The organism is Sphingomonas sp. UYAg733, from assembly GCF_054057355.1.
In genome coordinates this window covers 915,172-970,028 of sequence record NZ_JBSRZE010000001.1, presented here as the reverse complement: position 1 = coordinate 970,028, position 54,857 = coordinate 915,172, and the positions used below count along the sequence as shown (strand labels likewise).

Below are 54,857 nucleotides of genomic sequence, written 5' to 3'. Positions count from 1 at the left end.
CAGCGTGCGCGGTTTGAAGTCGCCGTTGAAATAGGTCAGGTAGCTCTTGGTCTCGTAATGGATCGTACCGCGTGGCGTGATCCGTCCGCCGCCCGGCAACATGAAATCATGTTCGTAACTGGCGGTCGCCGAGAAGCGCGGCGCGTGGGGCAGTTCGTTGCCTTTCAGGTCGCGGGCAGCGGCGGTGTTGCCGCCATCGTCGAAGCGGCCGTCGATCGCGACCAGCGTGTCGAGCCGCGTCTTTTGCAGCGTGCCGGCGAATTGCAGCCGGTCATGGTCGGTCAGATTGGCGTTGAGTTCCGCTTCGAAGCCATAGGCCTTGGCGCCCTTTGCGTTCTGCGTGCCGACCTGGCTGCTGATCGTGTTGCCGTTGGCATCGCGGATCGTGATAACCTGGTTGACCTGATACCCACGGAAATCGGAATAATAGGCCGCCAGGTTGAGCGTCACGCGCCGGTCGAAGAAGCGGCTTTTCAGGCCGACCTCATAGTTGGTGATGGTTTCCGGGTCGGTGGTCCGGCCGCCGTCCTGGATGTTGCCCGATTTGAAGCCGCTGCTGATGCTCGCATAACCGAGCGTGCCGGGCGCGAGATCGGCATCGACGCGGGCGAGATAGGTAAGCTTGCCCCAGCTGCCCTTGACGTCATTGCTGGAGATCGAGAAATTGCCCTGCGGGAAGAGCGCGATCAGCTCCGCTGCGGTGGCATCGGGATAGGCGCCGAAGAAGTTGGCGGTGCACGACGGATCGCCGATCGCCGGGCAACCAAAGGCGGTGACGTTGCGCCCGCCGATATCCGCCTTGCGGTCATGCGTATAGCGCAGGCCGCCGGTCAGGCGGATCGCATCGGTCGCGTGCCAGGTGACCTGACCGAAACCGGCGAGCGAGTCGATCGTGCGCTTGGCCTGGATGAAACTGCCGACAAAGGCGCGGGTGGTGCCATCGCGATAGCCGTCGCGCTGATCGACATCGAAGCGGATGCTGTTGTTCTCGTGCGAATAATAGGCGCCGAGGATATAGTCGAAGCGGTTCTCACCGGTCGATTTCAACTGCAGTTCGTGACTGGTGAAATCATAACGCGACTTGACCGTGCGATTCTCTCCGAACCCGCCGAGATAGAGCTGCAATCCGCTCACCGGATCGAACCCGCCGGTCGGCGGCAGGGCGCCGGCATCGGCATCCGCCTGAGTGCTGCCGCCGAGCCGCGAGAAACCAGCGATATAGCTGATCTGCGCTTTGTCGCTGATGTCGAGGTTCATTGTGCTGCGCACCGCGACCGAATAACGATCGGTATCGGGGGCGGTGTCGCTGAGCGTCGAGAAGAGCCTGGTGCCGGCGCGTGGCGTCTGCAGCAACGAGATGACAGGCGCACCCTTGTCGAGGAATCCTTCCGCGCTGAGGTTCCAGGAGAAGCGGTCGCTCGGCTGCCACAACAGGCTGAGACGGCCGGACATCTGGTCCTGCGCGTAATATTTCTTGCCGGTGGTGATGAATGCCGACCGATCGACATTGGGCACGTTCGGCGCGGCCTGGAAATCGGCATAACCGTTATGGCGTTCGGTGACGAAGGCGAAGCGTGCCGCCAGCGTGTCGCTGATCGGTATGTTGATCGCACCACGCGTGCCGACCCGGTTGTAATCGCCGACGATCGCCTCGGCATAGCCGCTCATCTTGTCGAAGGTCGGCTTGGCCGAGATCAGCCCGACCGCGCCGGCGGTCGCATTGCGCCCGAACAACGTGCCCTGCGGTCCGCGCGACACTTCGACGCGCTCCATGTCGTACATCAGCACCGACGCGCCCTGCGCGCGCGGCGAATAGATGCCGTCGATATAGATTGCGACCTCAGGGTCGGCGACTTCGGTGAAGGCGGTGTCGTTGCCGATGCCGCGCAGGGTCAGCAGCACGGCCGACTGGTCGCCTTGCTGGTTGAACTGCAGGCTGGGCACGAAGCGCGCCAGATCGGTGATATTGTTGACCTGTTGCCGGTTGAGGCTTTCCTGGCTGAATGCAGAGACGGCAAGCGGGGTCTTTTGCAGGCTGGTCTCGCGCCGCGTGGCGGTGACCAGGATGTCGCCGTCATCGACCGGGGCGGCCGGTTCGGCAGCCTGTTCGACGCTGCCGGTGGGGGCCACTGGCGCAGCCTGCGCGAAAGCGGGTGCGGCGACGAGCGACGTGGCGAGCATGGTGCTCGCAGCAAGCAGATACCGTTTCATGCATTCCTCCCTGGAGTGAGCCTTTTTGATCAGGCTTACCCCGCTCAGAAGGCGAGCTTGACATCGATGTCAAGAAATATTTGACATCGATGTCAACGAATGGCGACATCGATGTCAAATTTATCCCGACCTGTTGCACAGATGCATCGCTGCGTTAGAACGGCGTGTGCAATCGCCCCGATCCGATCCCCAACCAAACCCCGACGCGCGGATCAGCAAGTCTTTGTTCGACCTGTCGATCGGGGTGTTTTTCCTCGGCGGATTCCTCACATCGATCGTCGGTTTGCTGGTGCCGCGGCTGACGCTGACGCTGGGGCTCGATTATACTCGCGCGCTACTGGTGCAGTTCGCTTTCCATCTGAGTTACCTGCTGTTCGCCTTTCCGATCGCGGTGGTGATTCTGCGCGTCGGTTACATGCGCTCGATCGTCGCCGGGCTAAGCGTGATGGTCGCCGGCTGCCTGGCGCTGATCGGATCGGCGGAGTGGCGCTCGTTCGCGCTGGTGCTGCTCGCGTTGCTGACTCTGTCGACTGGGATCACCTTTCTGCAGATCGCCGCCAACACCGTGGTGACCGTGGTCGGCCCGTCGCGCCACGCGGCGGCGCGGCTGACTCTGTTGCAGGGGTTCAATTCGCTCGGCACGGTGCTCGGGCCGCTGATCGGTGCGGTGTTCCTGCTCGGGTCGATCGGGATCGATCCGGGTGGCCCGCGGTCTGCGGGTTTAGGGGCGGATGCGGCGCCGTTCGTGGTCGGGGCGATCCTGCTCGGGCTGCTCGCCATCGCCTTTTACCGACAGCGCGACTTGCTTGGCCGGGCCCGGCCGGGTTCGGTCGCGACGGGGATGGGCGCGGTGTTCGGCACGCTGCCGGCAGTGCTGCGCAACCGGCGGCTGCTCGGCGGCACGGTGGCGATGTTCGCCTATGTCGGGGCGGAGGTCGCGATCGGTACGCTGATCCCCAATTTCCTGATGCTGCCCGATATTCTCCACTCGGCGCCGCTTGCCGCCGGACAGCTGGTCAGCCTTTATTGGGGTGGGGCGATGATCGGGCGCTTCGCCGGTGCATGGCTGCTCAGGCGGATCGATGCCGGGTTGCTGCTCGCATCGGTCGCGATCGGCGCGATGGCATTGACGACATTGGCGAGTCTCAGCGGTGGCATAACCGGCGCGGTCGCGCTGATCGCGGTCGGGCTGTGCAATTCGATCATGTACCCGACAATCTATGCGCTGGCGCTGCCCGGCGACGAGGCCAAGGCGCCGCTCGGTTCGATGTTCCTGTGCATGGCGGTGGTCGGCGGGGCGATCGTGCCGCTGCTGACCGGTGTGCTGGCCGACCGGATCGGGCTGGCATTGTCGCTGCTGCTGCCGGCGGCCTGCTATATCGTCATCGCATCATTCGCCGCGCACTGCCGCACGCCGCGTCCGGCCGGGGGGCCGGGCGCTATTGGGCCAGAAGCTATTGGGCCAGAAGCTATTGGGGCAGAGGATAGCGCGCGATGAAGCCGATCACGATCAAGGAAGTCGCCGCGCGTGCCGGGGTCTCGCCCAAGACGGTGTCGCGGGTGATCAACGACGAGGAACATGTCCGCCCGCCGGTGCGCGAGGCGGTGATGCGCGTGGTGCGCGAGATGGGGTATCGCCCGAACAGTTTCGCGCGCAGCCTGTCGAGTTCGAAATCCTATCTGCTCGGCCTGCTGGTCGACGATCCCGCATCGGGTTACGCCACCGATGTGCAGGTCGGCGCGCTGCTGCGCAGCCGCGACCTGGGGTATCATCTGGTGATCGAGCCGCTCGACACGGGCAAGGCCGAATGGCTCGACATGATCGACACGGGCCTGCGCGCGCTCAACCTGGGCGGTGCGATCCTCACCCCGCCCTTGTGCGATCGCGCCGACCTGATCGACCTGCTGGAGCGTCATGGCCTGCCGTTCGTGCGCATCTCGCCAAGCGGTGATGACGAACGATCGGCCTCGGTGCGGATGGATGACCGCGCCGCGGCGCGCGACATGACGCGGCACCTGATCGGGCTCGGCCATCGCGACATCGCCTTTATCAAGGGCGATCCGATGCACGGCGTGTCGGCGTTCCGCTATCACGGCTTTTGCGATGCGATGGCCGAGGCCGGGCTGGCGATCGTCGACCGGCGCGTGCTGGAGGGCGATTTCTCGTTCCGCTCGGGGCTGCGGCTGGGCGAGACGATCCTGGCCGGCGACGACCGCCCGAGCGCGATCTTCGCGAGCAATGACGATATGGCGCTGGGCGTGCTGGTCACCGCGATCCGGCTTGGCATCATGGTGCCGGACACGCTGTCGGTGGCGGGGTTCGACGATGCCCCGGTCGCGCGCGTTGCCTGGCCACAACTGACCACCGTGCGTCAGCCCAACGCCGAGATGGCGGCGGCGGCGGTCGATATCGTGACCAGTCCGGGCTATTCGACCGAGGCGGACAAGTCGCAACTCAATCGCAGCCTCCCCTATGAGATCATACTGCGATCAAGCACCGCCGCGCCGCGGCCATGATGCGACGCACGCCGATCGCGCTCGCCGCATTGCTTGTCTTGTCGGCATGCTGGAACGGCGCGGCCTGGTTCACCGCCGAACAAGCGGTGCAGGCGATCCCGGACGGTCGCTACCGCCTTGTCGAACCCGGCGTACAGTCACCGGAAAGCGGCGATACCATCACGATCGCGCAGCAGCCCGACCATAGCCTGTCGATCACTGGCCCGGACAATCCGTGGCGCGCGATCGTCGTGCCGGTCGATCCGGCGCTCCCGGGCCGTTTCATCGTCCAGCTCCAGCAAATATCGGCTGGGCGTCCCGATTCGAGCGCTGGTTTCGTCCTGCTCGACACCAGGGCGGGCGGCTATCGCATCTCGATCCTCGCTTGTGCCGGCGCCGCGCGTGAGGCGATCGAGCGCAGCGGCGGCCATGTCAGCCGCGACCCGCAATCCGCCGCCTCCTGCATCTTCGCCGACCGCGCGACCTTCCTCACCCAGTTCCGCGCGGCCGCACAGACGGAACCGGCAGCGGATCTGGAATTGCGGCCGGTCGATCGCTGAGCGGTCAGCGCCGCAATTTCGGCGTCAGCATCCCCACTTCGCCGCGATAGCTCTCGTATTTGTCGCCGAACAGGTCGACCAGATCGCGTTCCTCATGGTGGATCGCGATCAGGATATAGACGAACGTGCCGACCGCCAGCACGAGATGGCCGATGGTCATATGCGGCGTCGCCCAGAAGGCGAGGATGAAGCCGCTATATAAAGGATGGCGCACCAGCCGGTAGAAGAAGGGCGTGCGAAATGTCGGCGCAACCGCGCCCTGCCCGCGCAGATGCCCCCATATTTGCTTCAAGCCGAACAGTTCGAAATGACTGATCAGGAAGGTGCTGAGCAATACGACCAACCAGCCCAGCCCGAACAGCGCCCACAAGATTCCGGCCAGCGCCGGGGCCTGCACGAGCCACAGCGTCGCCGGGATCGGGCGCCACTGCCATAACAGCAGGATGAGCACCAGGCTGGCGGCCAGCACATACACGCTACGCTCGATCGGTTCGGGCACGATCCTGGTCCAGGCGCGCTTGAAGGCGGGCCGCGCCATCACGCTATGCTGCACGCCGAACAGTGCGATCAGCACCAGGTCGATCGCCGCGGCGGGCACGACCGCAATCGAGGCGCCGCCGCGATCGATCGTCACCGGCACCCACGGCAGGTCACCGACAAATGCGATAAGGTAAAGAAAAGTCGCGAAAAATACGACATAGGCGACAACGCCGAACAGCAGGTAGAATGTGCGACTCATCTTCGCCCTCCCCCAAATATGGGGCGAGCATATGACGTAAGCCATATTTTGCAACGGCAAGTATCCGGCAGCGCGGATAGTATCGGGTCGATGACCAACTGCCTGCTTTGAACGCGGCACCATTGCCACGGGCCAGCGGAGTTCGGTCAATTTGCCCAATGCATGGCGGGTGGGCCTCGCCGCCTCGCGCCTGTGGCCGCTGCACTCTTCATTGTCTTGGTCATGTGAAAGAGCGTTTCGGCAGTCGATGAGGTGCCGCGTGGAACCTTGTGGCCGGAGTTTCAGCCAGTTTGAATCGAACCGCGAGACGTTTCGGGGGAGATATGTCACACCGTAATGTGTCATATCTCGGACGTCAGGAACCTCATAATATCGTCATATATCAATAGGATGTGATAATATCGCGTGCGCAGCGCGCGTTTGAATCGGCTCGATTCAGCCACGTTGCGGATTCGTGGCGACGATGCGCTTTTCACATCGCCGCGCGATGTGGCAGGTAAACAGCATGACCGACAGCCGCATCCGCGCCACCCTGCTCGACTTCACCGACGAGGTTCTCGCGACGCTCGACCTGCCCGGCGGCGCGCTGACCATCACGCGCGGGCTTGGCTCAGGCCTTGCGCGCCGCGCAGGCGATCCGCCGGGGACGATCTGGGCGGTCGGCGATCGTGGGCCGAACCTCAAGGTCAAGCTCGCGCTCGAACGCTATCACCTGACGCAGATGGCGCCCTATGCGCACATCGAAGGCGCCAAGATCATGCCGCGTCCCGATATCGGCCCGGCCATTTCCGAACTGCGCATCAAGGGCGACTGCGTCGCCATCGTCCGTACGATTCCATTGCGCGGCCACAGCGGCGCGACGCTGTCCGGCCTGCCCACCCCCGGCGGCACGAACAGTATCAGCGAACCGGCGATCGCACTCGACGGCACGATCATCGCGGCCGATCCGTCCGGCGCCGATACCGAAGGTGTGGCCGCGGCGGCGGACGGCAGTTTCTGGATCGCCGACGAATATGGCCCCTCGCTGCTTCACGTCGGGTCCGACGGCACAGTCATCGCCCGCTGGGTGCCGGGCGGCGCGGAGAGCCTGTTCGCGGGGGCGGATTATCCGATCGTCGGCGCGCTGCCCGCGATCGCCGCCCGCCGTCAGATCAACCGCGGCTTCGAAGCGCTGGCGCTTTCCGAAGACGGCGCATGGCTGTACCTCGCCTTTCAGAGCCCGCTCGCCCATCCGGACGAGAAGGCGCATCGCAAGGCGCGCCATGTCCGCATCTGGAAACTGGACACGAAGACCGGCGCGGTCGCCGCGCAATATCTCTATCCGTTCGACCGCCCGAAAACATTCAAGCGCGACAAGGCGCTGGGCAAGCTCGGCTGGTCGGACCTGAAGATCAGCGAACTGGTGCTGATCGCCCCGGATCGCCTGCTGATCCTCGAACGCGGTTCGGCCACAACCAAGCTTTACGCCGTCCGGCTCGACGCGGCCCATGCGACCGACCCCGACCAGCTCGACGACGCAACTCGCCCGACGATCGAACAGCTCAGCGCCGATGGCCTGATCGGCGACCTCGCGCTCGAAAAGGCGCTGGTCCTCGATACCGACGACCTGCCCGAGATAGACGCCGACCTCGAAGGGCTGGTGGTGCTGTCGCCAAACACATTGCTGCTGGTCAACGACAACGACTTCGGCACGGAGGGCGTGCGAACGCGCTTCTGGCGAGTGGAGTTGCCGGCCGATCTACCGATGGGCTAGGTCAAACCAAGTTTGAATGGACTCATCACTCCGTTCGTTTCGAGCGAAGTCGAGAAACCTTGCTCAGCGATTATGGCTTGTTTCTCGACTTCGCTCGAAACGAACGGGGAGTGGGTCAATCAGCGCGAAAAAGCTGGTCGGGTAAGAGCGACGTTGAACGAGGACGGACGATGCGACCAAAGACGATAACCGCATTCGAGATCATTCAGATCGTAATGCTCATACTGGGTTATATCCTGTCGCCCACCGACGACGTGATCTGGAAGACGGTTGGCTTCGTCATCGTCATGGCCCTGGTGCTGCTCATCTCGCGCCGACGAAGCAATGTCGCGCGGTGGATATTCGCCGCCATGGTGGCGCTCGGACTGCTTATTCAAGCATGGCTCTGGATCGCCCAGCCCGTAGAGTTGCCGTCCCTCACAACCTGGTACATCGCGCGGATCGTGTTCGGCCTGATGGTGTCGCTGGTTTCGGTCGGGCTGCTTTTCACCCCATCCACCTCGGACTGGCTGCGGCGCGGCCGGCATACCACGCCAGCCTAAGCCGATCAGGCAATTCCTGCCTGATCCGCACGAGCCATGCTTGATCGAAGTAAGTTCACCGCCTGACGCGATCGCAGCCACCGCACGGATGACGTGTACGTCGATCGGCCCTAGACGAAAAAATACCACGCTATCGAGAACGGCACCGTCAGAAGCAGAACGAGTGCGATGACCGCGATACACCAACCGGCGACGCGGCCGAACCGATCGTCAACGATCCGAATAATGTCTTCAGCGATACTGCCGAGCATCTCCATTGCCGCAGGATAGCGCGAAGTCGAACCTCCGCAATCCCCTGCACCCGCTGTCGCGCGGCTAGACCGACCAGGCGGCCAGATCATCCTCCTGCCCGATCAGCGCAAGGCCATGCGCGATCGAGGTGAGTTCGCCGCCCGACGCGATCGCCGCGTCACCGAAGCGCTGTTCGAAGATCGCCCGGACGCGTGGTGTCAGCGATGTGCCGCCAGTCAGGAACACACGATCGATCTGCGCCGCCGTCACCCCGGCCACGGTCAGCGCGCGGTCGACGGTCTGGTCGATGCGCGCGATATCCTCGGCGATCCAGGTCTCGAATTCGGTGCGCGTGACATCGGCCTCGATCGTCAGGCCCGCACCGGCGAAATGGAAATGCGCGTGATCGTCGTTCGACAATGCGCGCTTCAGCCGGCCGACCGCATCGTACAGCGGATAACCCAGTTCCTGTTCGATCACCGCGATCATCCGGCCGATCGCCGCCGGGTCGGTCGCGTTGCGGCGCAGTTGTTCGAGCTCGGCCATGGTCTTGCGGTTGCGCATCAGCGCCAGTCGCGACCAGTCGGCGAAATCGGCGAAGTAGCCGCGCGGAATCTCCAGCAGCTTGTCGAACGACTTGTACGTGCTCCCCTTGCCCAGCATCGGCAGCACCAGCCGGTCGATGATGCGGTAATCGAAGCGGTCGCCGGCGATGCCGATACCGGCATGGCCAAGCGGTTCGCAGCGCCGCGCGGCGCCCGGCGCGGCGATGCGCACGACCGAGAAGTCGCTGGTGCCGCCGCCGAAATCGGCGACCAGCACGGTTGCCGGTTCGGTCAGCCGCGACGCGAAGCTGTACGCCGCGCCGACCGGTTCATAGACATAATGGATCTCCGCCCCGATCCCTGCGAACATCAAATCATAGCGCGTCCGCGCCAGTGCCGCATCGGGCCGGCTGCCGGCATATTCGACCGGGCGCCCGACCACCACGCGCGCCGGCGCGGCGTTCAGCCGCCCGCCGCTGCGCGCGCGCATCTTGTCGAGGAACAGCCGCCCGAGATCCTCGAAGCGCAAGCGCCGTTCGAAGATCGAGGCATGTTCGAAACTGGCGCTCGCCGCGACCGATTTGAACGACTGCACGAAGCGGCTATCCTGCGGGTATTCGAGATATTCGGCGATCGCCCATGGCCCCGCCTCCGACGCGATCCCGCCGCGCGCCGCATCGTCATGCCAGAAGCACAGGGCCGAGCGGAACACCGCGTCCCGGCCGTCGGGCGCGTCAAAGTCGATCAGTTCGGGCGACGCACCGTCACGCCCCAGCGCGGCGACGGTGTTGGTCGTGCCGAAATCGAGCCCGAGCACGGGGCCTTTGGTCTGCATGACGGATCTCTCAGGGTTTTGCGCGGGTCTCAGGGCCAGCGGGCCGGTGCCTTTGCGCCGGGTCGGCGCGAAGGGCAAGCCGGGAATGAGGTTTGGCGTGACGATAACCAGACCCCGAACCTGTCTGGCCCTTCCTTTCCTTCCTGGAAAAGGCGCTTATTGTTCGGGTCGTGTCGCCAACCGATTGATATCGGCGTTATCCAGCACCGGTTTGTCGAACCCGTCGCGCGCCACCGCGATCATCGCGCGCCCGACATTCTCGGTCGTCGTCACCGCGCCCGGCCAGCGCCGCCGCACCGGCCCGGCGATCCAGCCGGTCATGGCGTAGATCGCCCGGTACCATCCGACCTTCGACACGATCCCGTGCAGCGGCTGGATGAACCCCGGGCGGAACATGAAGCTCGCCTTGAACGGCAGCCGCGCCAGTGCAGCTTCGGTCCGGCCCTTGACCCGCGCCCACATCATCCGGCTTTGCTCGCTGGTGCCCGCGCCAGTGACATAGACGAAGGTCGCATCCGGATTGAGCGCCGCGACGCGCTCGGCGATGACCAAAGTGAGGTCATGCGTGATGCGGGTATAGTCCGCCTCGTTCATCCCCGCGACCGACACGCCGAGGCAGAAGAAGCAGGCGTCGCACTGGAGCAGGCTCTCGCGCACCGCGCCGATCGCGAACAGATCCTCGACCACCAGTTCGCGCAGCTTGTCGCCGCCGGCATCGCTGACCGCACCAGTGATCGCGCGGCCGACCGTCATCACATCGGTGACGCCATCGTCGAGCAGACATTCGCGCAGCACGCCGCGCCCGACCATGCCGGTCGCACCGAAGATCAGGACTTTCATGGCTCTGCGACTAGCAGCCCCGCGCATCCCACGAAAGCACCGAACGCCCATGGTGGCGCGGGCCCGCGCTTCCTATCTTGAGCAGCAAGGAGACCGTCCATGTCCGACCAGACTATCGCGGAAAAGCCGATCCGGATTCCCGGACCCGACCATCCGATCACGATTAAGGCCGATCCGTCGCGTGTGCGCGTGATCGTCGCCGGCAAGACCATCGCCGACACCCGTAATGCGCTGACCCTGCAAGAGGCGTCCTATCCGCCGGTGCATTACATCCCGCGCGCCGATCTCGACATGGCGCTGGTCGAGCGCACCAGCCATTCGAGCTATTGCCCGTACAAGGGCGAGGCGAGCTACTTCAGCATTCCGGCCGGCGGCGAGCGCTCGATCAACGCGATCTGGAGCTATGAAGCGCCTTATGATGCGGTGGCGCAGATCAAGGATCATGTCGCCTTCTATCCCGATCGGGTCGACCGGGTCATCGTCGACGCCTGATCGGTATCACGGTCAAATTGAACGCGATTATACCTTACAAACCCCCCTAAATTTGACCGCTTCCGCCCACTAGCGGGCGTTCGCGCTTTAAGCCATAGTGCGCTTTATGCGTTCCGCCGTTCTGTGCATTTGCGGCCTCCTCTCGGCCTGCCAAAGCTATCGCCCTGACGCCGCGCTGTCGCCGAAGTGGCCAGCATTCTCGCACTGTATGGAACGTGAAGCGGCTACGCTTCCACCCGGAAGAACGCCTGACGATGCGGCGGCCGCGAAGTGCAACATCGAAGCGAGCGAGAATGCTCCACGGCCATAGCGGACCTCCCGCTTACCACCAGCTTTTGGCCGCTCCGCCGCCATCGGCCGGCGTGACCCGCCTAAGAGCCGACCAACAGATTTCGGGACGAAATGGGGCTCTGCGGCAGCCACCCACTAGCTGAAGGTCCGGTTTGCAGGTAAACTCCGCATATGAGCTGGACCACATGGACGATTCACGACGTCATCTTTTTGCCGTTCCTGATGATCACCCTGTTCGTTGTATTCAGCGCACGAGAGCGCTTACGCATGGAAGCGCCAAAGATCAGGCTAGCCATTGGCAGCGTTGGCTTCTGCCTGGCGTTTTTCAGCTTTTTTGCAATTATGCGCTTATTGCCCAGGCCGGAATCGGATCAGTATTCGCTTGCTCATGACATGGCATCGATTGCCGCATGTTCGTTTTTCGCCGGCCTGCTGACGCTATCGGCGATGCAAATCTTCGGTGGGGCCGTTCAGGGCTTCAAGCGCTGGCGCTATTATCGGCGTAACGCCCACTAGCCACCATTCGCGGGCGGTGTTTGTGAACTACACAATCGGCAAATTGAAAGGGGCCGTATCTCGCGATGCGGCCCCAATCGTGTCAGCAGCTGCAGTTCTTGCAGGTGCAGGGCTGGCAACGGCAGCCTTCCGACTTTTGCGGAACGGCGGCGGGCTTGTTTTCGACTTTCTGCGACATGTTCGACTCCTGCTTCTGGTTCGCCCAAAGGTATCTTGTCCTTGGGTGACAGAGCTTCTAGCATCCGTACCATGGTACAGAGTCAACAGGTGAAATGCTGACCATTTCAGGCCTGGCCAAAAGCGCCGATGTCGGTGTCGAGACGATACGCTTCTATCAACGCAAGGGGTTGCTCGGCGTGCCCGACGCGGGGCGTGCCGATTCTGGGGGGAAGGTGCGGCGCTATGACGCGGACGATGTCCGCCGGCTGCATTTCATCCGCCGTGCGCAGACCGCCGGTTTCACGCTGGAGGAAATCGCCCGGTTGCTCGCGCTCGACAGCACCGAAGATCGCGCCGAGGCGCATGCGCTGGCGACGGCACGGCTCGAGGCGCTCGATGAGCAGATCGCGAAACTGACCCGCGCGCGCGTTGCGCTCGTCTCGCTGACTGGCGCGTGCGAAGCGGGCAAGACCGGCCCCTGCCCGATCATCGAGGCGTTCGAAACCGCGTGACCCTGCCCATCCTCTACAGTTTCCGCCGCTGTCCCTATGCGATGCGCGCGCGCATGGCGGTGCTGATCAGCGGCATGGCGTTCGACCTGCACGAGTTGAGCTTGCGCGACAAACCCGCGGCAATGCTCGCCGCATCTCCCAAGGGCACGGTGCCGGTGCTGGTCTTGCCCGATGGCCGCGTGATCGACGAGAGCCTCGACATCATGCGCCATACGCTCGGCGAGCATGATCCGGAGCACTGGCTGGACGGCGACGACACCACGCTGATCGCGGCCAATGACGGTCCGTTCAAACATCATCTCGACCGTTACAAATATGCCGACCGCCATGGCGCCGACCCGATCGAGCATCGCGCGGCGGGGCTGACGTTGCTTGGCGTGCTCGAAGAACGGCTGGCGATCACCCCCAATCTTTGCGGCGAGAACCGCTCACTGACCGACATCGCGCTGATGCCGTTCGTGCGCCAGTTCGCGGCGGTCGATCGCGACTGGTTCGATGCGCAAACCTTGCCCGGCGTGCAGCCATGGCTCGCGCAGCATATCGCGTCGGACCTGTTCGTCCGGGCAATGGAGAGGAGGTAACTCCTCCCTCCGTTCGTTTCGAGCGAAGTCGAGAAACCTTGCGCAGCACTCATGGCCTGTTTCTCGACTTCGCTCGAAACGAACGGAGAAGGGTCAGTCGCGGCTAAACATTCACCTCGTCATACAGCGCGACCAGCCGGTCGACCTCGGCCACTACCGCCTGCTGCTCGCCCAGCCAGCGATCGGTCGCATCGGTGGTCGGCTCGCCCTTGTGCCCGTCATGGAAGGTCGCACCGTTTTCGATCAGCCAGATCATGTCGCGCGCGCGGGTACGTTGCAGCCGCAAATGGGTCATCCATTGTTCGATGATGTCGGATGGTATCGTCCTGTCCATTTGGCTCTCCCTGTTCTTCAAACACATATAGGAGGCTTAAGGTCCGGTTACGCGGGCGGTGGACAAAGGATGCGATCGCGGCGACATTCCTGCCGTGCCCGCAACCGTCCGGGCCGTATGGAGGGTTTGCCATGCTCCTGAACCGCCGCTCGCTGTTGAAGGGCGCAGGCGCGCTGATGCTGCCCTGGCCGGCGATCGCCGCCCCACTCCGCTTCATCGCACCCCAATTTACCGTGCCGACGATCGACCGGCTGGAGCTGACCGTGCTGGTCGACGGCACTGCCGCGCTGTTCGGCGTACCGATCGACAAGCCGGACCTGAAGACCATCCCGACCCCGCGCCTCAGCGACTATCATTCGTCGTTCCTCGCGCAATGGGGCTATTCGATCCTCGCCAGCACGCGTGCCGGCGCGGTCGAGCGGCGCACCCTGGTCGATTTCGGCTACACGCCGGAGACGCTGCTCAACAATATGGGCCTGCTCGGCATCGATCCGGCGACGATCGACGCGATGGTGTTGAGCCATGGCCATTACGATCATTTCGGCGGGCTCGACGGGTTGCTCGCGACCGGCAAGGTGCGGCGCGGCACACCTTTGTTCGTCGGTGGCGAAGAGGCGTTTTGCGACCGGGTGCGCGGCATGACCCCCGGTAGCCCGCCATTCGGCGCAATCGACCGCCCGGCGCTGGCCAAGGCGGGGATCAAACTGGTCGTCGGCCCGGAGCCGGCGATCGCCGGACAGGGTTTCACCACCGGCATGATCCCGCTGGTCTCGCCCGAACATCCGATCGTGCCCAGCGCGATGCTGCCGGGCAAGAGTTGCGACCGCGCGGAACTGGATCCGGCCAAGCGGGGCAAGGATTTCGTGGTCGATGACGCCGTCCATGAACTCGGCACCGCGTTCAATGTCGCCGGGCACGGGCTGGTGGTGATCGGATCGTGCAGCCATCGCGGCATCATCAACACGGTGCGGCGCGCGCAATCGGTGTCGGGGATCGACAAGATCCATGCGATCGTCGGCGGATTCCACCTCGTGGCGCCACAGACTCCAGCCCAGGCGCTGCAAACGCTCGACCTGATGCGTGCGATGAACCCCGATTATATCATTCCCGGCCATTGCAGTGGCGAAGTGTTCATCGCCGCGGCGCTGGCGGCGATGCCCGACCGCGTCGTGCGATCGGTGGTCGGCACGCGTTACCAGTTCGGCGTCCGCGACTGATCGTCAGACACGCACCCCGAAGCGGCTTTCGAGGCCGGCCACGCCCGCCGGGGTGACGATGACCGCGCGGCTGCCCTCGACCCGGCGCAACCAGTGGCGCGCGAGCAGTGCCCGATAAAGCGCCGAACCGACCGCACCGGCGATGTGCGGGCGGCGTTCGCTCCAGTCGAGGCAGGGGCGGCAGAACACCGGACCGCGCGCGGCACCGTCCAGCTCGACGCCGAGATCGGCGAGAAAGACCAACCCGTCGCCAGTCACCGCCGCGCCCTCACGATCTAGGTCGATCCGCCCGCTTGCGTGGAGCGCATCGGCGATGGCGACCGCGACTTCGCCGGCGAGATGGTCGTAACAGGTGCGCGCGCGGCGCAGCGCCTTGTCGCGCGGTCCGGTGACCACCGGTTTGCGCGGCACGCCCGCCCCGATCGTCGCGGCGACCCCCATCATGCCCTCCAGCATCGCGCCGATCGCCGGCGATGACAGGCGGTAATAGCGGTGCCGCCCCTGCGCCTCGACGCCGAGCAGCCCGGCCTCGAGCAAGCGCGCGAGATGCCCGCTGGCGGTCGGCGCGGTCACCCCGGCGGCGCGCGCCAGTTCGCCCGCGGTCAGCGCGCGGCCATCCATCAGCGTCACCAGCATCGCGGTGCGCGTCGGTTCGCCGATCAGCGCGGCGATTTCCGCCAGGGAGGAAATGCTCATCATCATCGTTTCCCTTGGACCCGCTTCGCCCGCGCGATGCTTCGGTCCCGACCGAACCATCGCTGGTGTGCGCGGCTCTATCAGGTCGGCACCACGATACGAAAGGCGGACGGTGATCACCTGCTTCATCAAATACGAACTCGACCCTTACAAGCTGCCTCAGTTCGAGGAATATGCGCGCAACTGGGGTCAGGCGATCCCACGCTGCGGTGCCGATCTGATCGGCTATTTCGCGCCGCATGAGGGATCGGCGACCACGGCATATGGTGTCTATACGATCGCCGACCTTGCCGCATACGAGGCGTATCGCGCGCGGCTGCGCGACGACCCATTGGGGCGTGAGAATTACGCGTTCAGCCAGCGCGAACAGTTCATCAAGCGCGAGGACCGGCTGTTCCTGCGCCTCGTCTCCGGCCCGCATGCGCCGCTGGTGCGCCCGTGATCGCGGTGATCTTCGAAGTGTGGCCGGCGGCTGGCGAGCGCGACCATTATCTCGACCTTGCCGCGAAGCTGCGGCCCGTGCTGGAGAAGATCGACGGCTTCGTCTCGATCGAGCGTTTTCAGAGCCTGAGCGACCCCGACAAGCTGTTGTCGCTGTCCTTCTGGCGCGACGAGGCGGCGGTGACCGAATGGCGCAACCAGCCCGCGCACCGCGCGACCCAGGCCAAGGGGCGCGAAACCGTGTTCACCGACTATCGCCTGCGCATCGCCGGGGTGGCGCGCGATTACGGCATGACCGACCGCGCTCAGGCACCGGGCGACAGCCGGGTTGCACACCCGGCATAGGGAAACTGGCGAAGACCAGATTGTCTCGACAGGTAACGGCGTGCAGAAGCGCAGGGATGCGCAACAGCTATTATCAGGGCCCGGCTTCCGACCATTTCGATGGTGAGCGGTTCTTCAATCCCCGCCACCCGACGACCGATCGCAGCCTGGCCGCGCTGCTGCGCTGGCGCGTCGGCGGGACACGCGCGGTGTGGCCCAGGGCGGTGCCGGGCCGGCAGGTCGTGCCCGATGCGCGGGTTCCGGGCCTGCGCATCACGATGGTCGGTCATGCCAGCGTCCTGATCCAGACGGCGGGGCTGAACTTGCTGGTCGATCCGGTCTGGTCGGATCGGGCCAGCCCGATATCATGGGCGGGACCGCGCCGCGCCAACCCGCCCGGCATCGTCTTCGAAGATCTGCCGCCGATCGATGCGGTGCTGCTGACGCACAATCACTATGATCATCTCGACCTGGCGACGCTGAAGCGCCTGTGTGCCGATCACCGCCCGCGCATGATCGCGCCGCTCGGCAATGCGCGCATCGTCGAGCGGTCCCTGCCTCAGGTGCGGGTCGAGGAATTCGACTGGTGGCAATCGACCGGCCTGGACGACGATGTGACGGTCTCGCTGTGCCCGGCAAACCATTGGTCGGCGCGCGGCATCGGCGACCGGCGGATGGCGTTGTGGTGTGGTTTCTTCATTCGGTCGTCGTCGGGCAGCGCCTATGTCGCGGGCGACACCGGCTATGGCGACGGCCATATCTTCCGCGACATCCGCCGGCGCTTCGGCGCACCCGACATCGCCTTGCTGCCGATCGGTGCCTATGACCCGCGATGGTTCATGAAGGACCAGCATGCCGATCCCGCCGAAGCGGTACAGATCATGCTGGATTGCGGTGCGCCGGAGGCATTGGGCCTGCATTGGGGCACATTCGCGCTGACCGACGAACCCTGGTCGGAGCCGAAGGAACAGCTGGCCGCGGCGTTGCAGCGGCATGGCCTGCCCGCCGCCGCCTTCACCGCGCTGGAACCCGGCGATGTCTGGATCAAGCCTGTTGGAACGGTCCGCCAGAGCAAAGCGGCAAGGCTCTAGCCGGTCCCGACGGTGACCAGGCGGATAAGGTCGATCAGCGACTTCGCGCCAAATCGCTGCATCAACCGGGCACGGTGAAATTCGACCGTCCTCGGGCTGATGCCGAGCGCCAGGGCGATCGATTTATTGGTGCTGCCATCGACCAGGCCAAGCATGACCTCGCGCTCGCGCCGGGTCAGCCCGGTCGAGGCGCTGATCAGATCGCTTGCCGTCGCACGCGGGATGGCCGGATTTCGTGGCGTTGCGGTGACCAATATGCCCTGCCCGTTCTCACCGTCGAAACGAGCGATCACCATGGCCATGGCCTGATCGCCGATCGCATCATCGACACTGGCCATGATGTCGCCACGCCATATACCGGTGTACCGTATATCGGCCATGATCGCGGCGGCATCGAGCGATCGCGAGCCCAACAGCCGGTCGAAAGCGATCGTCGACATGCTGGCACCCGGCGCAATGCCGGCCATGCGGCGCGCCGCCCGATTGAGGAAAATCGGCACGAAATCCATGTCGCAGATCGCCATGGCGATATCGGCCTGATCGATCGCCACGTGCAGTGTATCGCGGATGTCCGCCAGCGGGAGCAATCTTACCGCGTTGTCATCCAGCAGAGATGTGGTGGGGCCAAACACGATCGTCTCCTTGCGTCTGGCGCACCAGCGTCGCGCATCGAATGGCCCGCAAATCATTCACAAACCTAGTATTCATACGAGTGGCGCGGCGAAACGGACGCATCTACAGCGCGGAATAATACCGGGGGGGCCTTATCCAGGAGTCCGGTCTACATGTTCGTTTCGCACTCGTCGGCGCTCGCCGTTTCAACAGCTGCCAGCCGCACCGCCCGCATCAGGTCGCGCCTCATGTTCGGTACCGGCATCGGCGCTCTTGCTCTGATCGCGCTGGCCCAGCCCGCCTATGCCGATGAAGAGTGCGGCAGCCCGGCCAGCGGAACGGTCACGTGCACGGTAACCGGCAACCCCTATCCCAACGGTGTCACCTACATCGTTCCTCCGGTCGATCTGACCATCAATGTCGATCCCAATGTCGTCATCGACACCAGCGGCGGGCTCAATATCGGCGTCCTGGCGCTGGCCATCGATACCCAGTCGCTGACGCTGAACGCTGGCCCGACCACGACGATCCGCACCGATGCCGATGGCGGTTTCGGCGTCCTGCTGGCGACCAATGACGGTGCGATCAATTCGACCACCGGCGTGATCCGCACCAGCGGCACCAATGCCGAGGGCATCATCGCTTCGTCCGCGACCGGCAACATCACGATCGTCGGCGGCAACACCGGCACCACCGGCACCAACGCCACCGGCATCGATGCGACCAACAATAGCGGTACGATCCTCGTCACATCCGGCACCGTGACCACCGCCGGCGCCAATGCCAGCGGCGTGACCGCCCGTTCCGATGTCGGCAACGTCACGGTCAATATCGGCAGCATCACCACCCAGGGCGCGAATTCGATCGGCGCGAGCGCGACGACCGGCTTCAACGGCAACGCGATCATCCAGAATGGGACAGTGGCCACGTCGGGCACCAACGCATTCGGCGTCGTCGCGTCCGCTACGACCGGCTCTGCGGTCGCCGTTCCCGCCAGCGTCACGACGACCGGCAACGGCGCCGATGCGATCCGCGTCACCTCGACCGGCGGCACGGCGCGCGCCGGCGCGACGACGATCAGCACCACTGGCGTCAATGCGCGCGGTATCGTCATCTCGGGCGCACAGGGCGCCACGGTGAATTACGGGACGATCACCACGACCGGCGTGGGCTCGACCGGTATCCTCGTTCCGGCCGGCGTAATGTTCTTCGGCCCGATCGCCACCTCCAGCGTGGTCATCAACGGCACGGGCCGCATCAGCACGGCGGGCGCAAATGCCGATGGCATCAACGCGACCGCGACCAACACCGTCGCAATTACCGCCGGACAAGTTGCCACCACCGGCGCGGGCAGCCGCGGCATCGTCGCGCGTGGCGGCGGTGCGGTGACGGTCGGTGCGGCCGGCGTCACCACCACCGGCGCCAATGCGACCGCCATCTCGGCGACGAGCACCGCCGGATCGGTCGGCGTCGCGCTGAGCGGTGCGACCAATTCGGCCAGCCTCGACGGCGTCACCATCGCCGCGGCGACCACCGCCAATCTGTCGCTCGCGTCGGGCGGCACGCTGAACGGCCTCAACAACGGCGCGACGATCACGTCGGGCACGGGCACTACGGTAACCAACGCCGGCACGATCAGCGGCGGCAGCTATGCGCTGCAGGTCAATGGTGGCGCGGCGACGATCACCAACAGCGGCACGATCAACGGTCGTATCCTGCTGACCGGCAATGCCGACACGCTGACCAATAGCGGCACGTTCATTGCCAATGGCGTCAGCGATTTCGGCGCGGGCAACGACACGTACAACAACCCCGGCACCTTCATCGCCAATGCCAACACCGATTTCGGCGCCGGCACGGACGTGTTCAACAATAGCGGCACGTTCCGCGTGCTGCCCAGCGCGACCACGGCGGGCACGATCAGCCTGCTCAACCTCGAAACACTCAACAACAGCGGCACGATCGATCTGCGCAACGGCCATACCGGTGATGTGCTCACCCTGCCTGGCACTTATAGCGGGTCGGGCGCGGCGGCGCTCGGGCTCGACGTCAACCTTCTGGCGACAGGCGCCACGGCCGACCAGCTCCGCCTCGGTGGCGTGGCGAGCGGCACCACCACCGTCTCGATCAACCCGCTGAACGGCGTCGCGGTGCTCAGCAATGCCGCCGGTACCACATTGGTGCAGGCGGGTGCCGCGTCGGGCGCCAATGCGTTCGTGCTCAATTCGGCCAATGTCGATCAGGGGCTGGTGCAGTACGGGATCGTCTACAACCCGACCAACTTCAGCTATAATCTGGTCGCGACGCCAGGCGCCGGTGTCTATCGCGCCGCGCTGTTCGCCGAAGGCGTGCGCAACCTGTGGCTGCAGTCGGGCGATGCCTGGTCGGGCCACATGCGCGAATTGCGCGACAATGTCGCCGCAAGTGGTGCCGGTGGCGCCGGCGGGCGCATCTGGGGCCAGGTGCTGGGCCAGGTCGAGGAACGCCAGGGCGGACGCGACTTCACCAGCAACGGCGTCACCACGCCGGTCGATCTCGGTTATAAGCAGGATTATTTCGGTGGTCAGCTCGGCGTGGATCTCGGCGGCCAGGCCGGTGACGGATCGTTCGCGTTCGGCGTGACCGGCGGATATCTGAACTCGACCCTGCATTTTGCGGGATCGGCCGACCGGATCAATTTCGACGTGGTCAATGGCGGCGTCTATGCCGGTTTCAAGATCGGGCCGGTCTTCGTCAATGTGCTCGGCAAATATGATTATTATTGGGGCGACAATGTCAGCGTGTCGGGCCGTTACACCGACAAGCTGCGCGGGTCGGTCTATGGCGGCAAGGCGGAGGCGGGCTTCCGCTTCGGCAGCACGCTGTTCGTCGAGCCGTCGGCCAGCGTATCCTACACGCATTCCGATTTCGACGATTTCGGGGTCGCTTCGGGCAATTTCAACTTCGACAACGAAGATGGCATTCGCGGCAAGGGCGGCGCGCGCGTCGGTTATGCGATGGACATGGGCGGATCGACGGCAACCTTCTATGCCGGCGGCAATTACGTCCATGAATTCAAGGGCGAGGACCGGGTGATCTTCACCAGCGGTGGCCAGACGGTGGCATTCGCCAACCGCCCGACCCGCGATTATGGAGAGGGTACGCTGGGCCTGAACATCGGGTCGCAACAGGGCAAGGTCAGCGGCTTCTTCGAAGCGCGCTATGCCGATGGCGGCGATTATCGCGGCTATGGCGGTCGCGCCGGAATGCGCTTCCGCTTCTGATCCTCGGGTCGGCGCTTTCCCTATCGAAACACGAACATGGGCCGCCTCGCAAGAGGCGGCCCATGACGCATGGCCGGATCACGGACCGCGATAGCGCAGCGCATCGACCAGCAGCGTGAGCCTCGCGGAGGGCTGACGGCGGCTGCGATAATAGCGGTGATGGCCGGCAAAGGGCTGGCACCGTTCGTCCGCCTGTGCGTCAAACCCTAAACATCCAGGTGAAGCGCGAATCCGCTTGCGCCCGGATCGCCCAGGCCGGCGCGAAGCGCAAGGCTGGGGATCAGATAATCCCCGCCATTTTGCCGCCGATAGGGAATGGGCGCCTCCGTCGCGATCGTCCGCATGCGCGCGCGCAAATTCTGCGCGACGCTGTCGAAACCAGCCTGATCGAGCCGATCGACGCGGTACGCCACGAACGGCGGCAGCACGTCGTAGCCGGGATAATAGAGGATGCCGTGATTGATCGGGAACAACAGGTCGTCGATCGGCCCGTTGATACCGCGTGGCGCATAATGGTCTTCCCACCCGCCGGTCGTGACGATCAGCATCGCGCGCTTCCCCGCCAACGTGCCTTCGCCGAAGCGGTCGCCCCAGTGCCGGTCGCTATGTTCACCCACGCCATAAGCGAACCCATAGGCATAGACGCGATCGACCCAGCCCTTGAGGATCGCCGGCATACTGTACCACCAGAGCGGAAATTGCAGGATCAGCATATCGGCCCAAAGCAATTTATCCTGTTCTTCGCGGACGTCGTCGGTCAGCATGTCGGCGGCAAATGCGTCGCTCGACGCCGCCGCCGGCTGCAACCGGATATCCGGCGTGAGCGCGGGGAAGTCGTCCCGGTCGACCGCCGATTTCCAGCCCTGGGCATAAAGGTCCGACACCCGCACCTCATGGCCCTGGGCGCGAAGCTCGGCGATGGCGGCGTCACGGAGCGCGCCGTTGAGGGAACGCGGTTCGGGATGGGCGAAGACAAGCAGGATTTTCATGGAACAGGATCCGGTCGGGAAGGGACACCGTAACTAGGCGTCAGCATCTTGATCCGGTATATCTCTCCAATGGATATGATTGTGCCGAATAATGGATAGATCCGACATTACGCTCGAACGCATGCGCAGCTTCGTGCGCGTCGCCGAGCGCGGCAGCCTCTCGGCGGTGGCGCGCGAACTCGGCATAGGTCAGTCGACCGTTACCCGGCATGTGCGCGAATTGGAGGAAGCGGTCGGCGTGCCTCTGCTCAGTCGCACCACGCGGCGCGTCACCATGACCGACGAGGGCCGTCGCTATTATGCCGATAGCGTACAGGTCCTGCGCCTGGTCGAACAGGCGAGCGAGGAGGCGCGTGGCATGCGCGGCGCGGCGGCGGGAATGATCCGCATTTCCTGTACCGCGGCGTTCGGCGTGCTTCATGCCACCCGGCTGGTCTTCGCTTTCCAGGATCGTCATCCCCATATCGCGGTCGATCTGAGCCTGACCGACGAGCGTATCGACCTGGTCCGCGAGGGCGTCGATATCGCGCTTCGTCTCGGCCCGCTGACCGACAGTTCGATGAAACTGCGCGCGCTTGGCCAGAGCCGGCGCCTGCTCGTCGCGGCACCCGACTATCTCGCGGTACATGGCCGGCCGACGGTCCCGCACGATTTGTCCCGCCATGAAGGCGTTCGCATGTCGAACATCGCAGGGAGCGATACGATCGTCCTGCACGGGCCGGACGGCACGCGCCACACTGTGCCGTTCGGCGGGCGCCTCCGCATCGACCATGGACTTGCCGCCCGCGAAGCGGCGCTTGCCGGGCGCGGTATCGCGCCAGCGCATCGCTGGCTGGTCGACGACCTGATCGCCGCGGGCCGGCTTGAGTCGGTGCTACCCGACCATGTGTTACCGACCGTTCCGCTGAACATGCTGATCGTGCCGGAACGTGCGGGCGTCGCCCGGGTCCGCTTGTTGGTCGAATTCCTCGCCGCACGGATCGGCGTTATTCCGGGTATCGACCCACAATGAGAAGCTTGACTGTATTGTCGCAGGGGTTACGATTACAGTTGTAGTCAATCAATGCTTGATGGCGCGAAAATCCGGAGAAACCATGCGAAGCTTGCTCGCGCTGATCCTGCTGTGCCTGTCCGCCACGCCCGGCATCGCCCGGAAAGTGCCGGCAAACCGTCCCGAGACCTGGGTCGTGGTGCAGGATCTGTGGGGCAATTCCGCTTATTCGACGATGACCATTACGCAGGCTGGCGATACGTTGAGCGGCGATCTCGACGGTGATCCGCTGACCGGGCGCATGGCCGGCAACAAGATCTCCTTTTCGGCGAAGGACGCGCAGGGCGCTGTCTATGCCTTTTCCGGCACTCGGACCGGTGACACGATGGCCGGCGACGCCGATTTGCCCGACAATAATTTCCCCGACCGGCGGGCGCGGCACGCCTTCACCGCGCGGCGTATCGCCGACCGGCCCGCCGGGCCTCCGCGCACTTATCGCTTCGTACCGAGCGATTACAGCAATAGCTTCGACCCGCATCGCGCGCCCGTCCTGACCATCTGGCCGGGCGACAGCGTGGCGACCAGCACGATCGATTCCGGCGGAGTGGACGCGGCGGGCAGGACCGTCGCCTTGTTCGGCAACCCGCAGACCGGGCCGTTCTTCATCGCCGGCGCGGCACCGGGCGATACGCTGGCCATCCATATCAAGCGGCTGCGGCTCGACCGCGACTATGCCGACAGCCTCGACACGATCGTCGGCCGCGCGCTCGGATCGAGCCTCGCGGCAAAGGCGGGCGATCTGGGCAAGCCGGTACGCTGGACGCTCGACCGCGCCGCCGGGCGCGCGCGGCCCGCATCGGCGACCGGCGCGCTGAAGGATTTCTCGATTGCCGTCCGCCCGATGCTCGGCGGGCTGGCGCTGGCGCCGGGCTTCGGTTCGCAGCCGCTATCGACCGGCGACACCGGGTCATCGGGCGGCAATATGGACTTCAATGAAGTGGTCGAAGGCAACACCGTCTATCTGCCGGTGCAGCAGCCGGGCGCGCTGCTTTATCTCGGCGATGCCCACGCCCTGCAGGGCGATGGCGAGACATCGCAATATGCGCTGGAGACGTCGATGCAGGTCGAATTCTCCGTCGAGCTGATCAAGGCCAGGCGCATCGGCGGCCCGCGAGTCGAATCCCCGACCGAGATCATGACGCTCGGCCAGGCCGGCTCGCTCGACGAAGCGCTGAAGGCGGCGAGCACGGGCATGATCGCGTGGCTGCAACAGGATTACGGAATGACTCTGTCGCAGGCGGCGCAACTGCTTGGTGTGGCGATGCGCTATTCGGTGCCCAACCTTGCCGGGCGCAGCGTCGGGGTGGCGGCGCGGATCGACAAGGCGCTGCTACCCGCGAAGGTCGGGGCTGGCGGGAAGTAAGCGAGCCGACGCTCGCGACCCGCCCTTTCCGATCGGGCCTCCGCTGCCCGCCATCGTTCAGGCGCCGGTCGCCGCCATGAAGATGAGCATATCCTCGCGCAGCCGCGTCGCATGGGTCAGCGGCAGGCCATGTGGCGCGCCTTCATAGACGAGGAATTGTGCGTCCGGGATCAGCACGGCGGTGCGCGCGCCGGTCAGGGCGAGCGGTGCGGACACGTCGAGGTCGCCGTGCACGACGAGGGTCGGCACATCGACCTGGCGCAGATCGTCGCCGAAGTCGGTGACGAAATTGGCCTGGGCGAGTTGCACCGCGGCGAACAATGAGGTGCCGAGCATCAACCGCTGGCCCCATTCCTTCGTCTCGCGAATCGTGTCGGCGACGAAGAATGGATCGGTATTGGCGGCGATCCAGGCCGGGAAATCCGATGCGAGCTGTTCGGCCGACTCCACGGTCGCGGCCGGATCGATCCCGTCGGGATTGTCGTCGGTGCGCATCAGGAACGGCGTCGTCGCGCCGATCATGACGACACGGTCGATCCCTTTGCCGCCGTGGCGGGCAAAGTAGCGCGCGATCTCCCCGCACGCCATGGAATGGCCGACCACCGTCAGCCCGCGCAGGCCGAGCGCGCCGATCACTGCGGCGATATCGTCGGCCAGTGTATCGTGATCATAACCGAAACCCGGATCGGACGAACGGCCATGGCCGCGCCGGTCGAACGCGATGCAGCGATGTCCCCGCCCGACGAACGAAACCATCTGCGGCCCCCAGAAATCCGACGGCAATGTCCAGCCGGACAGGAACAGGATCGGCTCCCCCGCCCCCCAGTCACGCACCGCGAGCCGTGCACCGTCGGCTGTCTCGACGGTGTCGATCGGCGTGGACCGATAGGTGTCGGCTGCGTGCTCTGCGATTGCCATTGCCGTGTTCATCTGCGTTCTCCTTCTTGCCGGGCACGTTTGACCATCGGACCGATCCAAGGTCGATTACGTCGGAGGTAATGGTGGGCATTATCTTTCGTTCGCCCGGCCCGCGCCGCACAGAGCCGTAAATCGCGCGCTCAGTGCCGAGAAATCCGGCCTGGGATGCACAAAACCCGGCAAACCTCGCTTGCCCCCGCCCCGCCCGCCTGCGATCCTGCCCGTAAGCGGGAGAATGCGGCATGAAGATCCAGGCCAACGGAATCGAGATCGAATATGAGAGCTATGGCGCGAAGGATGCGCCGCCGGTGCTGCTGATCATGGGACTTGGCGGCCAGCTCACATTATGGCCGATGCCGTTTATCGAAGGGCTGGTCGAGCGCGGTTATCGCGCGATCCGTTATGATAACCGCGATATCGGACTGTCGCAGAAATTCGACGCGGCGGGCACGCCCGACCTGATGAAGGTCGCCGGCGCGATGTTCGCCGGGCTCAAGCCGAATATCCCCTATACGCTCGACGATATGGCGGCGGACGCGGCCGGGCTGCTCGACGCACTCGGCATACCCGCCGCCCACATCATCGGCGCGTCGATGGGCGGCATGATCGCGCAGCTTTTCGCCGCCGCCTATCCCGACCGCATTTTGTCGCTCACCTCGATCATGTCGACCACCGGCAACCCGGCGGTGCCGCGATCGTCCGACGCGGCGACTGCGGTGCTGATGACGCGACCGGCGGGGACCGATCTGGAATCGATTCTCGACCATGGCGTCAAAAGTGCGAAAGTGATCGGCAGCCCCGGCTACCCGGCCGACGAGAAAATGCTGCGCGCGCGGATCAAGCGCGATTATGAGCGCAGCCATCAACCCGCCGGCATCGCGCGGCAAATGGCGGCGATCTATGCCGGCGGCGACCGCCGCACCGCGCTCACCAACGTCACCGCACCGACGATGGTGATCCACGGCGTCGATGATCCGCTGGTCCCGGTCGAAGGTGGCCGCGACACCGCCGCGTCGATCCCCGGTGCAAGGCTGTGCGAGATTCCGGGCATGGGCCATGACCTGCCGCTGCCGCTGGTGCCGGTGATCCTCGACGCGTTCGAGGAAGTCGCGCGGGTGCCGGCGGTGGTGTGATCTGCCACCGATCCTGCTCCCTTCCCTGAAGCGAAAGGGAGCAGACCATTCATCGGCTCGGCTTATCGGCAATCAGGATATCCAGATCCACCGCCCTTGCCATCGCCGCATTTCCAGCATCGCCGGGGTGAAGCCGATCCCCTGAATCATAATCACGAAGCATCGCGCCCGGCGCGGCCGGATCGTCGAGCAGCCGGTCGAAATCGACCACCGCATCGAACGTTCCGCTGGTCCGGATCCAGTCATTGACGCGGCGGCGTAGCGCGTCCTTTTCCGCGCTGTAATAGCGCGGCGAAAGCGGCGTGCCGGGCAGTGCGCCGGCGAACGGCGTCAGCGTCGCCCCGATCACCCGCACGCCGTTCGCATGCGCCTGGCCGACAAGCTGGCGATATCCCGCGGTAAGCCGCTCGAAACTCATCGGCGATTCGGCCGGCGCGAAGGGCGTGCCCGGCCAGGCGATATCGTTGATGCCAAGCAGCAGGATCATGGTGCGCACGCCGGGCTGGGCGAGCACGTCATGGTCGAGCCGCGCCAGCGCATTGGCGCCCATTCCGTCACTCAGCAGCCTCGCGCCGGAGATGCCGGCATTGATCACCGCGATACCATGCGGCGCGGCACGTGCGGCGAGATAGTCGGGCCAGCGGGCTTCCGCCTCCATCGTCGCACCGGCACCATCGGTGATCGAATCACCGAGCACCACCACGGTGCCGCGCCCGTCCGGCGCCTCGACCAGCACGTCGGACACGAACAGGCGCAATCCGGTAATCTCTGGCGCGGTGAGCGTGGTCGCCGAAACATGATCGCCGCGTTCGATATAACCGCTGCGCCGCCCCTCCCAATGGAAGGATTCGACCGGCGTCGCGTCGGGCAGATACATGGTGATCGAAAGATCCTCCGCTGCCTTGACGCGCATCGCGACAGGATCACTCAGCAGCGATGCGCCCGGCAGCAGCACCGCTTCGCGCATGCCGCCAAAGCTCAGCGCCATGTCGCTCTCCAGCCGGATCGCCGCGCCGCCGGCCGAGCGCGCGACATTCACCGCGCCGATCCGTACCGGCGCGCGGCCATAGGCATTGGAGAAGCGGATACGAACCGCCGTGCCGCCGATGCCGAGCCGCACGACCTGACGCACGGTGCGCTTTTCGAGCGATTTGGGCAGGCTGGCCGGAAGCAGGAAATCACTGCCCCAGACCGGCTGCGGGCTGGCCGTCCAGGCGGGAAGCCAGTCGGCCGCCTGGGCCGGGCCGGCGAAAGCCATCAGCAGCGCGGTGATAACGGCGCCGAAGGATCGGATCATTGAGTTTACTCCTGACAAAGGTTGGTCATCGCCGCATATTATCGCGTCGGTGATGGGCGACGATGTTGACCACCCCAAGATGGACCCGGCTCTGCCAATGAATTATATGCCCATTCGGCATATCATTGGTGAAATGAAGGCACAGATGGCCCGGACCATTATCAACCGCGCTGGCGAGATGGAGATATTCGTTCGCGTGGTCGAACTTGGCGGCTTTTCCGCCGCCGCGGCTGCGGCCGGCATGACGCCGTCGGCGGTGAGCAAACTGGTTTCGCGGCTCGAGGCGCGGCTCGGCGTGCGGCTTGCGCATCGTTCGACGCGACGGCTGGTGCTGACGCCGGAGGGACAGGATTATCACGATCGCGCGCTGCGCATCCTCGCCGATCTCGACGAAGCGGAGCGGAATGCCGGTGCGGGTGAGCGGCTCGCCGGCAGCCTGCGCGTCAGCAGCAGCACATCCTATGTCGCGCATGTCCTCGCGCCAATCCTGGCCGACTTTCTCCACGCCTATCCCGACATCGTGATCGAGATATTGCAGACCGACACGGTGATCGACCTGCTCGCCGAACGTACCGATATCGCGGTGCGCGCCGGGCCGATGCCGAGCTCGCGGCTGATGGCGCGCAAGCTTGGCCAGACGCGGATGATGATCGTCGCCGCACCGGCATGGGTGGCACGCAACGGCACACCCGCGACACCGGCCGAATTGCTCGGTCACGACCGGCTCGGTTTTGCCTATGCCCGCGCGACCAATGGCTGGCCGCTGGTCGAGGACGGACGTGAGTCGTTGCTGCCAGTGAAGGACCGCGTGAAGGTCAGCGATGGCGAAGGCATCAGGCGGCTCGCGCTGGCCGGTGTCGGCGTCGCGCGGCTGGCGACGTTCACGATCGGCGACGACCTCGCCGCCGGTCGGCTGGTGCCGCTACTCGAACGCCATAATCCCGGCGATTCTGAAGAATTCCACGCCGTGTTCCTCGGCCAGTCGGGACAGCTGCCGGCCCGCGCGCGCGTCTTTCTCGACTTTCTCGCCGAGCGCGGCCGGGTCGCGTGATCAGCCGTCGCGGTTCGCCCGCGCGATAAGTCCGCCGATCTGGGCATGGATCGCATTGGTCCGCGGCATCGGCAGCGGGCTGCCGGCGATATAGATCGACACCAGCAACGGCTGCCGCTGCGGCGGCCAGAGCAGCGCGACATCATTGTCGCTGCCATTGCCCGCGCCGGTCTTTTCCGCGACTCGCCAGCCCGCCGGCAGGCCGGCCTTCATCCTCGCGGCACCGGTTACACTGGCGATGAGCCAGGCGATCAGCTGCTCGCGCGAAGCGGGTGCGAGCGCACGACCGAGCGTCAACCGGTCGAGCAGGCCGAGCATCGCCAGCGGCGTGGTCGTGTCGCGCGGGTCGCCGGGCGTGGCATCATTGACGATGGGCTCGTTGCGGTCGAGCCGCGAACGCGTATCGCCCAGGCCGCGCATGAACCGCGTCAGGCCCGCCGGGCCGCCGATCGCCGGCAACAGCAGATTGGCGGCGGTATTGTCGCCCTGCCCAACCGTCGCCGCACATAGTTCGGCGATCGAGGCATCGGACCCGATGCGCGCGCTGCACAATGGTGAAGGTTGAACGATGTCGATGGCGGCCACCGTAATACGGCGGTCGAGCCGCTCGCGACCCTGTTCGACCCGCTTGAGGACCGCAGCCGCCAGCACGAACTTGAACGTACTGCACATCGCGAAACGCTCGTCGCCGCGCCAGGCAAAGCGCGCGCCGGTGCCGGTATCGAAGATCGCCATGCCGAGCCGGCCACGCGTCTCGGCATCGAGTGCGGCGATGCGCGCCTTGAAGCCCGCGCCGCCAAAGGCCCGGTTCGTCGCCAGCGCCGGCATCGCGATCAGCGTGCACCCCGTACCGACCAGAAATGACCGTCGTTGCAATCCATTTCTCCCGCCAGCCAGTGGCGAGAGCTACCTCGGGCACGGCCTCATCGCCAAGCCTCGACCGGTCCAACGTCACCGCCCCAGGGTCGAGCGCGCCAGGGTCGAGCGCGCCAGGGTCGAACGTCCTGTCGGCACAATCGTGCGGCGGACTGTCGCCGCCGCGCGCATCACTGCGGCGGCGAGCTATCCGCCGGTGCCGGGTCGGCCGCCTGTTCGCCGCGTGCGGAACGCGACGTCATGCCGGTGGCCGATGCATCGTCCATCATCTGTTCGTCCGGCGGCGTGGCGGGCTCCGCCGCCGGCACTTCGGCGGTCGCATTGCGATCGACCGTCGATGTCGTTTCGTTCAGCGGCGGCACGTCGCTCGGGATCGGGGCCGGCTCGTTCATCGCCGGCGTATCGATATTCTCGACCGGCGGCGCTTCGGGTGCCGACTTCGAACAGGCGGCCAGCCCCATCACCAGCAGCGCGGCGGTGACGGTAATGAGCAGGCGGCTGGGAAGGAGTTTGGGCTTGGTCGTCATTCTCTTGTCCTTCAGCGTGAAGCGAGCGCCTGTTTCGCCGATCGTGCCTCGATCTTGCCCGCCAGCGATCCGTCCCACCGATACGGATCGTCGCGGAAACTGACCAGCCCGTTCGTGTTGGCAAAGGCAGTCCAGTAAAGCAGATAGACCGCCACCGGATTGGCGATCTTGGCGCGCACGGTCTTGCCGGCGTCGACCGTCGCGTCGATCGTCGCGGGCGCCCATTCGGGCGTCGAACGCATCAGCAGCTTGGCGAGATCGGCGGGTTTTTCGAGCCGGACACAGCCATGGCTCGCCAGCCGGTCGAAGCGCGCAAAGCCGGCCTGGGCCGGCGTATCGTGCAGATAGACCGCAAAGGCGTTGTCGAAATCGAACTTGAATTTGCCCAGCGCGCTGCGTTCCGATGATTGCTGCAGCCTTTTGCCGCCGTCGCCGGTATCGATGATCCGGAAACCATTGCGCTTGAGATAACCCGGCTTGGCCTTCTCCTTGGGCCATAGTTCGCGATTGGCGATCGTGGAGGGCACGTTCCAGGGCGGGTTCAGCACGATGCTGTGGATCTGCGACACCAGCATCGGCGTTTCGTCGCCGGGCCGGCCCGTCACCGCCTTCATCGACATAACCGGTGCGTCGCCATCGAACACGGTGAGCACCGCAGCGGCGATATTGACCTGCACGCGGTCTTTTTCGAGCTGTTCGGGCAACCAGCGCCAGCGCTCCATATTGGCCATGATCTGGCGCACGCGCGCCTCGACCGGCACATTGAGCGCGGCCATCGTCTGCGCGCCCGCCAGCCCGGCGGGATTGAGGCCGTAGCGGCGCTGCGCACGCTTGACCGCATCCTCCAGACCGGCATCGAACTTGGTCCCCGCGGCATCGATCAGCGGATCCTCGAGCGCGAGCCGCTTGCGCAGCGCCAGCACCCGGTCACCGGTCGCGCCAAGCTTCAATTCCGCGCCGGCGGTGAGCGCGGTCCAGCCGCCGGTCGCGGCGATCGCGCGGTAACGCGCAAGGCCCGTGACCAGCGCATCATATCCGGCATAAGGCGGCGGCAACGCGGCGACCCACGCGGCGAGCCGGTCGCGCTTCAACGCATCGACAAAGCCGGGCAGCGGATCATAGGCTTGCGGCCTGATTCCCCATTCGCGCTGGAAATCGGCGACGTCGAGCCGCCCCGAATGCACCGCCTTGGCGTGATCGAGCGCAAGCCCGACCAGCGCATCGCGAGTCGCCGTTGCCGGGCGCGGCGTCGGATCCTCGCGTAGCCCTTGCGCCACCGCGTCCTTGTCGATCAACATGGCAAGCTGCGCCGCTTGCGTGTCGGTCAGTTCGGGCAGCGTCACCGGCGCCCTGACCGGTAAGGACGGCGGGGCAATCGGTGTCGGTACCACCGGCGGCGGCACAACCTGCTGCGCGACAACCGGCGTCGTCAGCATCGAAGCGGCCAGCGCCGCGCCCAATACGCGTACACCGACACCGGAGCGTCGGGCAGATCGCTGATCATAAAGCATATTCATTCCGACCCTCTGCCAAGCATCGCTCCATATAGAAAGCCCATACTACGCCAGCATGAACGGAAAGAGAGGGTGATAATCGCAATTATCCGCGATCCGCCGTGCGCGGATCGCCTGACCGGGCTCGCACTGGACTATCGCACCGCTTCCGGCGCAATGCGGACCCGATCGCCGAGGCCATAAAGGATTGCCGCGTCACCATGTCCCTGCATACCCGCCAGATCGGCCCGTTCACCGTCTCCGCCATCGGCCTGGGTTGCATGAACCTCAACCACGCCTATGCGACGCCGCCGTCCGAAGCCGAGGGCGCCGCACTGCTCAACCGCGCGCTCGACCTGGGCGTGACGCTGATCGACACCGCGGCGCTCTATGGCCTGGGCGCCAATGAGCGGCTGATCGGCAAGGCGATCCTGCATCGCCGCGCCGAATTCACCCTGTCGAGCAAATGCGTGCTCGACATGGTCGATGGAAAGCGCACGCTCGACGGCTCGCCCGCTGCGATCGCGCGCACCGTCGAGGGTTCGCTCGCCCGGCTCGGGACCGACCATATCGACATGGTCTATCTCCACCGCCTCGATAAGCGCGTGGCCGTAGAGGAGTCGGTCGGCGCGCTGGTGCGATTGAAGGAAGCGGGCAAGATCGGCGCGATCGGCCTGTCGGAAATGTCCGCCGCGACGATCCGGCGCGCCCATGCCGTTCACCCGATCGCCGCGGTGCAATCGGAATATTCGCCGGCGGTTCGCAACCCGGAGATCGCCGTGCTTCAGGCATGCCGCGAACTGGGCATCGGTTTTATCGCCTTTTCACCCGTGGCACGCGGCCTGCTCGCCGGCGCGGTGCGCAGCGCGGATTATGCGCAGCACGACATCCGCGCCACCATGCCACGGTTTATCGAACCCAATCTGTCGCATAATCTCGCCATGGTCGACGCCTTTGACGCGCTCGCGGCGGACGCCGGTTGCACCCCGGCACAGCTTTCGCTCGGCTGGGTCCTGTCACGCGGCGACCATATCGTGCCGATCCCGGGCACCGCCTCGATCGCTCATCTCGAGGAGGATATCGCGACCCTCGGCATATCGCTCGACCAGGCCGTCCTGGCACAGGTCGACGCGCTGTTCGAGACACGGCCGATCCGCGGCGCGCGCTATACTGCACCGATGCAGGCGCAGATCGACACCGAGACTTTCGCCGACGAGGCGCTGGCCTGACGCCATGACGTAGGCGGCATGGATGCGGGCCGTGAGGAACGAGCCACCGGCATGGGCACGACATGGCGTTTGCGCCCGGTGATCGTACCGCGCGTCATAGCCCTTTGGCACCCTTTTGATCGGCCGTGCGCGCCGACAGGTGCGCGTTCGTCTAGATTTCGGCTTGCCCAAGCACAGACCGACCGTTCGCGTTCATTCCGTCACGTTGCGCCTGATCCAATGCGGGTGACCGTCCGGCGTCAACTCGATATCGGGAATGCCGACGGGATCGCCGCCGGTTTCCACCCACCCCGCGCCAAGGCAATGACCACAAATCGCGCGTTTGCAGCGAAAACTGACCAGGTCGATCTCGGTGTTCCACTGCCCATGTCCCTTGCACACGGGGCATGGCGCATCGAGCGTACCGTTGCGCGGCTGAAGCGGAACGATGTCGAATGCATGCGGGCTGTCCGGGCCGCTACATTCAACGACATCACTGGCGTGCGGCATCGCGTCTCCCTTTCAAGTCAGCTGTAACGTGCGACGCCCGTGTCGGTTTCGGTCGCGACCACCTTGGGATTCGAAAACATCATTCCTCCTACAATCGTATGAGGCCGCCCGGCGCCGCCGCGTCCATCGTTCCGCAAAACCAATGCGCCAAAGGGCGCGGGCGCACCGATCAACGAGGTACCATGAAGGTCTTTTCCCCTGCTTTCGGGCTTCACCTCGCGGCGTCCGGGCCGCCTGGCTCACCGGTCATGAATGAACACCGCAATCAGCGTCAGGCGCTGGAAAACGCGGCTGCGGGCCTTTCGAGCCATGATCAGCTGCGCGGCAGCGTGGCCACCGACCGTTATGGCATCCGCATCCAGGTGGAGCGGGTCGATATCTTTCACGTCGTCGAACACATCATTCCCTGGGACGATCTCGATCAAGGGCCCGACGACTTGCTGGTCAGCCAGTTCAATCACCTCCTGGCCGAGGTTCGCGCGGTCCGGTAGCCGCCTCGCCACACCGATAGCCAGGTCGGCGAACCGGCCTATTCGGACGATTCGACCAGTTCGACGATTTCGAAAACATGGCTTTTCCATCCGCGCTTGCCGGCGGCATCGATCGCGGCGGCGTTCTTTTTCCGGGCCTCGGCAAGCGACTTGGTGTGCCCCCAGAACACCTCCGTCTTGTCGTTGCCAAGCTGCGCGACGATCCGCCAATAATGCGTGAACGCCACCGATGTCGGGCCGATCGTCTTGATATAACCATCGGGCAAGGTCGCCGTCAGATATTGCCGTTTCTTTGCCACGCGGGGGGGGTCTGGCCTTTCAGTCGGTCGGACCGACGATGATATCGATCGTCCATAGCGCCGGGATGAGGCCAATGCGACAGCGATCACCCTCATCATCGTCGCTTCGCGCGGCTGACGTGGTGCGCGGATAATGGTAGCGGGCGCGGATATGACTGATCCAGACCTGGTTGAAATACCGATCACTCCGCAACTCGTGCGTGGCGCGCTCGAACTCGAACGCACCGCGCATGGGTTGCTCCCGCACCGCCTGCCGGCCTGGGCGCGCGCGCAATGTGCCGACGCCCAACTGGCGATGGCGGAAGCGCAGCCGTCGGGCGTCCGGCTGGCCTTTCACACGCACGCCACCATCATCGAACTGGACACGCTCGCCACCAGGCGCGTCTATGTCGGGGCACCCCGCCGACCCGACGGCGTGTATGACTTGCTGATCGACGGCCGCCTGACCGCACAGGCAAGCGCCGATGGCGGCAAAACCCTGACCATCGACATGTCGACCGGGTCCATCCGTACCGATGCAGGCCCCGCCGGCACGTTGCGGTTCGCCGATTTGCCCGATCGGGCCAAGCATATCGAGATCTGGCTGCCGCATAACGAGACCACCGAGCTGGCCGCGCTGCGCGCCAACGCGCCGGTGACGCCCGCCGCCGTTTCGGGCCGCCGGACCTGGCTGCATCATGGCAGCTCGATCAGCCAGGGGTCCGACGCGGCCAGCCCGACCGGTATTTGGCCCGCGGTCGCCGCGTCGCGCGCCGGTGTCGAGCTGACGAATCTGGGGCTGGGCGGCAACGCGCTGCTCGATCCGTTCGTCGCCCGCGTCATGCGCGATGCACCGGCCGATCTCATCAGCGTCAAACTCGGCATCAATCTGGTCAACACGGACCTTATGCGGCTGCGCGCCTTCGCGCCCGCCGTCCACGGCTTGCTCGACACGATCCGCGACGGACATCCGGATACGCCGCTGTTGGTGGTATCGCCGATCCTGTGCCCGATCCACGAAGACACGCCCGGGCCAAGCGCGTTCGACCTGACCGTCCTGGCAGCGGGACAGTTGCGCTTTTACGCCGCCGGTGACCCTGCGGAACGCGCGACTGGCAAACTGACGCTCAACATCATCCGCGACGCACTCGAGAACATCGTGGACCAACGCGCGAACGATGACCCGGCGATCCACTATCTCGATGGCCGCAAACTCTATGGCGCGCAGGACTTCGCCGAACGCCCGCTACCGGACGAACTCCATCCGGATGCCGCGACCCACCGGCGCATCGGTGAGCGTTTCGCCGACCTCGGCTTTGGCGCAGGTCGCGCCTTCGGCCGCTGACCAGTCGGTCCCGGATGCCGTTCACTGGTCGCGAAACGCCGCCTCGCCCGCGTCCGACACCGCGACCCATTCCGGATCGGGCGCGGCGCCGGGGACATAGCTGTCGTGCCAGTTCCACCATTTATAGGGCTTGCTCTGCGGGTAACCCTTGGGTGAATCCTCCCACAGCTCCTGACGCCCGAGCGCGGTCATGTCGAGATAGCTCCAGGTGGTGCCTATCGCTTCGTCGCCACGACTGTTGATCATATAGGTGCGGAATATCCGCTCGCCATCGCGGATAAAGGCATTATGGCCATGCCATTCATCGACGCCGAAATCACCGTCGAAACTGTCGGTGATGGTGTACCAGGGCATGTCCCAGCCCATTTGCGCCTTCAATCGCGCGATATCGGCCTGTGGCGCACGTGACGCGTAAACGAGCGTCGTGTCGCGCGCATTCAGATGGGCGAGATGCCCGACCTGATCGGCCCCGAACGAACAGCCGGGACAGCCATGGTCCGGCCAGCCATGCACGCCGGGTTCGAAAAAGGCGCGATAGACGATCAGCTGACGACGGCCCTCGAACAGGTCGAGCAGGCTCGCCTTGCCCCCCGGGCCTTCGAACGCATAATCCTTGTCCACCGCGACCCACGGCATCCGGCGCCGCTCGGCGGCCAGCGCGTCACGTGCGCGGGTCATCGCCTTCTCCTTCACGAGCATTTGCGCGCGCGCGGCCTCCCATTCCTCAGGCGACACGATAGGTGGTGTGTCCATCGCGGGCTGCCCGCCCTGTCGTTCATTCGCTGTTGATATCGTCATGGCCTTGACACTCCTGCCTTGGGCGAAGCCCTTCGCCCGATTTCCGAAGCGCGACGCCCCTTGCCGGGCATCGCACATTCCTGATCGTGAAGCGGGTTTGGCACCGAAAGCGATCAGGCCGGGAGTGACAAGTGTGTCGGGATTCCGACAGGGCTATCAGGGGGCGCCGTTGCTCACCAAAGCCTGAACCCGCAAGCGAGGGAAAACTTCCTCAATCGGCTTGGTGTCGGGCAACACATAGACATAGCCGCCCTTCCTCTGGAACAGGGGGCTCAGCCTCTTGCCATAAAAGGCCTTGGGCACGTTGATGCACCCGAATGTTATGCGGTTGTCGTCTATTGCCGGTGACAGCATCCGCTGACGGCGCCGTTCCTTGCTGGTCCCGGGCGGGATCGGGTGGAGCGCCACCGACGTGGCGTAATCGACCCACAGCACTTTTTGCTTTCCAGCCGCCAATCCAAATTTCGCCAGGAAACGTCCCGCAGGTGTCGTCTTCTCCGCCGGGCCGATCTCGGCAAGGTTTTTGCTGCCGATGCCGGGCGAAGCGTCATCCCCGACGGCAACACCGATCAACACCGGAACCTTGTCGAGCATTTTGCCCTTTGCATCGAACAGAACGAGCGACGCGGCATTCTTGTCGATAATGACATATGGCAGCGAGCCATTATCCCCTGATGCGGCAACCCAATCGGCAACGAGCGTCGCCTCCGCCGATGGGATCACCTCATCCTTTGCCATGGCCTCATCCGTGGCCTTGGTTTCATCCTTGGCCTTGGCCTCGGCCTCGGCCTTGGCTTTCGCACTTCCCGGCTGCGACGGCTTCGACGCTGACGGTCGGGCGCTTTCCGCCGCCCGTGCAGGCACGGGAGCAGTCAGCGCCAGGCCGGCAAGCGCCAGAAGGACATTGATCATCGCTTTAGGCGCCCGAAAAGAAAGGGGCGCCGCCCTGCAAGCAGGGCGGCGCTAGATATCGCAGATCTGTCGGCGTTCTGACCGATCAGCCTTGCAGGCCCATCAGCTTCGGCTGCCTTGCGGCATCAATGGCGCGGCCGCTTCTGCTGATTCTGCTGCATCCGCTGTTCGATGCCATCCACCCGGGAATTGAGTTGTTCCAGACGCTGACCGTTATTCTGCGACTGTCCCGACGCGGCCTGTGCTTCGGCCAATGCCGCCTTCGCCGTGCCGTCGGTCTGTCCCAGCCGGGTCTCGAGCGCATCGACGCGCTGGCTGACAGGCGCGATCTGCTCTCTCACAAATCCTTTGGTGGCACAGCCGCCCAGGCCCACCGCACCAACCAAAATCACCGTCGCAGGAGCTAGTTTCGTTACAAACGCCAACATCACATTCTTCCAATGGTTAACAAACCGTCACGACCCAAGCCGAGTGTTCGTGTTCCAACAATTCGATTCTGTCCGGCTGTGCATCCGCTCGGATGAGTGGATGATCCCGGCGCCCTCAGCCTGCGAGGCCAGTGAATTTCGCGGCCAGTGCGCCCGAAACGAGCATCATGCGAACCATCAGCGAAGGTCGGCGGCCCGAAAGGGCTTTCAGCGGCGCTATGCTCGATGCGCGGTCACGATCCACGCGCGCGATTCGAAAAGCACGCCGTCGGCGGTCGCATGTGCATCCAGCAAGGCGCGCAACCGCTGGTGCACCTCATCACTGGCCGAGCTCTTACCGGCAGGGTCGTCCTTCAGGAACAGCCCGACCACAGCATCATGCGCCGCATCGACGTTCGGCCCATAAAACACTGGTTCATGGACTTCGACAAAGTCGATCGAGGCAAAACCCGCCGCGATCAGGATGCGCGCCGTGACCGCCCGATCGGCGAGCGAGAATGCGGGGCTCGCATTTGCCGGAGAAACCCCGGTCGGCATCAACGCTTGCTGGATGGCGACCGCCCATTCATTGCGCTCGCGGTCTTGCCACGTCATCATCACGAGGCGAGCGCCGGGGCGCAGCGCCCGGCCGATATTGGCGAAGGCGGCGACTGGATCGACGAAGAACATCGTCCCGAAACGACTGATGCACAGGTCGAATTGCGCGGGTGGAAACTCATGGACCTGCGCATCGCCCAGTTCGAAGCTGACGTTGTGGAGCCCCGCGTCCGCACTACGCCGGCGCGCGACTTCGAGCATTTCCTCCGACATATCCACGCCGACGGCGCTTCCCTCCGCCGCGGCGCGGGCAGCCTCACGCGTGGATTGCCCCGCACCGCAGCCGATATCGAGCACATGGTCCTGCCGACCAACCTTGAGGGCGGCAAGGAAGTGCTGGTGGTGCCGTCGCAACTCGGCATCATAAAAGGCTGCGCGATCCAAGGCCATCATTACGCCTTTCCGCGCTCTCGGCGCAGCGCTGCCTGTACGGCGGGCCGCGCGTCGATGCGCGCCACATAGTCCCGATACGGCTCGCCCAGCGCAAACTCCATCGCCAGCGCGCCGCGCGCCATCACGAATAAATAGGCATCCGCCACGCCGAACGCCTCGCCGAACAGATAGCCGCGATCGAGATGCGGGCCGAGAAAGTCGAACCAGCGTACGATCTCGTCGCCGATCGTTTCCCGCGCGCCCTCGGGAAGCGAGAAATAGATCGGAAACCGTTTATGGATCTCGCTGGCAATGAAGCCCAGCATCTCGAGCAACCGGTATCGCCCGAGCTCGCCCGGCGGCATGAGGTGCGGGGCGCGGTCGGCAATCCAGGCGAGGATCGCCACATTCTCCGTCAGCACTTCGCCGTCGTCGAATTGCAGCGCCGGCACCAGCCCCTTGGGATTGACGGCGAGATAGTCGCTGCCGTCCTTGAGCCGCTTCGATTCGAAGTCGACCTCAGCGATGTCGAACGCGATTCCGGCCTCCAGCAGCGCGAGATGATCGGCCAGGCTGCTGAATTCTGGCGCAAAGAACAATCTCATCGGATCAACCTCCATTCCTGCGGACGAGCGACAGTGACTCCGGCCGGCCGTGCAGCGACAGCGCAAGCGCTAGCGCGATGCAACAGGCCGACACGATCGCGCAGCCGGTAAAGCCGAACTGCCCGAACAATGGCCGGTAGAAAAATGCGCCGGCCGAGACGGCGAGATAAGTGACCGCGCTGTAGAGGCCCAGAATCGCACCACGCTGGTCGGGGTCGAGCGCGGTCAGCCGGCCGACGATCAGGTTGAGGCCGATATGGTTGGCGAGTCCCCAAAGCAGGCAGAGGACGATCAGGACCGCCGCTTGGGCCGAAGCTGCGGCCAGCGCGCAATAGACGAGCCCGAGCCCCAGAAACGCGACCGGAGTGGCGACGGCCGGTCCGAAGCGGTCGAGGAAGCGGTCCGCGAAGGCCGCGATCCCGAAACCGAGGCCATAGGCAGCGGGCGCAAGGCCGGCCGCTGCCGTCGAGAGGCGCAGGACCCCGGTGAGATGCGGGCCGAGATATGCGTAAAGGCCATAAAAGGCGGTCATGTACAGGGCCACGGTCAGTAGCGCCGGGGCGACGCCGCGCACGCGCAGCGTGGTCAGCGGTGAATTCAGGCGCGCCGGACGAACGGCGGAATGGGTCGAAACTGCGAGGTCCAGGCTGCGAACGACTTTCGTGGCCAGCCAGCCCGCGGCCACCGCAAGCGCCGCGAACACCAGGCGCCAATGGGCGAAATCGGCTATAACGGCCGACAGGCTGACACCGAGCACGAGGCTGACGGTCCATCCCGTAAGGACCCATCCCAGCGTCTCGCTTTCACGCCCTTTCTCGGCGACCAGCGCCGCTAGCGCATAGATTGCCGGCAACGCGCAACCCGCGGCCAGGCCCGCGAGCGCCTGGGCAAGGCAGAACACCAACAGGCTCGGCGCGAAGGCCGACAAAGCCAGCGCCGCTGCCAGGACGAGCAGAGACCGGACGAGCGCTGCTCGGTGACCGATCCGATCGATTGCGGGGGCAAGCAGCAAGGCACTGGCGGCCGTCGCAAGCCCATAGATGACGGCGGCGTTCATCACTCCTGGCGCGTCCACACCAACGAAAGAGCGCGCGACCGCGGCGGCGATCGGGCTCAGCGCCAGCGAGTTTGCGCCGATTACCGCAATCGATCCGGCCAGCGGGAGAAGCTTGCGCATCAACATGTGCTTGTCCTAAATACTATTAGGTATATGGTTGAAACGTACTAATGAAATTCAGGAAAGGGTGAATATGCCGGGGCCCGAAAAAACAGACCGCATTCGGCAAACGCCGCCAATCGGGCGGCCAATCGATACATTCGACCGAAGAATATTAGGCGTGCTCGCTGAGAATGCGGACGTCAGCTACGCGGAGCTCGGCCAAATGGTCGGCTTGTCGGCACCGGCGGTTCACGATCGCGTGAAGAAGCTGCGCGCGTCGGGGTGCCTGCGCCGCACCGTCGCGGTGCTCGACGGAGCCGCGATCGGCAAGCCATTGCTCGCCTTCGTCCATGTCGACAGCGCCGGCTGGTGCAAAACCCAGGAGTTGATGGCAATGGCGGAGCTGCCCGAGGTGGAGGAAATCCACTCGGTCGCCGGCGACACTTGTATGCTGCTCAAGGTGCGCTGCGCATCCAGTCTCGCATTGGAGGCGCTGCTCGCACGGCTCTACGCAATGCCGGGTGTCCGGGGCACCCGTAGCTATGTTGTCCTGTCAACGTATCTGGAGCGCACGTCGCAGGCCGGGATCACCGATTTCCCGGACGCAGGACAACTTCATCCCGCCTGACGACTCTGCCGCTCATACTGGTGCCCGGCGCCTTGATGGTCGGCGCGATTCACATTGCTGTTTGGCCTTGTCATGCCTGCTCTCCGGCGCGCCGCCTCGCGCGTCATTGGTGAAGCGCATTCGATGGCGCATTTGAATCGAGCAAATCAGGAATCGAGCAGACATGATTTACGCCCCAACCATTTCCCGATTTTCCCGTAAGCACGTCGCAATTTCCCGTTGTCCCGCGCGGATTTTCCCGCAGTTTTTCCCGCAGCTTCCCGCAGATCCCCCCAAAAAACATATTCCCGCAGCAATTCCCGCAGCTGCGGGAATTTGGGTGATCGCAGCGGCGTCAAAACACGCCGCGGCTTTTGAAATGAAATGAGTCCGCCGATTCAATTCCGCCCTTGGCGATCGCAACGATTTACCTGGTCGGCCCTTGACGGTTTTCGAAATATATAAGAGTATGCTTATACAAGCTCAAACTACATCAAGGCCTGCCATGCCCATCGACTTCGCTCCCTATCTCGGCGCCGTGACACGTTCGGTGTCCGTCCTCGACTATGCCGGAAAGCCCGCCCGCGCTGTCACGCTCGCGCGCAGCTATGACACGTCGGTTGACGACCTGTGGGACGCGCTGACCAACGCGGAACGCCTGCCGCGCTGGTTTGCGCCGGTCACCGGCGACCTGAAACTCGGCGGCCGCTATCAGGTACAGGGCAATGCCGGCGGCACGATCGAGACGTGCGATGCGCCACATCTGCTGTTCCTGACCTGGCAATTCGGCCCCGAAACCAGCTGGGTCGAGGCGCGTCTGGAGGCCGACGGCGACGACCGCTCGCACTTGACGCTCACCCATATCGCGCCGGTCAACGATCACTGGACGACCTATGGCCCCGGCGCGGTCGGGGTCGGCTGGGACCTCGGGCTGCTCGGGCTGGCGCTGTATATCGAACGGCCCGATGCGGCCAAGGTCGATGAAGCCGAGTTCTCAGCCTCGGCCGAAGGAAAGGCCTTCGTCGCCGGCAGCAGCGAGGATTGGGGACAGGCCTCGATCGCCGCCGGCACCGATCGCGACGAGGCGATAAAGGCGGCAAAGGCGACCACCGCCTTCTACACGGGCGCCACGCCCGAAGAGAACTGAATGCACGCTTTCGACATCCTCGGCGACCCGGTGCGCCGCAGGATTCTGGAAATACTGGCGACCGGCGAACACCGCTCGGGTGAGATCGTCGCGACGATCCACCGCGAATTCGGCATCACCCAGGCCGCCGTGTCCCAGCACCTTCGCGTGCTGCGCGACAATGGCTTTGCCCGGTCGCGGATCGATGGTGCACGCCGCATCTATTCGGTCGATACCGGGCCGTTGCAGGAGGTCGATGCCTGGCTCGACCGCTTCCGCACCTTTTGGGAACCGAAGCTCAGCGCTCTCGAAACCGAGATCGCACGCGGCAAGAAGAAGCGCGTGGCGCGGGCCGATTCAACCTCCGCGCCGGTCGATGGTAATGTCCTGCACGACGAGTCCCGATCCGGCCCGGCACGCTCTTTCTCATCCTTGAAATGACGTTATCAGCCATTCGCGCTGACGCTCAGCTTTTGGGCGACCGCGTGCGTGACAGGGCGGCCTGAGTGACGCGACCGCCGCGCTTGACCGTCTTCAGGCAGATCATGGTCGAGGACCGCTGCACCCCGGGCAGCACGACGATGTCGAAGCGCAACAGATGGTCGAGATCGTCGACGTCGCGGCACGCCACGCGCAACACATAATCCGCCTCGCCCGCGATGGTATGGCATTCCAGGATCGCCGGCGCGGCGAGCACCGCCGCCTCGAACGCTTCGCGCCGCGCGGAATCGATCATCACCTGGACGAACGCGGTCACGCCCAGTTCGAGCCGCGCCGGATCGATGTCCGCGCGGTAACCGGTGATCACGCCCGCCTCCTCCAGCGCCTGTACCCGGTTCCAGCATGGCGTCTTGGACAGGCCGACACTGTCGGCGAGCGTGGCATAGGATTGCCGCCCATCGGCCTCCAGCGCGCCCAGTATGGAATGATCGATCCGGTCCATTACCGCTCCTCCAATCGCTGGCTTCACAGGACGATGTTCTGAAAGCGCCGACTATTTCCTACAATCGTTTTGCAGGAACGGCGATAAGGAGGCAATCGGAGAACAATGGTTCTGCGCTTTCGCGTTACGCATGGTCGATGAGCGCCACCATCACCTATCGCAGCTATCTGCACCTGCCCGACCTGCTGTCCTGCCAGTCGCCTTTGTCCGATGCGCATGACGAACTGCTGTTCATCTCGATCCACCAGGCATCGGAGATTTGGCTCAAGCTCGCACTGCATGAGTTGCGCGCCGCGCGCGGCCATGTCGTCGCCGACGATCTGCGCCCCGCCTTCAAGATGATGTCGCGCGTCGCGCGCATCCAGGCGCAGATGATCCAGAGCTGGGAAGTGCTCGCGACGATGACCCCGGCCGATTACACGCGGATGCGCGACCGGCTCGGTACCAGCTCCGGCTTCCAGTCCGACCAGTATCGCGAGATGGAATTCATCCTTGGCAACAAGGACACCGATATGGTCGCGCTCCATATCGACGAGCCGGATGTACACGCGACCTTGCAGGCCGCGCTGGAAGCACCAAGCCTGTATGACGAAGCGCTGCGCCTGCTCGCGCGACGCGGCTTCGCGATCCCCGCCGATCAGTTGAACCGCGACTTCACCAGGCCCTATGCCGCCTCGGTCGAGGTCGAGCGCGCCTGGGCGACGGTCTATGCCAGCCCGGAAGAATATTGGGACTTGTACGAGCTCGCCGAAAAGCTCGTCGATATCGAATATCATGTCCAGCTCTGGCGCTTCGGCCATCTCAAGACGGTCGAGCGGGTGATCGGCTTCAAGACCGGCACCGGTGGCACCGCGGGCGTGCATTACCTCGCCAAGGTGCTGGAAAAAACCTTCTTCCCCGAACTGCTCACCGTCAGGACGCGCTTGTGACTCTGACGTTGGCGGAGATGGAGCGGCGAGACGCGGCCGATCCGTTGCGGTCGTGCCGCGACGCGTTCGACCTGCCAGCGGATGAAATCTATCTCGACGGCAATTCGCTCGGCGCGCTGCCCCATGCGACCGCGGCGCGCGTCGCCGCGACGGTGCGGGAGGAATGGGGCAAGGGCCTGATCCGCAGCTGGAACAGCGCCGACTGGATCGGTGCGCCCGCGCGGCTCGGCGGCAAGATCGCAAAGATCGTCGGCGCCGCCCCGCACGAGGTGCTGGTCGCGGACTCGACCTCGGTCAATCTCTACAAGCTGCTGGTCGCCGCGGTGCAGGCGCAGCCGGGTCGGCGCGTGATCCTGTCCGAACCGGGCAATTTCCCCACCGACCTCTATGTCGCGCAAGGCGTCGCCGCGACGCTGCCTGATTGCGAGCTGCGCACCGTGTCGCGCGACCGGATCATCGATGCGATCGACGAAAGCGTCGCGGTCGTTTTGCTCACCCATGTCCATTACCAGAGCGGCGCGCGCTTCGACATGGGCGGCATTACGCGTGCTGCGCAGGCGAAGGGCGCGCTGATGCTATGGGACCTGAGCCACAGCGTCGGCGCTGTGCCGGTCGACCTGAGCGCCGCCAATGCCGATCTCGCGGTCGGCTGCGGTTATAAATATCTCAATGGCGGCCCCGGCGCCCCCGCCTTTCTTTATGTCGCCGAACGCCATCAAGCCGCGCTGCGCTCGCCGCTGTCGGGCTGGATGGGCCATGCCGCGCCGTTCGACTTCACCGACGATTATGCCCCCGGTCCGGGCATCGCCCGCTTCCTGTGCGGCACACCACCGATCCTCGGTATGGCCGCGCTGGAGGAAGGGGTCGATCTGTTCCTCTCGGTCGATCGCCCTGCCCTGTTCGCCAAGGGGCGGGCACTGTGTTCGACCTTTATCGATCTGATCGAGACGCGTTGCGCCGGCCTCGGCCTGACCCTCGCGACACCGCGCGACCCGGACGCGCGGGGCAGCCATGTGTCGCTGCGCCACGCCAATGCCTGGCCGGTGATGCAGGCGCTGATCGCGCGCGGCGTGATCGGTGATTTCCGCGCGCCCGACGCGCTGCGCTTCGGCTTCACCCCGCTCTACACCAGCCATACCGATGTGTGGCACGCGGTCGAGGCGCTGCGTGACATCCTCAGCAGCGGCAGCTGGGACCAGCCCGCCTTCCATGTCCGCGCGGCGGTGACATGATCGTCAACGCCGCCGCCGCCCTGCTCGAACGCAACCGCGACCGGCCCGACGATGTCGCGCTGATCGACGATCGCGGCGCGTGCAGCCATGCCGAGCTCACCCATCGCGTCCACCGCTTCGCCGGCGTGTTGCGCGCACGCGGTGTCGCGCCGGGCACGCGCATGATGCTCTGCGCGGAGGACGGCATCGAGTTCGTCATGGCCTGTCTCGGTGCGATCTGGGCCGGGGTGGTGCCGGTGATGGTCAATCCACAGCTCACCGCCGCCGACTATCGCTATCTGCTCGATGATTGCGGCGCGGCCCTGTTGCTCGTCTCGCCCGCCGCGCTGCCGCGCTTCGACGGGCTGGCGATGCCCGAAACGATGATCATCGACGACCTGCCCGATATGACGCCGATCGACCTGCCCGCGCCCGCCGCGCCGGACGATGTGTGCATCTGGCAATACTCCTCGGGCACCACCGGCCAGCCCAAGGGCACGATGCATTCGCACGCCGCGATGATCGCCGCGCCCGGCCTGTTCGCCGAGGAAGTGCTCGCACTCTCGCCGAAGGACGTCACCTTCTCCGTGTCGAAGATGTTCTTCGGTTATGGCTTCGGTAATTCGGTGCTGTTCGCGCTGTGGCACGGCGCGACCGCGATCCTGATGGCGGAACGCCCGACCCCGGCGGCGGTGCTTGCGCGCATGGCCGCCCACCGCCCGACCATATTGTACAGCGTGCCGGGCTTCTACGCCGCGCTGCTTGCTCAGCCGGACGTTCCCCCCAGGCCTTTGAGCGCCTGCGGCTGTGTGTCTCGGCCGGCGAGGCGCTGCCCGCAGAGCTGTGCCGCCGGTGGCAGACGCGCTTCGGCGTGCCGATCGTCGACGGCATGGGATCGACCGAGATGCTGCACATCTTCCTCGCCAACCGGCCGGGCGAGATCGAACCGGGCACCACCGGCCGCCCGGTCGCCGGCTACACGCTCGAGCTGCGCGGCGAAGACGGCGCGACCGTCGTGGCGGGAGAGGTCGGCGAGCTGTTCGTGCGCGGCCCGACCCGCGCGCTCGGTTACTGGAACAAGCCGGACAAGACCGAGGGCGTGTTCGTGGACGGCTGGGTCAGGACCGGCGACCGTTTCCACCGCGATGATTCCGGGCGCTTCGTCTATCATGGCCGTGGCGACGACATGCTCAAGGTCAACGGCATCTATGTCTCGCCGTTCGAGATCGAGGCCGCGCTCGCCTCGCACGACGCGGTCGGCGAGGTCGCGGTGGTCGGCGCGCCCGACCCCGATGGCCTGACCAGGCCGGTCGCCTTTGTCGTCGCCGCACCCGGCGCCGAGTGCGATTGCGATGCGCTCAAGGCACATGCCCAGGCACTGCTCGCGCCGTACAAATATCCCCGCCGCATCCTGCTGGTCGACGCCTTGCCCAAGACCGCGACCGGCAAGATCGAGCGCTTCAGGCTGAGGGAGTGGGCGCGAGTATGAAGATCGCCTGTCTCGGCGGCGGCCCCGCCGGCATCTATTTTGCGATCTCGATGAAGCTGCGCGACCCGGCGTGCGAGATCGACCTGTTCGAACGCAACCGCGCCGGCGACACGTTCGGCTGGGGGGTCGTCTTTTCCGATCAGACGCTCGCCAATCTGACCGCCAACGATCCGCCAAGCGCCGCGCTGATCAGCGACGCCTTCGCGCATTGGGACGATATCGCGGTCCATATCAATGGCGAGACGATCCGCTCCGGCGGGCACGGTTTTATCGGCATCGGGCGCAAGCGGCTGCTGACCATCCTGCAGGACCGGGCGCGAGAGCTCGGCGTGCGCCTGCACTTCGAACATGAGGCCGAGACCGATCTCGACGCCTGGACCGACTATGACCTGGTGATCGCGGCGGATGGCGTGAACAGCCGGATGCGTGACCGCTATGAGGAACAGTTCGGCGTCGATGTGGATGTCCGTCCCAACAAGTTCATGTGGCTCGGCACCCACCAGGATTTCGACGCCTTCACCTTCGCCTTCGAACGGACCGAGGCGGGCTGGATCTGGGCGCATGCCTATCGTTTCGACGACCGGACCTCGACCTTCATCGTCGAATGCGCGCCGGAGACGTGGGAGCGGCTCGGCTTCGACCGCATGGATCAGGCGGAAACGACCGCGCGGCTCGAAGCGATCTTCGCCGACCATCTCGGCGGCCATTCGCTGATGTCCAACGCGGCGCATCTGCGCGGCGCGGCGGTATGGCTCAACTTCCGTCGCATCCTGTGCGAGCGCTGGGCCTATCGAAACCTGATCCTGCTCGGCGATGCGGCGCACACCGCGCATTTCTCGATCGGATCGGGCACCAAGCTCGCGCTGGAGGATGCGATCAAGCTCGCCGAAGTGCTGTGCCGCCCCGGCCTGTCGCGCGAAGCGGCGCTGGACGAATATCATGCCCAACGATCGGTCGAAGTGCTCAAACTGCAGAACAGCGCGCGCAACTCGACCGAATGGTTCGAGACGCTCGACCGCTATCTCGATTTCGCGCCGATCCAGTTCGCCTATTCGCTGCTCACCCGCTCGCAGCGCGTCAGCCATGAGAATCTGCGACTGCGCGATCGCGACTGGCTCGAAGGCGTAGAGCGCTGGTTCCACGCGGAGGCCGGCGCCCCGACGTCGAAGGCGGTGCCGCCGATGTTCGCACCGTTCGCCCTGCGCGGGATGCGCCTAGCCAACCGTATCGTCGTATCGCCGATGGCGACCTATTCGGCGGGCCCGGATGCGACGCCGACCGATTTCCACCTCGTCCATTACGGCGCGCGGGCGCAAGGCGGCGCGGGGCTTGTCTTTACCGAGATGACCTGCGTCTCGCCCGATGGCCGCATCACGCCGGGCTGCACCGGCATGTATGCGCCAGAGCACGTCACGGGCTGGCGGCGCATCACCGATTTCGTCCATGCCAACAGCGCGGCACGGATCTGCCTGCAGCTCGGCCATTCCGGCTCGAAGGGATCGACCCGGCTTGGCTGGGAGGGAATGGATCAGCCGCTCGAACAGGGTAACTGGCCGCTGATCGCCGCTGCCGATATCGCCTGGACCCCGGGCAATGCGCAACCGCGCACGATGACCCGTGACGATATGGACGCGGTGCGCGATCAGTTCGTCGCGGCGACACGCATGGCGGTCGAAGCCGGGTTCGACATGATCGAACTGCACGCCGCGCATGGTTATCTGCTCTCCGGTTTCATCACCCCGCTGCAGAACCGCCGCACCGACGACTATGGCGGCAGCCTCGCCAACCGGCTGCGCTACCCGCTCGAAATATTCACGGCGATGCGCGACATGTGGCCGGCGGAGCGACCGATGTCGGTGCGCATCTCGGCGACCGACTGGATGGCGGACGCGGGCGTCACGCCGGACGACGCGGTCGAGATCGCGCGCGCCTTTGCGCAAGGCGGCGCCGACCTGATCGACGTCTCCGCCGGACAGACCTGGGCGGAGGCGAGCCCGGTCTATGGCCGCATGTTCCAGACGCCCTTTGCCGACAAGATCCGCAATGAGGCAAAGCTGGCGACGATGGCGGTCGGCAACATCTTCGAACCCGACCATGTCAACGCGATCCTGACCGCGGGTCGCGCCGACCTGGTCGCGCTGGCCCGGCCGCATCTCGCCGACCCCTATTGGACGCTCCACGCCGCCGCCGCGTTCGATTATCGCGACGTGGCGGTGCCGCCGCCCTATCTTGCCGGGCAGATGCAGCTGACCCGCAACCTGAAGCGCGCGGCCGAAATGGAGAGTCTGAAGACATGACATCGCTGACCGGGATTCACGCGGTGGTGACGGGCGGCGGCACCGGGATCGGCGCGGCGATCGCGCGGCGCCTTGCCGCCGAGGGCGCGATGCTGACCCTGGTCGGGCGCCGGATCGAGCCGCTGCGCGCGGTCGCCGCCCCGCTCGGCGCGATGGTCGCGCCCGCCGACGTGACCGACCCCGATGCCGTGGCCAAGGCGTTCGAGCGCGGGCGCGCGGCGCATGGCCCGATCGCGATCCTGATCAACAATGCCGGCGCGGCGTCGAGCGCGCCCTTTGCCCGCACCTCGCTCGCCGACTGGCGCGCGATGACCGCGATCAATCTCGATTCGCTCTATATCTGCACCCATGCGGCGCTGACCGACCTCAAGGCCGCGCCGATGGCCCGCATCGTCACCATCGCCAGCACTGCGGGGGTCAAGGGCTATGCCTATACCAGCGCCTATTGTGCGGCGAAGCATGGAGCGATCGGCTTCACCCGCGCGCTCGCGGCGGAACTGGCGACGAGCCGGGTCACGGTCAACGCGGTATGCCCCGGCTTCACCGATACCGCTCTGGTCGCCGGTGCGATCGCGGGCATCGTCGCCAGGACCAGGCGCAGCGCCGAGGATGCGCGGGCCGAACTGGCCCGCTTCAATCCGCAAGGCCGGCTGATCGAACCCGCGGAAGTCGCCAACACCGTCGCCTGGCTGTGCCATCCGGACAGCGGATCGGTCACTGGGCAATCGATCATCCTCGCGGGAGGGGAAGCCGCATGACTCCAGACACTTATGCGCCGCAGCATTTCGCCTGGCATTACGATCGGGGCGTCGCGACGATCATTTTGTCGCGGCCCGAGCGCAAGAACCCGCTGACCTTCGACTCCTATGCCGAACTGCGCGACCTGTTCCGCGATCTGGTCGATGCGTCCGAGGTGAAAGCGGTGATCGTCACCGGCGCAGGCGGCAATTTCTGTTCGGGGGGCGATGTGCATGAGATCATCGGACCGCTGACGAAGATGGATATGCCCGCGCTGCTCCGCTTCACGCGCATGACCGGCGACCTGGTCAAGGCGATGCGCGCCTGTCCCCAGCCGGTGATCGCGGCGATCGACGGCATCTGCGCGGGCGCGGGTGCGATCATGGCGATGGCTTCCGACATCAGGATCGCGACGCCGCGCGCGAAGACCGCATTCCTGTTCACCCGCGTCGGGCTCGCCGGGTGCGACATGGGTGCATGCGCGATCCTGCCGCGTCTGATCGGCCAGGGCCGGGCGTCCGAACTGCTATTCACCGGCCGCACGATGCGCGCGGAAGAAGGCGAGCGCTGGGGCTTCCACAACCGGCTGGTCGATCCCGATGCGCTGCTCGCCGAAGCGACCGCGCTGGCGCGCAGCCTCGCCGACGGCCCCAATTTCGCGCATGGCATGACCAAGACGCAACTCAATGCCGAATGGGCGGTCAGCCTCGACGTGGCGATCGAGATGGAGGCGCAGGCGCAGGCGATCTGCATGCAGACCGCCGATTTTACCCGCGCCTATGACGCGTTCGCCGCAAAGAGCGCGCCGGTATTTGAGGGTAATTGATGACGCTCCACCAAACCCTGCTGCCCGATGGCTGGCCGCGGCCCAAAGGCTATGCCAACGGTATCCTCGCCGAAGGGCGGATGATCTTCACCGGCGGCGTGATCGGCTGGGACGAACAGGAACGCATCGTCGCCGATGACCTGCCCGGCCAGTTCCGCCAGGTGATCAAGAACATCCTGGCGATCCTCGCCACCGGCGGTGCCGGGCCCGAACATATCGTCCGCCTCACCTGGTACATCACCGACCGCGACGCGTATCTCGGCGCTCAGGCCGAGATAGGCGCGATCTGGCGCGAGTTTATGGGCCGCAACTATCCGGCGATGGCGGTCGTCACGGTCGCATCCCTGATGGAGGCGGCGGCTAAGATCGAGATCGAGGCGACCGCCGTGCTGCCGGTCAAACCTGCGTCCTGACGCTTCTTCGGAACCGGAAAAACGCCGCACGCAGCGCTGATCGACATGGCACTGACTGTCGATCGCGACATGTGATTGCCCATCCCGTGTTCGGGCTTCCGCTCGAATTCATCGGTCTTGTCAGCGCAAGTCAGCCCGGCCAGGAAAAGGACAATCTCGTCTCGCCGGCCGCTTCACCGTCAGCCGTGTAGCGCCGCTCGACGATCATGCCTTGCCCGCGATCGTCGATCGCCACCACCGTGCTGCAGCGCGTGCCATAGACCGGGTTGCGGATGAAGATCGGCGAAAGCCGCGCCTCTTGCGGCACGTCGGACGGGTCGGCGGGACGCAAGCCGATATCGGGCAGTACGTCCTCCCTCAGGCGATCGAGCAGCGTCTCGGGATGTGTCGCATCGCCGACGATCCAGTCGAGCAGCATGCCCTTTAATTGCATTGTCTTGGGCCAGGGTTCGTCGAGCGTTCCGTTCGACAGGCCATAGATGCCGGAGGCCAGGTGGGAGCGGATCGCCGCCGGCCGGTTCGACAGGAAATGCACCTGGTCGCGGTCGACCATGATCAGGTTGAACGGGTTGAAGTCCGACAATTCGGCCTGGAGCGGATCGGCATAGCGCCCCTCGCCCGCCAGCAGGTCGGTGACCAGCGCGCCGCGCGACGACCGATCGGGCGTCGGCCCGCCATAACCCCGCAAATTGGTGATTACCGCCATCCGCCCCTGTTCGGAAACGCCGAGCCAGGTCCCGCCCGACAGCAGGTCGCGTCCGGCGATTAGATGATCGGGCAGGTGATCGGGCTGTTCCCAGCGCGCCAGCGGCGCGGCCGGTCGGGCATGCAATTCGTCGCGGTTGCCGGCCACGATCAGCCGCCAGCGGGGATGGGCTTGCCATGCAAGGGCCAGGACGCACATCGCTCGTCTATCGCTTACCCGACCCGTCGTGGCGACAGGAAAACGCGATGCGCCCGCGCGCGATCCCGGGCTTGTCATTGGTGCGAATGGGCATCACATAACACCCTTGTCACCTATTTGAGGAGGTTCTCGTGAACGATCGGCTGCGCATCGCGAAACGCTCTTCCTCTTGCATCACGGTGACTCATGCCTGCCTTTCTCACACTGGATTCCATCGCCGCCGCCACGCCTGACCAGCGGCCGCTGTTCGACAATCTGACGCTGAGCGTCGGCGCTGAGCGCATCGGCCTGGTCGGCCGTAACGGATCGGGCAAATCGACACTGATACGCATCGCCGCGGGCGAGGTCGCGCCGGTCGCGGGCAGCGTTGCGCGACATGGCAGCATCGGCATATTGGTCCAGCACTGGACCGACGAACTGGCGGTGTCGGACGTGCTTGGCGCGACCGCGCCACTCGCCCGGCTCGCACGGATCGTCGCGGGCGAGGGCAGCGAGGGCGATCTCGCCGAGGCTGACTGGACTCTGGAAACCCGGATCGATGCGGCGCTGACCGAAGTCGGCCTGCCCGCGCTGCCGATCGACCGCAGTATGGCGACACTGAGCGGCGGCGAGCGCACCCGCGTCGCGATCGCTCGGCTGCTGATCGACGCGCCCGACCTGTTGCTGCTCGACGAACCGACCAACAATCTCGACCTGGATGGGCGTGCCGCGACCGACGCGCTGATCGCCGGGTGGCACGGCGGTGTGCTGGTCGCCAGCCACGATCGCGCACTGCTCGAGCGGATGGATCGCATCGTCGAGCTCACGCCGATCGGCGTTCACATGTTCGGCGGTGGCTGGTCCACATTTGCCGCGGCGCGCGACGCCGCACGGTCACGCGCGGAAGCCGGGCTCGAGCGCGCCGACGATGCGTTGCGCGGCGCCGAACGCGCGGTGCAGCGCCAGCGCGAGAAGAAGGCGCGATGCGACAAGACCGGGCGCGCATTCGCCGCCAGGGGATCGGAGCCGAAGATCCTGCTCAGCGCCCAGGCCGAACGCGCGGAGAACAGCGCCGCGCGCGATAACCTGCTCGCCGGCCGGCTGCTCGGCGATGCCGCCGCACGGCTCGGCGAAGCGCGCGCACAGGTCGAGATCGTGACGCCGCTGACCATCGCCCTGCCGCCGACCGGCCTGCCCGCCAATCGCGAGGTGCTGGCGATGGAGGCTGTAATGGTCGAGCTCGGCGAGCGCGTGCTCGGGCCCTGGTCGATCGAGATCCGCGGACCGGCGCGGATCGCGCTCACCGGCCCCAATGGTGCCGGCAAGACCAGCCTGATGCGTGTCGCGCTACGGTTGACGCTGCCGGCCAGCGGCAGCGTGCGCCGCGCCGAGGGTCGGCTCGCCATGCTCGACCAGCATGTCGCGCTACTCGATCACGAAAAGAGCATCCTCGACAATTTCCGCACACTCAATCCGACGCTCGACCTGCAGGCGGCGCATGCGGCGTGCGCGCGCTTCGCATTTCGCAACCGCGACGCGCTGCAGCCGGTCGGCACGCTGTCCGGCGGCGAGCGGCTCCGCGCCGGCCTTGCCTGTGTGCTGGCGGGCGAGCGGCCGCCCTGGCTGTTGCTGCTCGACGAGCCCACCAATCATCTCGACATCGCCTCGATCGAGGTGCTCGAGACCGCACTGGCCGAATTCGACGGCGCCTTGCTGGTGGTGAGCCATGACCGCGCGTTTCTCGACGCAATCGGCGTGACGCGCGAGATGGCGCTGGCAGGAGCGATCTCGTCGAGTTGAGGCATTCAAACCGTCGCCCCGAGCCTGTCGCGGGGGTTGAGTGGCGCTTGGGCTTCGACAGGCCAGCCCGAAACGGCGGTTGATTAGCCCGGATCGGTCCATGACGGAGTCGCCAGCACCTTGCCGAGATGATCGATCAGCACCTGGACCCGCAGCGACGATGGCGGCGTGAGCCGATGAAGGTCAAGCGGCGGCACGGTCCATTCGGGCATGGCGATTGGAGGCTGCCCTCGCGCGGCTCGCGCCAGACCAGGAACTCCGGCTGCACGGGGAGGATGATCAGGTGGTGCCATTCGCCGATTCAGCCGCGATGTCCGCGACCCTGGTGCCCGGCGCGGTGTTGAAATCATATCCCGGCTATCCGCACGGCATGCCGACGACTCATGCCGAACAGATCAACGCCGATCTGCTGAGCTTCATCAAGGGCTGACGCTTTAATCGGATACCGCCACAGGGGCGCGTGGGGTGTTTCGATACCCCACGCGCTTCGTCCGTTCCCTCCTTCGTGGTTCAATCAAAAGGCTCTCGCGCAAAAAGCCGCTCGCATTTTTCCGGAACATCCGCTTTTGCCACGTTTAAAGCAGCATCTTCTGGCAAGTGTCGGATTGAAGGGGCTGGAACGATGATGGCGCGACGATGGATCATCGCTCTTGCGGCGCAAGTGGTGCTGATCGGAACGGCGGCGGCGGCCGAACGCGCGCTCGATCAGGCGCTGCCGGCGGTAACGGCGTCGCCCGCAACCCAGATCGAGCCCGATAGCGGCAGCAGCGAAATCAGGGTGCTGGAAGAGGCGTGCGGTAACAGCGGAATCTCCGACTGCGCGACTCTCGCAAAGCGTTTCGCCGATGGCGAGGGTGTCGCGAAGGACGAAGCGCGCGCCGCGACGCTGTTCGACAAAGCCTGCACCGGCGAC

Annotated in this window: 59 protein-coding genes and 1 pseudogene (2 of these 60 only partly in view); 36 read left to right on the top strand and 24 right to left on the bottom strand. The window is 65.3% G+C overall.

Annotated elements, in window-relative coordinates; translation table 11 throughout:
- Positions 1-2,211, bottom strand: partial view of a TonB-dependent receptor gene (locus ACVWZA_RS04880; protein ID WP_457310005.1) — the 5' portion only. It extends 249 nt beyond the left edge of the window; only the first 2,211 of its 2,460 coding nucleotides appear in the window; it begins with the start codon at positions 2,209-2,211; its stop codon lies off the left edge, out of view.
- Between the two features lie 166 nt (positions 2,212-2,377).
- On the opposite strand from ACVWZA_RS04880, the gene ACVWZA_RS04875 reads away from it, so the two are divergent.
- From ACVWZA_RS04875 to ACVWZA_RS04865, 3 genes are read left to right on the top strand one after another with little or no spacing between them, the layout of a single operon-like run.
- The gene (locus ACVWZA_RS04875) at positions 2,378-3,709 is read left to right on the top strand and encodes an MFS transporter (RefSeq protein ID WP_457310004.1); all 1,332 of its coding nucleotides are present in this window, start codon (positions 2,378-2,380) and stop codon (positions 3,707-3,709) included.
- Positions 3,706-4,728: a LacI family DNA-binding transcriptional regulator gene (locus ACVWZA_RS04870; protein ID WP_457310003.1), complete on the top strand. Its 1,023-nt coding sequence runs from the start codon at positions 3,706-3,708 to the stop codon at positions 4,726-4,728. Before ACVWZA_RS04875 ends, ACVWZA_RS04870 begins: the two co-directional genes overlap by 4 nt.
- Positions 4,725-5,267, top strand: a complete 543-nt coding sequence (locus ACVWZA_RS04865) for a hypothetical protein (RefSeq protein ID WP_457310002.1) — start codon at positions 4,725-4,727, stop codon at positions 5,265-5,267. Before ACVWZA_RS04870 ends, ACVWZA_RS04865 begins: the two co-directional genes overlap by 4 nt.
- A 4-nt stretch (positions 5,268-5,271) precedes the next feature.
- Here the strand turns inward: ACVWZA_RS04865 and mddA are convergent, their stop codons facing one another.
- Positions 5,272-6,006: a methanethiol S-methyltransferase gene (gene mddA, locus ACVWZA_RS04860; RefSeq protein WP_457310001.1), complete on the bottom strand. Its 735-nt coding sequence runs from the start codon at positions 6,004-6,006 to the stop codon at positions 5,272-5,274.
- 505 nt (positions 6,007-6,511) lie between these two features.
- On the opposite strand from mddA, the gene ACVWZA_RS04855 reads away from it, so the two are divergent.
- Positions 6,512-7,759 carry an esterase-like activity of phytase family protein gene (locus ACVWZA_RS04855; RefSeq protein WP_457310000.1) on the top strand — a complete coding sequence of 416 codons (1,248 nt, stop codon included), beginning with the start codon at positions 6,512-6,514 and terminating at the stop codon, positions 7,757-7,759.
- 170 nt (positions 7,760-7,929) lie between these two features.
- A complete protein-coding gene (locus ACVWZA_RS04850) occupies positions 7,930-8,301 on the top strand; it encodes a hypothetical protein (protein WP_457309999.1) in 372 nt (123 codons plus the stop codon).
- Positions 8,302-8,616: 315 nt separating this feature from the next.
- On the opposite strand, the gene ACVWZA_RS04845 is transcribed toward ACVWZA_RS04850, so the two are convergent.
- Both ACVWZA_RS04845 and ACVWZA_RS04840 read right to left on the bottom strand, forming a co-directional pair.
- Entirely contained in the window at positions 8,617-9,912 is a 1,296-nt protein-coding gene (locus ACVWZA_RS04845; protein WP_457309998.1) for an Hsp70 family protein, read from the bottom strand.
- Between the two features lie 156 nt (positions 9,913-10,068).
- Positions 10,069-10,752 carry an NAD-dependent epimerase/dehydratase family protein gene (locus tag ACVWZA_RS04840; RefSeq protein ID WP_457309997.1) on the bottom strand — a complete coding sequence of 228 codons (684 nt, stop codon included), beginning with the start codon at positions 10,750-10,752 and terminating at the stop codon, positions 10,069-10,071.
- A 99-nt stretch (positions 10,753-10,851) separates the two neighbouring features.
- On the opposite strand from ACVWZA_RS04840, the gene ACVWZA_RS04835 reads away from it, so the two are divergent.
- The 4 genes from ACVWZA_RS04835 to ACVWZA_RS04820 all read left to right on the top strand — a co-directional run bounded on the left by ACVWZA_RS04835 (position 10,852) and on the right by ACVWZA_RS04820 (position 13,303).
- Positions 10,852-11,244 carry a DUF427 domain-containing protein gene (locus ACVWZA_RS04835; RefSeq protein ID WP_457309996.1) on the top strand — a complete coding sequence of 131 codons (393 nt, stop codon included), beginning with the start codon at positions 10,852-10,854 and terminating at the stop codon, positions 11,242-11,244.
- 462 nt (positions 11,245-11,706) lie between these two features.
- Complete coding sequence (locus tag ACVWZA_RS04830; RefSeq protein ID WP_457309995.1) at positions 11,707-12,051, top strand: hypothetical protein; 345 nt, start codon at positions 11,707-11,709, stop codon at positions 12,049-12,051.
- A gap of 272 nt (positions 12,052-12,323) precedes the next feature.
- On the top strand, positions 12,324-12,722 hold the full coding sequence (locus tag ACVWZA_RS04825; RefSeq protein ID WP_457309994.1) for a MerR family DNA-binding protein: 399 nt from the start codon (positions 12,324-12,326) through the stop codon (positions 12,720-12,722).
- Positions 12,719-13,303, top strand: coding sequence for a glutathione S-transferase (locus ACVWZA_RS04820; protein ID WP_457309993.1), 585 nt, complete (start codon positions 12,719-12,721; stop codon positions 13,301-13,303). Before ACVWZA_RS04825 ends, ACVWZA_RS04820 begins: the two co-directional genes overlap by 4 nt.
- A gap of 103 nt (positions 13,304-13,406) precedes the next feature.
- Here the strand turns inward: ACVWZA_RS04820 and ACVWZA_RS04815 are convergent, their stop codons facing one another.
- Positions 13,407-13,637 (bottom strand): hypothetical protein, encoded by a 231-nt coding sequence (locus ACVWZA_RS04815; protein ID WP_457309992.1) that lies wholly within the window; start codon positions 13,635-13,637, stop codon positions 13,407-13,409.
- A 131-nt stretch (positions 13,638-13,768) separates the two neighbouring features.
- Between ACVWZA_RS04815 and ACVWZA_RS04810 the strand changes: the two genes are divergently transcribed.
- A complete protein-coding gene (locus ACVWZA_RS04810; RefSeq protein WP_457309991.1) occupies positions 13,769-14,854 on the top strand; it encodes an MBL fold metallo-hydrolase in 1,086 nt (361 codons plus the stop codon).
- Positions 14,855-14,857: 3 nt separating this feature from the next.
- Here ACVWZA_RS04810 and ACVWZA_RS04805 read toward each other — a convergent pair whose 3' ends face one another.
- Positions 14,858-15,550 (bottom strand): ArsR/SmtB family transcription factor, encoded by a 693-nt coding sequence (locus ACVWZA_RS04805; protein WP_457309990.1) that lies wholly within the window; start codon positions 15,548-15,550, stop codon positions 14,858-14,860.
- Positions 15,551-15,662: 112 nt separating this feature from the next.
- Between ACVWZA_RS04805 and ACVWZA_RS04800 the strand changes: the two genes are divergently transcribed.
- From ACVWZA_RS04800 to ACVWZA_RS04790, 3 genes are read left to right on the top strand one after another with little or no spacing between them, the layout of a single operon-like run.
- Complete coding sequence (locus tag ACVWZA_RS04800) at positions 15,663-15,992, top strand: NIPSNAP family protein (RefSeq protein ID WP_457309989.1); 330 nt, start codon at positions 15,663-15,665, stop codon at positions 15,990-15,992.
- Positions 15,989-16,336 carry an antibiotic biosynthesis monooxygenase family protein gene (locus ACVWZA_RS04795; protein WP_457309988.1) on the top strand — a complete coding sequence of 116 codons (348 nt, stop codon included), beginning with the start codon at positions 15,989-15,991 and terminating at the stop codon, positions 16,334-16,336. The genes ACVWZA_RS04800 and ACVWZA_RS04795 overlap by 4 nt, the downstream gene beginning before the upstream one ends.
- A gap of 56 nt (positions 16,337-16,392) precedes the next feature.
- On the top strand, positions 16,393-17,406 hold the full coding sequence (locus ACVWZA_RS04790) for an MBL fold metallo-hydrolase (protein WP_457309987.1): 1,014 nt from the start codon (positions 16,393-16,395) through the stop codon (positions 17,404-17,406).
- Here the strand turns inward: ACVWZA_RS04790 and ACVWZA_RS04785 are convergent.
- Positions 17,403-18,038 (bottom strand): response regulator transcription factor, encoded by a 636-nt coding sequence (locus ACVWZA_RS04785; protein ID WP_457309986.1) that lies wholly within the window; start codon positions 18,036-18,038, stop codon positions 17,403-17,405. The two genes, ACVWZA_RS04790 and ACVWZA_RS04785, sit on opposite strands and share 4 nt — an antisense overlap.
- 153 nt (positions 18,039-18,191) lie before the next feature.
- Between ACVWZA_RS04785 and ACVWZA_RS04780 the strand changes: the two genes are divergently transcribed.
- Complete coding sequence (locus ACVWZA_RS04780) at positions 18,192-21,281, top strand: autotransporter domain-containing protein (RefSeq protein WP_457309985.1); 3,090 nt, start codon at positions 18,192-18,194, stop codon at positions 21,279-21,281.
- A 206-nt stretch (positions 21,282-21,487) separates the two neighbouring features.
- Here ACVWZA_RS04780 and ACVWZA_RS04775 read toward each other — a convergent pair whose 3' ends face one another.
- Positions 21,488-22,270 (bottom strand): NAD(P)H-dependent oxidoreductase, encoded by a 783-nt coding sequence (locus tag ACVWZA_RS04775; RefSeq protein WP_457309984.1) that lies wholly within the window; start codon positions 22,268-22,270, stop codon positions 21,488-21,490.
- Positions 22,271-22,361: 91 nt separating this feature from the next.
- Between ACVWZA_RS04775 and ACVWZA_RS04770 the strand changes: the two genes are divergently transcribed.
- Complete coding sequence (locus ACVWZA_RS04770) at positions 22,362-23,282, top strand: LysR family transcriptional regulator (protein ID WP_457309983.1); 921 nt, start codon at positions 22,362-22,364, stop codon at positions 23,280-23,282.
- 82 nt (positions 23,283-23,364) lie between these two features.
- Positions 23,365-24,684 carry an acetamidase/formamidase family protein gene (locus tag ACVWZA_RS04765; protein ID WP_457309982.1) on the top strand — a complete coding sequence of 440 codons (1,320 nt, stop codon included), beginning with the start codon at positions 23,365-23,367 and terminating at the stop codon, positions 24,682-24,684.
- 57 nt (positions 24,685-24,741) lie between these two features.
- On the opposite strand, the gene ACVWZA_RS04760 is transcribed toward ACVWZA_RS04765, so the two are convergent.
- On the bottom strand, positions 24,742-25,614 hold the full coding sequence (locus ACVWZA_RS04760) for an alpha/beta fold hydrolase (protein ID WP_457309981.1): 873 nt from the start codon (positions 25,612-25,614) through the stop codon (positions 24,742-24,744).
- Between the two features lie 230 nt (positions 25,615-25,844).
- On the opposite strand from ACVWZA_RS04760, the gene ACVWZA_RS04755 reads away from it, so the two are divergent.
- A complete protein-coding gene (locus ACVWZA_RS04755) occupies positions 25,845-26,735 on the top strand; it encodes an alpha/beta fold hydrolase (RefSeq protein ID WP_457309980.1) in 891 nt (296 codons plus the stop codon).
- 49 nt (positions 26,736-26,784) lie between these two features.
- On the opposite strand, the gene ACVWZA_RS04750 is transcribed toward ACVWZA_RS04755, so the two are convergent.
- Positions 26,785-28,032, bottom strand: coding sequence for an SGNH/GDSL hydrolase family protein (locus tag ACVWZA_RS04750; protein WP_457309979.1), 1,248 nt, complete (start codon positions 28,030-28,032; stop codon positions 26,785-26,787).
- A 145-nt stretch (positions 28,033-28,177) separates the two neighbouring features.
- Between ACVWZA_RS04750 and ACVWZA_RS04745 the strand changes: the two genes are divergently transcribed.
- A complete protein-coding gene (locus tag ACVWZA_RS04745) occupies positions 28,178-29,083 on the top strand; it encodes a LysR family transcriptional regulator (RefSeq protein WP_457309978.1) in 906 nt (301 codons plus the stop codon).
- Here the strand turns inward: ACVWZA_RS04745 and bla are convergent, their stop codons facing one another.
- The 3 genes from bla to ACVWZA_RS04730 all read right to left on the bottom strand — a co-directional run bounded on the left by bla (position 29,084) and on the right by ACVWZA_RS04730 (position 31,997).
- Entirely contained in the window at positions 29,084-29,959 is an 876-nt protein-coding gene (gene bla / locus ACVWZA_RS04740) for a class A beta-lactamase (protein WP_457309977.1), read from the bottom strand. It lies immediately after the preceding gene.
- 170 nt (positions 29,960-30,129) lie between these two features.
- Positions 30,130-30,486: a hypothetical protein gene (locus tag ACVWZA_RS04735; protein WP_457309976.1), complete on the bottom strand. Its 357-nt coding sequence runs from the start codon at positions 30,484-30,486 to the stop codon at positions 30,130-30,132.
- An 11-nt stretch (positions 30,487-30,497) separates the two neighbouring features.
- Positions 30,498-31,997: a L,D-transpeptidase family protein gene (locus ACVWZA_RS04730; RefSeq protein WP_457310069.1), complete on the bottom strand. Its 1,500-nt coding sequence runs from the start codon at positions 31,995-31,997 to the stop codon at positions 30,498-30,500.
- Between the two features lie 203 nt (positions 31,998-32,200).
- On the opposite strand from ACVWZA_RS04730, the gene ACVWZA_RS04725 reads away from it, so the two are divergent.
- Positions 32,201-33,208, top strand: coding sequence for an aldo/keto reductase (locus ACVWZA_RS04725; RefSeq protein WP_457309975.1), 1,008 nt, complete (start codon positions 32,201-32,203; stop codon positions 33,206-33,208).
- A 192-nt stretch (positions 33,209-33,400) separates the two neighbouring features.
- Here ACVWZA_RS04725 and ACVWZA_RS04720 read toward each other — a convergent pair whose 3' ends face one another.
- Positions 33,401-33,697, bottom strand: a complete 297-nt coding sequence (locus tag ACVWZA_RS04720) for a hypothetical protein (protein WP_457309974.1) — start codon at positions 33,695-33,697, stop codon at positions 33,401-33,403.
- Between the two features lie 182 nt (positions 33,698-33,879).
- Here ACVWZA_RS04720 and ACVWZA_RS04715 point away from each other — a divergent pair, with 182 nt between their 5' ends.
- Positions 33,880-34,188 (top strand): hypothetical protein, encoded by a 309-nt coding sequence (locus ACVWZA_RS04715; protein WP_457309973.1) that lies wholly within the window; start codon positions 33,880-33,882, stop codon positions 34,186-34,188.
- 38 nt (positions 34,189-34,226) lie between these two features.
- Here ACVWZA_RS04715 and ACVWZA_RS04710 read toward each other — a convergent pair whose 3' ends face one another.
- The gene (locus ACVWZA_RS04710; RefSeq protein WP_457309972.1) at positions 34,227-34,487 is read right to left on the bottom strand and encodes a hypothetical protein; all 261 of its coding nucleotides are present in this window, start codon (positions 34,485-34,487) and stop codon (positions 34,227-34,229) included.
- A gap of 151 nt (positions 34,488-34,638) precedes the next feature.
- Between ACVWZA_RS04710 and ACVWZA_RS04705 the strand changes: the two genes are divergently transcribed.
- A complete protein-coding gene (locus ACVWZA_RS04705; protein ID WP_457309971.1) occupies positions 34,639-35,811 on the top strand; it encodes a GDSL-type esterase/lipase family protein in 1,173 nt (390 codons plus the stop codon).
- 21 nt (positions 35,812-35,832) lie between these two features.
- Here the strand turns inward: ACVWZA_RS04705 and ACVWZA_RS04700 are convergent, their stop codons facing one another.
- The 6 genes from ACVWZA_RS04700 to ACVWZA_RS04675 all read right to left on the bottom strand — a co-directional run bounded on the left by ACVWZA_RS04700 (position 35,833) and on the right by ACVWZA_RS04675 (position 40,700).
- Positions 35,833-36,564, bottom strand: coding sequence for a DUF899 domain-containing protein (locus tag ACVWZA_RS04700; RefSeq protein WP_457309970.1), 732 nt, complete (start codon positions 36,562-36,564; stop codon positions 35,833-35,835).
- Between the two features lie 201 nt (positions 36,565-36,765).
- Positions 36,766-37,521, bottom strand: a complete 756-nt coding sequence (locus ACVWZA_RS04695) for a hypothetical protein (protein ID WP_457309969.1) — start codon at positions 37,519-37,521, stop codon at positions 36,766-36,768.
- Between the two features lie 125 nt (positions 37,522-37,646).
- Complete coding sequence (locus ACVWZA_RS04690; RefSeq protein ID WP_457309968.1) at positions 37,647-37,949, bottom strand: hypothetical protein; 303 nt, start codon at positions 37,947-37,949, stop codon at positions 37,647-37,649.
- Between the two features lie 216 nt (positions 37,950-38,165).
- Positions 38,166-38,936 (bottom strand): class I SAM-dependent methyltransferase, encoded by a 771-nt coding sequence (locus tag ACVWZA_RS04685; RefSeq protein WP_457309967.1) that lies wholly within the window; start codon positions 38,934-38,936, stop codon positions 38,166-38,168.
- A 2-nt stretch (positions 38,937-38,938) separates the two neighbouring features.
- The gene (locus tag ACVWZA_RS04680; RefSeq protein WP_457309966.1) at positions 38,939-39,523 is read right to left on the bottom strand and encodes a glutathione S-transferase N-terminal domain-containing protein; all 585 of its coding nucleotides are present in this window, start codon (positions 39,521-39,523) and stop codon (positions 38,939-38,941) included.
- A 4-nt stretch (positions 39,524-39,527) separates the two neighbouring features.
- A complete protein-coding gene (locus tag ACVWZA_RS04675) occupies positions 39,528-40,700 on the bottom strand; it encodes an MFS transporter (protein WP_457309965.1) in 1,173 nt (390 codons plus the stop codon).
- A gap of 73 nt (positions 40,701-40,773) precedes the next feature.
- Here ACVWZA_RS04675 and ACVWZA_RS04670 point away from each other — a divergent pair, with 73 nt between their 5' ends.
- From ACVWZA_RS04670 to ACVWZA_RS04655, 4 genes are all read left to right on the top strand, one after another.
- Entirely contained in the window at positions 40,774-41,310 is a 537-nt protein-coding gene (locus tag ACVWZA_RS04670; protein ID WP_457309964.1) for an Lrp/AsnC family transcriptional regulator, read from the top strand.
- Between the two features lie 163 nt (positions 41,311-41,473).
- A complete protein-coding gene (locus ACVWZA_RS04665; protein ID WP_457309963.1) occupies positions 41,474-41,677 on the top strand; it encodes a hypothetical protein in 204 nt (67 codons plus the stop codon).
- A 117-nt stretch (positions 41,678-41,794) separates the two neighbouring features.
- A complete protein-coding gene (locus ACVWZA_RS04660; protein ID WP_457309962.1) occupies positions 41,795-42,436 on the top strand; it encodes an SRPBCC family protein in 642 nt (213 codons plus the stop codon).
- The gene (locus ACVWZA_RS04655) at positions 42,437-42,856 is read left to right on the top strand and encodes an ArsR/SmtB family transcription factor (protein ID WP_457309961.1); all 420 of its coding nucleotides are present in this window, start codon (positions 42,437-42,439) and stop codon (positions 42,854-42,856) included.
- A gap of 25 nt (positions 42,857-42,881) precedes the next feature.
- On the opposite strand, the gene ACVWZA_RS04650 is transcribed toward ACVWZA_RS04655, so the two are convergent.
- Complete coding sequence (locus ACVWZA_RS04650) at positions 42,882-43,358, bottom strand: Lrp/AsnC family transcriptional regulator (protein WP_457309960.1); 477 nt, start codon at positions 43,356-43,358, stop codon at positions 42,882-42,884.
- 137 nt (positions 43,359-43,495) lie between these two features.
- On the opposite strand from ACVWZA_RS04650, the gene ACVWZA_RS04645 reads away from it, so the two are divergent.
- The 8 genes and pseudogenes from ACVWZA_RS04645 (at position 43,496) to ACVWZA_RS04610 (ending at position 51,261) form a co-directional block, all read left to right on the top strand.
- Positions 43,496-44,287, top strand: a complete 792-nt coding sequence (locus ACVWZA_RS04645) for a tryptophan 2,3-dioxygenase (RefSeq protein WP_457309959.1) — start codon at positions 43,496-43,498, stop codon at positions 44,285-44,287.
- A 2-nt stretch (positions 44,288-44,289) separates the two neighbouring features.
- Positions 44,290-45,519 carry a kynureninase gene (gene kynU, locus ACVWZA_RS04640; protein WP_457310068.1) on the top strand — a complete coding sequence of 410 codons (1,230 nt, stop codon included), beginning with the start codon at positions 44,290-44,292 and terminating at the stop codon, positions 45,517-45,519.
- Positions 45,516-46,220, top strand: a pseudogene (locus ACVWZA_RS04635) (AMP-binding protein); the annotation flags it as partial. The gene kynU and the pseudogene ACVWZA_RS04635, both read left to right, overlap by 4 nt.
- A complete protein-coding gene (locus ACVWZA_RS04630) occupies positions 46,139-46,987 on the top strand; it encodes an AMP-binding enzyme (protein ID WP_457309958.1) in 849 nt (282 codons plus the stop codon). The pseudogene ACVWZA_RS04635 and the gene ACVWZA_RS04630, both read left to right, overlap by 82 nt.
- A complete protein-coding gene (locus tag ACVWZA_RS04625) occupies positions 46,984-49,284 on the top strand; it encodes a bifunctional salicylyl-CoA 5-hydroxylase/oxidoreductase (protein ID WP_457309957.1) in 2,301 nt (766 codons plus the stop codon). Before ACVWZA_RS04630 ends, ACVWZA_RS04625 begins: the two co-directional genes overlap by 4 nt.
- Positions 49,281-50,042 (top strand): SDR family NAD(P)-dependent oxidoreductase, encoded by a 762-nt coding sequence (locus ACVWZA_RS04620; RefSeq protein ID WP_457309956.1) that lies wholly within the window; start codon positions 49,281-49,283, stop codon positions 50,040-50,042. The genes ACVWZA_RS04625 and ACVWZA_RS04620 overlap by 4 nt, the downstream gene beginning before the upstream one ends.
- On the top strand, positions 50,039-50,848 hold the full coding sequence (locus ACVWZA_RS04615) for an enoyl-CoA hydratase family protein (RefSeq protein ID WP_457309955.1): 810 nt from the start codon (positions 50,039-50,041) through the stop codon (positions 50,846-50,848). The genes ACVWZA_RS04620 and ACVWZA_RS04615 overlap by 4 nt, the downstream gene beginning before the upstream one ends.
- Entirely contained in the window at positions 50,848-51,261 is a 414-nt protein-coding gene (locus ACVWZA_RS04610; RefSeq protein ID WP_457309954.1) for a RidA family protein, read from the top strand. Before ACVWZA_RS04615 ends, ACVWZA_RS04610 begins: the two co-directional genes overlap by 1 nt.
- A 130-nt stretch (positions 51,262-51,391) precedes the next feature.
- On the opposite strand, the gene ACVWZA_RS04605 is transcribed toward ACVWZA_RS04610, so the two are convergent.
- Positions 51,392-52,165 carry an NRDE family protein gene (locus tag ACVWZA_RS04605; RefSeq protein ID WP_457309953.1) on the bottom strand — a complete coding sequence of 258 codons (774 nt, stop codon included), beginning with the start codon at positions 52,163-52,165 and terminating at the stop codon, positions 51,392-51,394.
- A gap of 186 nt (positions 52,166-52,351) precedes the next feature.
- On the opposite strand from ACVWZA_RS04605, the gene ACVWZA_RS04600 reads away from it, so the two are divergent.
- Entirely contained in the window at positions 52,352-53,944 is a 1,593-nt protein-coding gene (locus ACVWZA_RS04600; protein WP_457309952.1) for an ABC-F family ATP-binding cassette domain-containing protein, read from the top strand.
- 83 nt (positions 53,945-54,027) lie between these two features.
- On the opposite strand, the gene ACVWZA_RS04595 is transcribed toward ACVWZA_RS04600, so the two are convergent.
- Positions 54,028-54,156 carry a hypothetical protein gene (locus tag ACVWZA_RS04595; RefSeq protein ID WP_457309951.1) on the bottom strand — a complete coding sequence of 43 codons (129 nt, stop codon included), beginning with the start codon at positions 54,154-54,156 and terminating at the stop codon, positions 54,028-54,030.
- Positions 54,157-54,161: 5 nt separating this feature from the next.
- Here ACVWZA_RS04595 and ACVWZA_RS04590 point away from each other — a divergent pair, with 5 nt between their 5' ends.
- A complete protein-coding gene (locus ACVWZA_RS04590; protein ID WP_457309950.1) occupies positions 54,162-54,374 on the top strand; it encodes an alpha/beta fold hydrolase in 213 nt (70 codons plus the stop codon).
- 192 nt (positions 54,375-54,566) lie between these two features.
- On the top strand, positions 54,567-54,857 hold the 5' end (the start) of the coding sequence (locus ACVWZA_RS04585) for a tetratricopeptide repeat protein (protein WP_457309949.1). It continues 699 nt past the right edge of the window; 291 of the gene's 990 nt are visible here — the first part of the coding sequence; it begins with the start codon at positions 54,567-54,569; its stop codon lies off the right edge, out of view.

Bases quoted from the DNA above. Each gene is read 5' to 3' on its own strand.
- ACVWZA_RS04685 (WP_457309967.1), bottom strand. From the start codon at position 38,936: ATGGCCTTGGATCGCGCAGCCTTTTATGATGCCGAGTTGCGACGGCAC.
- ACVWZA_RS04715 (WP_457309973.1), top strand. From the start codon at position 33,880: ATGAAGGTCTTTTCCCCTGCTTTCGGGCTTCACCTCGCGGCGTCCGGG.
- ACVWZA_RS04750 (WP_457309979.1), bottom strand. From the start codon at position 28,032: ATGATCCGATCCTTCGGCGCCGTTATCACCGCGCTGCTGATGGCTTTC.
- ACVWZA_RS04655 (WP_457309961.1), top strand. From the start codon at position 42,437: ATGCACGCTTTCGACATCCTCGGCGACCCGGTGCGCCGCAGGATTCTG.
- ACVWZA_RS04625 (WP_457309957.1), top strand. From the start codon at position 46,984: ATGAAGATCGCCTGTCTCGGCGGCGGCCCCGCCGGCATCTATTTTGCG.
- ACVWZA_RS04815 (WP_457309992.1), bottom strand. From the start codon at position 13,637: ATGGACAGGACGATACCATCCGACATCATCGAACAATGGATGACCCAT.
- ACVWZA_RS04850 (WP_457309999.1), top strand. From the start codon at position 7,930: ATGCGACCAAAGACGATAACCGCATTCGAGATCATTCAGATCGTAATG.
- ACVWZA_RS04760 (WP_457309981.1), bottom strand. From the start codon at position 25,614: ATGAACACGGCAATGGCAATCGCAGAGCACGCAGCCGACACCTATCGG.
- ACVWZA_RS04855 (WP_457310000.1), top strand. From the start codon at position 6,512: ATGACCGACAGCCGCATCCGCGCCACCCTGCTCGACTTCACCGACGAG.
- ACVWZA_RS04745 (WP_457309978.1), top strand. From the start codon at position 28,178: ATGGCCCGGACCATTATCAACCGCGCTGGCGAGATGGAGATATTCGTT.
- ACVWZA_RS04810 (WP_457309991.1), top strand. From the start codon at position 13,769: ATGCTCCTGAACCGCCGCTCGCTGTTGAAGGGCGCAGGCGCGCTGATG.
- ACVWZA_RS04645 (WP_457309959.1), top strand. From the start codon at position 43,496: ATGAGCGCCACCATCACCTATCGCAGCTATCTGCACCTGCCCGACCTG.
- ACVWZA_RS04665 (WP_457309963.1), top strand. From the start codon at position 41,474: ATGATTTACGCCCCAACCATTTCCCGATTTTCCCGTAAGCACGTCGCA.
- ACVWZA_RS04730 (WP_457310069.1), bottom strand. From the start codon at position 31,997: ATGCTTTATGATCAGCGATCTGCCCGACGCTCCGGTGTCGGTGTACGC.
- ACVWZA_RS04720 (WP_457309974.1), bottom strand. From the start codon at position 33,697: ATGCCGCACGCCAGTGATGTCGTTGAATGTAGCGGCCCGGACAGCCCG.
- ACVWZA_RS04805 (WP_457309990.1), bottom strand. From the start codon at position 15,550: ATGAGCATTTCCTCCCTGGCGGAAATCGCCGCGCTGATCGGCGAACCG.
- ACVWZA_RS04705 (WP_457309971.1), top strand. From the start codon at position 34,639: ATGACTGATCCAGACCTGGTTGAAATACCGATCACTCCGCAACTCGTG.
- ACVWZA_RS04675 (WP_457309965.1), bottom strand. From the start codon at position 40,700: ATGCGCAAGCTTCTCCCGCTGGCCGGATCGATTGCGGTAATCGGCGCA.
- ACVWZA_RS04845 (WP_457309998.1), bottom strand. From the start codon at position 9,912: ATGCAGACCAAAGGCCCCGTGCTCGGGCTCGATTTCGGCACGACCAAC.
- mddA (WP_457310001.1), bottom strand. From the start codon at position 6,006: ATGAGTCGCACATTCTACCTGCTGTTCGGCGTTGTCGCCTATGTCGTA.
- ACVWZA_RS04650 (WP_457309960.1), bottom strand. From the start codon at position 43,358: ATGGACCGGATCGATCATTCCATACTGGGCGCGCTGGAGGCCGATGGG.
- ACVWZA_RS04835 (WP_457309996.1), top strand. From the start codon at position 10,852: ATGTCCGACCAGACTATCGCGGAAAAGCCGATCCGGATTCCCGGACCC.
- ACVWZA_RS04660 (WP_457309962.1), top strand. From the start codon at position 41,795: ATGCCCATCGACTTCGCTCCCTATCTCGGCGCCGTGACACGTTCGGTG.
- ACVWZA_RS04680 (WP_457309966.1), bottom strand. From the start codon at position 39,523: ATGAGATTGTTCTTTGCGCCAGAATTCAGCAGCCTGGCCGATCATCTC.
- ACVWZA_RS04700 (WP_457309970.1), bottom strand. From the start codon at position 36,564: ATGGACACACCACCTATCGTGTCGCCTGAGGAATGGGAGGCCGCGCGC.
- ACVWZA_RS04595 (WP_457309951.1), bottom strand. From the start codon at position 54,156: ATGCCCGAATGGACCGTGCCGCCGCTTGACCTTCATCGGCTCACGCCG.
- ACVWZA_RS04775 (WP_457309984.1), bottom strand. From the start codon at position 22,270: ATGAAAATCCTGCTTGTCTTCGCCCATCCCGAACCGCGTTCCCTCAAC.
- ACVWZA_RS04825 (WP_457309994.1), top strand. From the start codon at position 12,324: ATGCTGACCATTTCAGGCCTGGCCAAAAGCGCCGATGTCGGTGTCGAG.
- ACVWZA_RS04755 (WP_457309980.1), top strand. From the start codon at position 25,845: ATGAAGATCCAGGCCAACGGAATCGAGATCGAATATGAGAGCTATGGC.
- ACVWZA_RS04670 (WP_457309964.1), top strand. From the start codon at position 40,774: ATGCCGGGGCCCGAAAAAACAGACCGCATTCGGCAAACGCCGCCAATC.
- ACVWZA_RS04770 (WP_457309983.1), top strand. From the start codon at position 22,362: ATGGATAGATCCGACATTACGCTCGAACGCATGCGCAGCTTCGTGCGC.
- ACVWZA_RS04830 (WP_457309995.1), top strand. From the start codon at position 11,707: ATGAGCTGGACCACATGGACGATTCACGACGTCATCTTTTTGCCGTTC.
- ACVWZA_RS04610 (WP_457309954.1), top strand. From the start codon at position 50,848: ATGACGCTCCACCAAACCCTGCTGCCCGATGGCTGGCCGCGGCCCAAA.
- ACVWZA_RS04600 (WP_457309952.1), top strand. From the start codon at position 52,352: ATGCCTGCCTTTCTCACACTGGATTCCATCGCCGCCGCCACGCCTGAC.
- ACVWZA_RS04605 (WP_457309953.1), bottom strand. From the start codon at position 52,165: ATGTGCGTCCTGGCCCTTGCATGGCAAGCCCATCCCCGCTGGCGGCTG.
- ACVWZA_RS04615 (WP_457309955.1), top strand. From the start codon at position 50,039: ATGACTCCAGACACTTATGCGCCGCAGCATTTCGCCTGGCATTACGAT.
- ACVWZA_RS04840 (WP_457309997.1), bottom strand. From the start codon at position 10,752: ATGAAAGTCCTGATCTTCGGTGCGACCGGCATGGTCGGGCGCGGCGTG.
- ACVWZA_RS04780 (WP_457309985.1), top strand. From the start codon at position 18,192: ATGTTCGTTTCGCACTCGTCGGCGCTCGCCGTTTCAACAGCTGCCAGC.
- ACVWZA_RS04620 (WP_457309956.1), top strand. From the start codon at position 49,281: ATGACATCGCTGACCGGGATTCACGCGGTGGTGACGGGCGGCGGCACC.
- ACVWZA_RS04695 (WP_457309969.1), bottom strand. From the start codon at position 37,521: ATGATCAATGTCCTTCTGGCGCTTGCCGGCCTGGCGCTGACTGCTCCC.
- ACVWZA_RS04790 (WP_457309987.1), top strand. From the start codon at position 16,393: ATGCGCAACAGCTATTATCAGGGCCCGGCTTCCGACCATTTCGATGGT.
- ACVWZA_RS04725 (WP_457309975.1), top strand. From the start codon at position 32,201: ATGTCCCTGCATACCCGCCAGATCGGCCCGTTCACCGTCTCCGCCATC.
- ACVWZA_RS04735 (WP_457309976.1), bottom strand. From the start codon at position 30,486: ATGACGACCAAGCCCAAACTCCTTCCCAGCCGCCTGCTCATTACCGTC.
- ACVWZA_RS04690 (WP_457309968.1), bottom strand. From the start codon at position 37,949: ATGTTGGCGTTTGTAACGAAACTAGCTCCTGCGACGGTGATTTTGGTT.
- ACVWZA_RS04870 (WP_457310003.1), top strand. From the start codon at position 3,706: ATGAAGCCGATCACGATCAAGGAAGTCGCCGCGCGTGCCGGGGTCTCG.
- ACVWZA_RS04865 (WP_457310002.1), top strand. From the start codon at position 4,725: ATGATGCGACGCACGCCGATCGCGCTCGCCGCATTGCTTGTCTTGTCG.
- ACVWZA_RS04765 (WP_457309982.1), top strand. From the start codon at position 23,365: ATGCGAAGCTTGCTCGCGCTGATCCTGCTGTGCCTGTCCGCCACGCCC.